Here is a 55,764-nt window from a genome sequence, read left to right on the forward strand (position 1 = left end):
AAAAGCGCCGCGTTGAGCTCGAAGGACGGGTTTTCGGTGGTGGCGCCGACCATCACCACCGTGCCGTCTTCCATCACGGGGAGAAACGAGTCCTGCTGGGCGCGGTTGAATCTGTGCACCTCGTCGACGAACAGCAGCGTGCCCTTGCCCATCTCGCGGCGGGCGCGTGCGGCATCGAACGCCTTCTTCAGGTCGGCGACGCCGGAGAACACGGCGGAGATCTGCTCGAAATGCAGATCGGTGGCGTCCGCCAGCAGCCGCGCCACGGTGGTCTTGCCGGTGCCGGGCGGCCCCCAGAACACCAGTGAGCCCAGCGTGCGCGTCTCCAGCATGCGCGTCAGCGCGCCGTCGGGGCCGAGGATGTGATCCTGGCCGACGACCTCCGACAGCGCACGCGGACGCAAGCGATCCGGCAGCGGATGCGGAGCCTCGTGGTCGAGCCCCGCCGCGGCGAAGAGCGTTGGCGTCTCCTGTGGTCGCTTCGGACTCATCCGCCCAGCGTAACGTTGATCTGCTGACCGCCGCGTACCAACGTGATGCGCCAGATCCGCGGGCGCTCGCCCGCGGCCTTCTCGAGATCGCCGGTCTTGCTGATCTTCTGATTGTTGACGGCGAGGATGATGTCGCCCTTCTGGAAGCCGACACTCGCCGCCGCACTGTCGCCGCCGAGATCGGCGATCACGACGCCTTCGGTGTCGGCATCCAGATGCAGCTCGTCGGCAACCGCCGGCGTGATGGTCGAGACCTTCGCGCCCTGGAATGGCGAACGCGCGGTAATAACGAGCTCGTTGCGCCCGGTATCGGGCGCGGTCTCCAGCGCCACGGTCAGCTTGACCGGCTTGCCGCCGCGCTGCACGTCGATCTGCGCGGTGCCGCCGAGAGGACGCGTGGCGAACCGATAGTCAAAGGCGTTGGGATCATCCACGGTCTGACCGTCGATCCCGGTGATGAGATCGGAGGATTTCAGGCCGGCCTTGGCCGCGGGACCGTTCGACACCACGCTGGCGACCAGCGCGCCGGTCGGCGAGCGCAGGCCGAGGCTCTCGGCGATCTCCGGCGTCACGGCCTGCAATTTTGCACCGAGCCAGGGCCGCTTCACCGCCTTGCCGCCGCTCTTGGCGGAGGTGACGACGACGCGCACCATGTTGGCGGGGATCGCGAAGCCGATGCCTTGCGAGCCGCCGGAGCGCGAATAGATCGCGGTGTTGATGCCGGCAAGCTTGCCGCTCATGTCGACCAGCGCGCCGCCGGAATTGCCGGGATTGATCGCCGCATCGGTCTGGATGAAGAACTGGTAGTCGGTGATGCCGACCTGCGTGCGCGCGAGCGCGGAGATGATGCCGTGCGTCACGGTCTGGCCGACGCCGAAGGGATTGCCGATCGCGAGCACGACGTCGCCGACCAGCAGCTCGTCGGAATTGGTGAAGTCCAGCGTCGGAAACTTCTCTTTGGTGTCCTTCAGGCGGAGCACGGCGAGGTCAGTGCGCGAATCCTTGAGCAGGATCTCGGCCTCGAACTCGCGCTTGTCCGACAGCGACACCTTGACCTGATCCGCGCCCTCGATGACGTGGACGTTGGTGACGACGAGGCCGGAGGCATCGACGATGACGCCGGAGCCGAGCGAGCGCTGCATCTGCTCGGGCTGCTGGCCGGGCACGCCGAAGAAGCGGCGGAAGATCGGATCGTCCAGCAGCGGGTTGCGGTTCTGCACTACCTTCGCGGCATAGACGTTGACGACCGCCGGCTGCACCCGCTGCACGATCGGCGCATAGGACAGCCGCAGCTCGGCCGGCGACGACGGGACCCGACGGTCCTGCGCCGCGGCCGGATTGAAGTGGGCCGAAAAGGCTATGCACAATGCCGCGACGGCAGCAGTCCAGGTCGATCGAAACATTCCTACCTCTTGGAAAAGACGCCGGAATATAGGCGCGTTCGCCCCCCAATAGAAGGGCGCCGGGCGGCAATATTCGGCCCCTTCCCCGGTGTGTCCGGCCTGCAAGCCCAGCGTGCGAATCGGGCAGTTTGGCCGGACTGTCCATTGGCATGATGCGCATCATCCAGCATTGTGGTGAGAAGCGGATTCGGTTGCGGCGAATTTGCATCAGTGGGAACCGCGCAACCGGGCGCAGCGTCGCGGGGCAGTCATCGATCACACCTAGGCTCTCCGTTCGCGACTTGTGGAAGTGACTTGGGGAAGTTCGTCAAACGATGGAGGCGTAACGTGAGCAGGACAAGAATTGCAGCCACGGCGATTGGTCTCGCCGGCGCGCTGGCGGCCTCGCAGGCCCAGGCCCAATCAGCAAGCAGCAGCGAGCAGGAAATTGCGCTCCTGAAGCAGCAGTTGAAGTTGCTGGAGCAGAAGCTCGACAAGCTCCAGAGTCAGACCGCCGCGAACACGGCGGCAACGGCGAAGGCCAAGGCCGAAGCAAAGGCCGAGGCCAAAGCTGAAGCGCGATCGGAGGCGAAGGCCGCGGTGGCCAATGCAAACGCCGCGTATCCGGTCAAGGGCGCGGCGCCGGTATCCGGCGTCGTCGTGACGATGCCGAACAACCGACCGACCATCTGCACCGCCGACGGGGCGAACTGTGTGGCCATCACCAGCCGCCTCCACTGGGATGTCGGCGGCTATGACTATCGCCCCAACACGGCAGGCACCGTGCCGCAGAAGCTCGACAGCGGCGAGAACGTCCGCCGCGCGCGCATCGGCGTCACCGGCAAATTCTTCAACGACTGGAACTTTGCATTGATCTACGATTTCGGCGGCTCGTCCGACGGATTTGGCGGCGCGGCGCCGGGATCGCTCCCGGGCGGCGGCTTATCCGGCGTGGAGAACGCTTATCTGAGCTACACGGGATTGAAGCCGTTCGGCGGCAAGATGGCCATCGAAGGCGGCATCATGGACCTCCCCTACACGCTCGATGAGGCCACAAGCTCCAACGACATCTTGTTCATGGAGCGCGCCTCGGCAGGCGTCGTCGCCACCAGCATCGCCGCAGGCGACTTTCGCTCGGCCATCGGCACGCGCTGGTACAATGACGTGTTCTGGGCTGGCGCCTATGTAACCGGTCCCGCCACGGGTGCGATCCATTCCGCCTCGAGCGCTGCGCCGAACGGCACCACCGAACAGTATGGCGCGGTCGCCCGTGTCGCCGGCCAGGTCGTCAACGGCAAGGACTACTCGGTCCATCTCGGCGGCAATGCCGAGTGGCTGATCCAACCGACGCGTAACCTCGTGACGGGCGCGCAGACGGTGACGCTGAACGATCGTCCGGAACTGCGCATCGATCCGACGGCACTGGCGACGACCGGCGCGATCGCCAATGCCTCCGGCGCACAGGTCTATAGCGTCGAAGCGGCCGCCACCTACGGACCGCTGATCCTGCAGGGCGAGTATTTCTGGTTCAACATCGATCGCAGCGCCAATACCGGCCTGCCGCCGCTGGGGGCGCCGAGCCTCAAATTCCAGGGCGGCTATGCACAGGCCGGCTACGTGCTGACGGGCGAGAGCCGCAGCTACAATGCGGCGAATGCAGCCTATAGCGGCGTCAAGCCGGCGCACCCGTTCTCGCTCGAAGGCGGCGGCTGGGGCGCGTGGGAGATCGCGGGGCGCTTTTCGACCCTCGATCTCAACGATCAGCTTGGGAGCGCCACCGGCATCGCCGGCGGCCGGCAGACCGTCTACACGCTCGCTCTGAACTGGTACGTCAACGGCAATGTCCGCTTCATGCTCGACTACCTGCATGGCACGGTATCAAGGCAGGCCTCGCCGGTCTCGACTGCCGATGTCGGCTCGAAGTTCGACGCCATCGCGATGCGCACACAGTTCGCATTCTGATTCTCGCTCGTCGTCCCGGGGCGCGCGACAGCGCGAGCCCGGGACCCATAGCCACAGGGAGTAGTTTGGCGAAAGCTCGGAGTTGCCGGCTCGCGCCCAAACTTCTCCCTGGGGGTATGGGTCCCCGCTTTCGCGAGGACGACACCGGAGATTGGAGCGTCAGCTTCTCTGCAATCTCACGCCGCGCGCTTCGGCTTCTTCACGACCACCGGCGGCGGCGCGCAGGACAGCCGCTGCTGATGGCTCTCGCCCCAGGCCTTGAGGATGTCGATCACAGGCTTGAGGCTCTCGCCTAGCTCGGAGAGGCAATACTCCACCCGCGGCGGCACTTCCGCATAGACCTTGCGAATGACGAGCTTGTCCTCCTCCAGCGCGCGCAGCTGTTTCGTGAGCATGCGCTGGGTGATGCCGGGCATCCGGCGGCGCAATTCGCCGAAGCGCTGGGTTCCGCTCTGCAGATGATAGAGGATCACGCCCTTCCACTTGCCGTCGATCAGGTCCAGCGTCGCCTCGACCGAGCAGCCGGGACGACGGGCAAAATTGCGGCGTTTCATGCGGATTTTCCCAATAGTATCCAAACAGGGACTATATCCCCGAATTTACAGTACTTGCCAAATGGAGGCCAGCGAGACAGTTAGCAGGTCAGGCGCACATCACAAGCTATCGCGCCATCTGATGGAGACACGCCATGAAGGCCGTCGGCTACAAGAAATCGCTCCCGATCGAGGACGCGAATTCACTGATCGATTTCGAGACCGCAAAGCCCGAGCCCGGGGGGCGCGACATCCGCGTCGCCGTGAAGGCGATCTCGGCCAACCCGGTCGACTACAAGGTGCGCAAGCGCGCCGCCCCGCCCGAGGGCGAGACCAAGATTTTGGGTTATGACGCAGCCGGTGTCGTCGACGCCGTGGGTCCCGACGTCACCCTGTTCAAGCCGGGCGACGAGGTGTTTTACGCGGGCTCGATCCTGCGCCAGGGCACCAATGCCGAATTCCACCTCGTCGACGAGCGCATCGTCGGCAACAAGCCGAAGAGCCTGTCATTCGCACAGGCAGCAGCCCTTCCCCTCACCTCCATCACGGCGTGGGAGTTGCTGTTCGACCGGCTCGGCGCGGTGCCTGGCAAGAGCGTCGATCCGCGCACGCTGCTGATCACGGGCGGCGCCGGCGGCGTCGGCTCGATCCTGATCCAGCTTGCGCACCGCCTCACCGGGCTCACGGTGCTCGCGACCGCGACCCGGCCGGAATCGCAGAAATGGTGCCTCGATCTCGGCGCGCATGCCGTGATCGATCACGGCAAGCCGATGAAGGAGCAGATCGAGAAATTGAAGCTGCCGCCGGTCGCGCTGGTGGCGAGCCTCACATTCACCGACCAACACTACAGGGCGATCGCCGAGTTCATGGCTCCGCAGGGACGGTTCGGCCTGATCGACGATCCGCCCGAGTTCACCATGAGTACGTTCAAGGGCAAGGCGATCTCGGTGCACTGGGAATCGATGTTCACGCGCTCCTCGTTCCAGACCCCCGACATGATCGCGCAGCATCATCTGCTCAACGACGTCGCCGACCTCATCGACAAGGGCGTGTTGCGCACCACGCTCGACCAGACCTTTGGCACGATCAGTGCTGCCAATCTCAAGCGCGCGCATGCGCTTCTGGAGAGCGGCAAGTCGCGCGGCAAGATCGTGCTGGAGGGGTGGTAGCGAAGATCTCGTAGGGTGGGCAAAGGCGCCCTTGCGCCGTGCCCACCATCTCCTCGACACGCGTAATCAAGGTGGTGGGCACGCTTGCGCTTTGCCCACCCTACGATTGCGGCGCTCTAGGCTGGCACCACGCCCTCAATAAATATCAAGCGCCGCTCCAGCGCACCGGCGCGGATCTTCAACGCCTCGGCGTATTCCGGCGAGGCGTACCATTCCTTCAGCCTCGCCATCGACGGGAGTTCGACGATGACGATGGCCTTCGGCGGAAGCTTGCCTTCCGCCAGCTCGGCCTTGCCGCCACGGACGAGATAGCGCCCGCCAAATTGCGCGATCGTCTTCGCGGCGAGCACGCGATAGGCTTCAAATCCATCGAGATCGCGCATCTCGACTTCGGAAATCACATAAGCGGTCATAGGCGGCTCTTACGCGATCGTGTTGACGATACCGCCTTCTGCCCGCAGCGCTGCGCCGTTGGTCGCGGACGCTTCCTTCGAGGCGACGTAAACAACCATGTTCGCGATCTCGTCGACACTCGCAAAACGCTGGATCAGCGAGCTCGGCCGGTGCTGCTTGACGAAATTGGCGGCGGCTTCATCCACCGATTGTCCGTTCTGCTTCGCGAGATCCTTCACGAAAGTCTCGACGCCCTCCGACATGGTCGGGCCCGGCAGCACGGAATTGACGGTGACGCCGGTGCCGCGGGTGAGCTGCGCGAGGCCGCGCGCGACCGACAGCTGGGCCGTCTTGGTCATGCCGTAGTGGATCATCTCGACGGGAATGTTGAGCCCGGACTCCGAGGAGATGAAGACGATGCGGCCCCAGTTGCGCTCGAGCATGCCCTTCATGTAGGCCCGCGACAGCCGCACGCCGCTCATCACGTTGACCTCGAAGAAGCGACCCCAGTCCTCGTCGGGAATCTCGAAAAAGTCCTTCGGCTCGAAGATGCCGGCGTTGTTGATGAGGATGTCGATTTCGGGCAGAGCCGCCACCAGCGCCTTGCAGCCGGCAGCGGTGGAAACGTCGGCGGCGATGCCGCGGACCTTGGCGCCCGTCCCTTCCAGCTTGCGCACGGCCGCATCGACCTTGTCCTGGCCGCGCCCGTTGATCACGACGCTCGCGCCCGAGGCGGCAAGGCCTTTGGCGATGGCATGGCCGATGCCGGCGGTCGAGCCGGTCACCAGGGCGGTCTTTCCGGAAAGGTCGATGTTCATGTACTGTCTCCATCAGGTCGATGGTGGGGATATCGGACGCGGCGGATCGGGCCGCAATCGGCGCTCACCAATCAGTGAGGCGCCCGGCACTTTTCCTGCGCTCCCCTGGGCGCCGCGGACTGCCGCTGGAACGATTGTTGCTTGGCCATCCGGGATTCTCTTGCTCACTTAAGAACGGAAGAACGACGCGATGAAAAGAACGGCTTTGACGGTTGTGCTCGGTTTGATTGCTGGCAATGCGCCCGCACCGGCCCAGGCGGTCTATCCGGAAAAGTCGCTGCAATTGATCGTCCCCTTCCCGCCCGGCGGCGCCTCCGACGTCGTGGCGCGCATCATCGGCAGCGAGCTGGAGACGCGGCTCGGCAAGCCCGTGATCATCATGAACCGCCCCGGCGGCGGCACCACGATCGCGGCCAAGGAAGTCGCGCGCTCGGCGCCTGACGGATACACCCTGTTCTTCAGCTCGAACTCTAGCTTCACGCTGCCGGCGGCGGTGAAGGAAAGCGTGCCTTACGACGCGGCCAAGGATTTCGAGCCGCTCGGCCAGGTCGGCAAGATCACGCTGGCGCTGGTCACCTACAAGGACAACCCGGTCAAGGACGTGGCTGCGCTGGTCACTGAGGCGAAGGCCAATCCCGACAAGCTGTCGCTTGCGTCCTTTGGCGTCGCAACCGTCTCGCACTTTGCCGGCGAGCTGTTCAAATCGGCCGCTGGGATCAAGATGGTCCATCTGCCCTACAAGGGCAGTGCGCCGGCGATGAACGACCTCATCGGAAAGCACATCCAGTACCACGTCGACACCGTGATCGCCGTGAAGCCGCAGATCGAGGCCGGCACCGTCAAGGTGCTCGCGGTGTTCTCGGGCAAGCGCACGCCGTTCCTGCCCGACGTGCCGACGCTCGCAGAGCTCGGCTACAGCAATATCGACTTCGCGTCATGGGGCGCCGTGGTCACTCCCAAGGGCTTGCCGCCGGCCGTTCACGACAAGCTGTCGGCGACCCTGGAGGAGACGATCAACAATCCCTCGGTGGCCGAGCGCTTCGCCAAGGTCGGCTTCGAGCCGGGCTTCTCGCGTTACAGCGACTGGGCGGGAGCGATCGGCAAGGAGACCGCTGAAATGAAGGACATCGCCCAAAAGGCGGGGATCAAGGAAGAATAGCGCCTCGCGGATCCGCAGCATTCCAAGAACAAAAAACGGCGCCCGAGGGCGCCGTTTTCAATCCATATCCGCAGAGGTGGCTTACGCCGCCTCGGCTTCCTTTTCCTGCACCGGACCGGAATCCTGGCCCTTGGCATCGACGTCGCGATCGACGAACTCGATCACCGCCATCGCGGCGTTGTCGCCGTAGCGGAAGCCGGCCTTGATGATGCGGGTGTAGCCGCCCTGGCGGTCCTTGTAGCGGGTCGCGAGCGTGTCGAAGAGCTTCTTGACCATGTCGACGTCGCGCAGCTCCGAGATCGCCTGGCGGCGGAGCGACAGGCCGCCCTTCTTGCCGAGGGTGACGAGCTTCTCGACGATCGGACGGAGCTCCTTGGCCTTCGGCAGCGTGGTGACGATCTGCTCGTGCTTGATCAGCGCGGCCGCCATGTTGGCGAACATCGCCTTGCGATGCTCGGCCGTTCGGTTGAGCTTCCGATGAACCTTGCCGTGACGCATGTGTTTGGTCCTTACGTTAAAACTGCCGCGACGGTTCGTCGGACATGTTGCTCAGGTGGGCTGCCTGCGTTCGCCCATGGTGTCATTCCGGACGGCGCGAAGCGGCGATCCGGAATCTCGAGGTTCCGGGTTCGGCTCTGCGAGCCGCCCCGGAACGACGAAATGCTTAGTAATGATCCTCGAAGCGCTTGGCGAGCTCGTCGATGTTCTCCGGCGGCCAGCCCGGCACTTCCATGCCGAGGTGCAGACCCATCTGGGCCAGCACTTCCTTGATCTCGTTCAGCGACTTGCGGCCGAAGTTCGGGGTGCGGAGCATTTCCGCTTCGCTCTTCTGCACGAGGTCGCCGATGTAGACGATGTTGTCGTTCTTCAAGCAGTTGGCCGAACGCACCGACAGCTCGAGCTCGTCCACCTTCTTGAGGAAGGCCGGGTTGAAGGCGAGGTCCGGGATGATCTCCTGGGCGACTTCCTTGCGCGGCTCTTCGAAGTTGACGAACACGTTGAGCTGATCCTGCAGGATGCGGGCGGCATAGGCCACCGAGTCATCCGGCGAGATCGCGCCGTTGGTCTCGATCGTCATGGTCAGCTTGTCGTAGTCGAGGATCTGGCCCTCGCGGGTGTTCTCGACCTTGTAGGAGACCTTGCGGACCGGCGAGTACAGGCTGTCGACCGGGATCAGGCCGATCGGCGCGTCCTCGGGACGGTTGCGCTCGGCGGGCACGTAGCCCTTGCCGGTGGAGACCGTGAACTCCATGCGGATCTCGGCGCCCTCGTCGAGCGTGCAGATCTGCAGGTCCGGATTGAGCACGGTGACGTCGCCGACGGTCTGGATGTCGCCGGCGGTGACGACGCCCGGGCCCTGCTTCTTCACGACCATGCGCTTGGGGCCTTCGCCCTGCATCTTGATCGAGATGTCCTTGATGTTCAGCACGATGTCGGTGACGTCCTCACGGACGCCCGCGATCGAGGAGAACTCGTGCAGCACGCCATCGATGTGCACCGACTGCACCGCCGCGCCCTGGAGCGAGGAGAGCAGGATGCGGCGCAGCGCGTTGCCGAGGGTCTGGCCGAAGCCGCGCTCGAGCGGCTCGGCGACGATGGTCGCGAAACGCGAGGGGTCACTGCCGGGCGTGACCTGGAGCTTGTTCGGCCGAATCAGTTCTTGCCAATTTTTCTGGATCGTCACTGTTTCACCCATACAGGCCAGTCGAACTGCCGTTGCAGACACTGGCGTTGGAGAAAGGCCGCAGATTGCACCCGCGGCTTCTTAGAAAAGTCATCGCGGGCGCCGCCGATGCGCCCGCAATGTCGTATCAAACGCGCCGACGCTTGCGGGGACGGCAACCGTTGTGCGGGATCGTGGTCACGTCGCGGATCGAGGTGACGGTGAAGCCCGCGGCCTGGAGCGCGCGGAGCGCCGACTCGCGGCCCGAACCGGGACCGGCAACTTCGACTTCCAGCGTGCGCATGCCGTGCTCCTGCGCCTTCTTCGACACGTCCTCGGCGGCAACCTGCGCGGCATACGGGGTCGACTTGCGCGAGCCCTTGAAGCCCATCGTGCCGGCGGAAGACCAGGCAATCGTGTTGCCCTGCGCGTCGGTGATGGTGATGGTCGTGTTGTTGAACGACGAGTTCACGTGCGCAACGCCGGAGGCGATGTTCTTGCGCTCACGACGGCGAACGCGGGTGGCTTCCTTGCCCATTGAGTCCCTTTCCTGAAGATCTCAAACGCCGCCGTAATGCCAGCGGCTACACCTTTGAAAATGCGAATGGCGAGTGGCGAATAGCGAGTGGATGACCACTCGCCATTCGCCACTCACCTATTCGCGCGAATTACTTCTTCTTGCCGGCGATGGCCTTGGCCGGACCCTTGCGCGTACGCGCATTGGTGTGGGTGCGCTGACCGCGCACCGGCAGACCGCGACGATGACGCAGGCCGCGATAGCAGCCGAGGTCCATCAGACGCTTGATGTTGATGCCGACCTCACGACGCAGGTCGCCCTCGACGAGATAGTCGCGGTCGATCACTTCGCGGATCTGGAGAACTTCGGCGTCGCTGAGCTGATTGACGCGACGATCCTCGGGGATCTTCACCTTCTCGATGATGTCACCGGCAATCTTCGGGCCGATGCCATGGATGTACTGGAGCGCGATCAGCACGCGCTTGTTGGTGGGAATGTTCACGCCGGCAATACGGGCCACGGCCTTCTCTCCTGTTGCCGATCCCTCGTCAGGAATCGGGCTTAAGTGCTTGCTTTCTCGGGCAGGTGTTCACAAACGCGAACACGACGCCCACCCCCGGTCTTCCTGGGGCCCGGCATCGTCTGAAACTATCCGACTTGGATGCGGGGCTTATTAGGGGATTCCAGGGGCCTTCGTCAACCGCTGCTAGCGCTTGGCTCGCTTTTTCGTGACCTTTTTTGCGGCCTTTTTGGCACCCTTTTTGACGGCCTTCTTGGCGGTCTTTTTCGCTGCCTTTTTGACCGTTTTCTTTGCCGCCTTCTTGGTCCCCTTCACGGCCTTCTTGGCCGCTTTTTTGGTGGTTTTGGCCGATTTCGCAGTCTTTTTAGCCGCTTTTGCCGGCTTTTTGGCGGCCTTGGCCTGCTTTTGGGCGGTCTTGGCCTTCTTGGCCGGGGCCGACTTCGCCGCGCTGCGGGCGTGGGTCTTGGGTTCCACCGCCCCGAGCGCCAGGAGCTGGCGGTGGATGGCGCGGGTGACCTCGTCGATGGCCATCATGCCGTCGATGGTGGAGAGCTTCCGCCGCTCGGAATAGTAGTGAATCAGGGGTTCCGTCTGGCTGCGGTAGCTGGCCAGGCGCTTGGTCAGGACCTCCGGGGTGTCGTCGAGCCGGACCTCCTCCCCGCGTTCACGCATCTGGGCGACGCGGGTCTCGACCCGGCTCAGAAGCGCACTCTCGTTGACGCGGAGCTCGATCACCGCATCAAGCTTGAGATGCTTGTGCCTCAGCAGCTCATCCAGCGCCTCGGCCTGCGGCACGGTGCGCGGGAAGCCGTCGAGGATGAAACCGTTTTTGGCGTCGGGCTGGTCGATCCGGTCGGAAATGATTCCGACCACGACCTCATCAGGCACGAGCCCGCCGCCGGCCATGACCTCCTTGGCCTTCAGCCCGACCGGCGTTCCCGCCGCAACGGCCGCGCGCAGCATCTCGCCGGTGGAAAGCTGGACGATGCCATAGCGCTGCACCAAGAGCTGCGCCTGGGTCCCCTTGCCTGACCCCGGCGGTCCCAGAAGTATAATTCTCATCGGCGTACGCCCCCCGGATTGGTGAGCGATACGTCGCGCACCTGTGTTTTGATATCAAGAGCGGTGCAAACCACAACCAGCGCTCCACCGCCATTGATGATCATACTATAAGGCAGACCGATCCCGTAAAGCTCGAACACCTCCGGAATCAACTGCAACACAGTCAGGTAGACGGCTCCGACGACTGTCGTCAATGATACGACGCGATCGAGATGGTCGGCCGTCGCCTCGCCGGGCGCGACGCCGGGAATGGTGCCATCATGCTGCGCCAGGGATTTGGCCGTATCTTCGGGATCAACGACATAGGCCGTGTAGATGAAGGCGAGCACGAAGACCGCGATCGACACGAGGATCATGTGCGCCGGCTGCCCCAGTTGGAGATGCCGGTAGGCCGCGGCGACCAAGGGGTGATCGCCGCCCAGGATGAAGCCGGCAAAGGCCAGCGGCAGAAAGAAGATCCACGGCGCCACCGTGACCGGAATCAGGTACCCGGCGCTGTTGAGCTTGATCGGCAGCACGGCATCGCGCGCCGGCAGTTGCCGATGGCCGACGCCACGTGCGCCGAACTCGACGCGCACATTTCGCCGTGCGCCTTCGACAAGCACGATCACGGCAATGGTGATGATCCAGAACACGGCATGGCCGAGCACGAGATTGCCCGAGATCGCACCACTCTGCACGAGATCCAGAATGCCGACGACGTTTTGCGGAATGGCGACGATGAAGCTGACGCTCAAGATCAGGGCGAGGCCATTGCCGATGCCGTGGCGGGTGATCTGTTCGCTGAGCCACACCAGCACGAAGACGCCGCCGACCATCGAGGCCGTGGCGGTCATCACGAACCAGCCATCGGGATCCCTGACGAGGCCCGGAATGGATGTCAACGCCGAGGCGATACCGTAGGCTTGAAAGGCCGCAAGACCCAGCGTGAGGCCGAGCGTGGCACGCGCCAGCTTGCGGCGGCCGCCCTCACCCGATCGCTCCAGCGAATTCAGGCCGCGCCATGCCACGGACAGCAGCCGTATGAGGATCGCCGCAGTCAGATAGGGAATGAGGCCGAGCGCAAAGATCGACAGGCGGGATATGAAGTCGAGCATCGGCGAGTAGCTCGGAACGTTCAATCCCGCGACCGGGATCTGTGTGCCGAGCCGGAAAAGGAGCAGCGCGCCAATCGTGAAAGCGATTCGGCGCGCGAGCTCCCTTCTCATCTACGGCGGCCGCGCAGCTTCGACTTGCGGATCAGGCCTTCGTACTGATGGGCCAGCAGATAGCCCTGCACCTGCGCCACCGTGTCCATGGTGACGCTGACCACGATCAGCAGCGAGGTGCCGCCGAAGTAGAACGGCACCGAGGCGTAGGAGATCAGGATCTCCGGGATCAAGCAGACGATCGCCAGATAGATCGCACCGAGCACGGTGATGCGCGACAGCACGTAGTCGATATATTCGGCGGTGCGCTCGCCGGGGCGGATGCCCGGGATGAAGCCGCCGTGCTTCTTCAGATTGTCCGCGGTCTCGGTCGGGTTGAACACGATCGCGGTGTAGAAGAACGCGAAGAACACGATCAGCGCCAGATACATGATCAGGAACAGCGGACGGCCGTGGCCGAGCTGAGTGGTGATCCACTGGAACCATTCCGGCCCGCTGCCCGCGTTGAAGTTCGCAACCGTGGTCGGCAGCAAGAGCAGCGAGGATGCGAAGATCGGCGGGATCACGCCCGAGGTGTTGAGCTTGAGCGGCAGATGCGAGGACTGGCCCTCGAACATCTTGTTGCCGACCTGGCGCTTCGGATACTGGATCAAGAGCCGGCGCTGGGCGCGCTCCATGAACACGATGAAGGCGATCACGGCGACGGCCATGATGATGACGACCAGGATCAGACCGGTCGACATCGCGCCCTGACGGCCGAGCTCGAGCATGTTGGCGAGCGCTGCGGGCAGCTCGGCGACGATGCCGGCGAGAATGATGAGCGAGATGCCGTTGCCGATGCCGCGCGAGGTGATCTGCTCGCCCAGCCACATCAGGAACATGGTGCCGCCGGTCAACGTGATCGCCGTGGACAGGCGGAAGAACATGCCGGGCTCGCTGACGACGTTGCCGGCGCCTTCGAGGCCCACCGCAATGCCGTAGGACTGGAACGCGGCCAGGATCACGGTCAGATAGCGGGTGTACTGGTTCAGCGTCTTGCGGCCGGCCTCACCCTCCTTCTTCAGCGCCTCGAGCTGCGGCGAGACGGTGGTCAGGAGCTGGATGATGATCGAGGCCGAGATGTACGGCATGATGTTCAGCGCGAAGATCGCCATGCGGTGGATACCGCCGCCGGCGAACATGTTGAACATGCCAAGGATGCCGCCCGCCTGGGACCGGAACACCTGCTCCCAGATGTTGGGATCGATGCCCGGCAGCGGGATGTAGGTCCCAAGCCGATAAACGAGCAGCGCACCCAGGGTGAACCAGATGCGCTTCTTCAGTTCGTCGGCCTTGGCAAACGCGCCGAAATTGAGATTGGCTGCCAGTTGTTCCGCTGCAGAGACCATCTTGGACTTTCTCCCGCCGCCTGTTGCGCCGTCATGCCCGCGGCCGGGCTACTATCTAGCGGACGCCGGACATTATCTGGGGCTCGGCTTCGATAAGTCCACGTCCCGCATGCGTAAAGGCCCGCGAGCCGCGGGCCAATGACGCAGTTGTTACGCCGCCTCGCCTTCTTCCTTGGCAGGGGCGAGGATCTTCACCGAGCCGCCGGCCTTCTCGACCGCCGCGATTGCGGTCTTGGTGGCGCCATGCACTTCGATGTTGAGCTTGGACTTGAGCTCGCCGCGGCCGAGCAGCCGCAGGCCGGCCTTGGCGCGGCGCAGCACGCCGCCCTTCACCAGGGCCTCAACGTTCACGACGCTGCCGGCGTCGATCTTCTTGGCATCGACCGCTTCCTGGAGCCGGTCGAGATTGATCTCGGCGAACTCGACGCGGAAGATGTTGTTGAAGCCGCGCTTGGGCAGACGGCGATGCATCGGCATCTGGCCGCCTTCGAAACCCTTGATACGCACGCCCGAACGCGCGGTCTGGCCCTTGCCGCCGCGGCCGGACTGCTTGCCCTTGCCCGAACCGATGCCGCGGCCGACGCGCATACGCTTCTTGCGCGAGCCGGCGTTGTCGGCGATATCGCTGAGCTTCATCGCCCTTCTCCTTGTGTCTTGCGCACGATCTTCACCGAAAACCGGTAGCCCGCTTTCCGGGATCGCGCGCCGCTTCTTACTTCTCGTCGACGATGCGGACGAGATGGTGAACCTTCTCGATCATGCCGCGCACGGCCGGAGTATCCGGCAGTTCGCTGGTGCGGCCGATCTTGTTGAGCTTGAGCCCGATCAGCGTCGAACGCTGCGAGTGATGGCGGCGGATCGCGCTGCCGGTCTGCTCGAGCTTGATGGTCTTTGCGGCCTTGGCCATGGGAGTCTACTCCAAAGCTTCCGTTAGTCGGCAGCCGCCTCGGCATCACCGCCGATACGGCGGGACTGCAGAGTGGACACCTTGATGTTGCGGCGGGCTGCGACCGAACGCGGCGAATCCTGGTGCTTCAGCGCGTCGAAGGTCGCGCGCACCATGTTGTACGGGTTCGACGAGCCGATCGACTTGGCCACCACGTCCTGGACGCCGAGCGTCTCGAACACGGCGCGCATCGGGCCGCCGGCGATGATGCCGGTACCGGCCGGAGCTGCACGCAGGTAGACACGGCCCGCGCCATGACGGCCGGCGATGTCGTGATGCAGCGTGCGGCCCTCGCGCAGCGAGACGCGCGTCAGGTTGCGCTTGGCGGACTCGGTTGCCTTGCGGATCGCCTCAGGCACTTCGCGCGCCTTGCCGTGACCGAAGCCGGCGCGGCCCTTCTGGTCGCCGATCACGACCAGCGCTGCGAAACCGAAGCGCTTGCCGCCCTTGACGACCTTGGCCACGCGGTTGATGTGGACCAGCTTGTCGACGAACTCGCTGTCGCGCTCCTCGCGCTCCTTGCGTTCACGTCCGCCGCCGCGTTGATCGCGTCCACCACGTTGTTCGCGTTCTGCCATTTTTCCAATCCTTCAGAGGCTTACGCCTCAATCCTCAAATTCTGTTAGAAGCTCAGCCCGCTCTCACGCGCTGCGTCGGCCAGAGCCTTGACGCGCCCGTGGTAGAGGTAGCTGCCGCGATCGAACACGACTTCCTTGACGCCCTTCTCGGCGGCGCGCTCGGCCAGCAGCTTGCCGACCGCCTTCGCCGCATCGATGTCGGCACCGGTCTTGCCGCCGTCGCGCATCGCCTTCTCGAGCGACGAGGCAGAGGCCAGCGTCTCGCCCTTCAGATCGTCGATGACCTGGGCGTAGATGTGCTTGGACGAGCGGAACACCGACAGACGCGGACGGCCGCCACCGGAGCGGCGCAGCTTCAGCCGCACACTCCGCTTGCGCCGGGCATTCGTAACCTTGGCTTTGGACATGACCGGCTCCGTTACTTCTTCTTGCCTTCCTTGCGGAAGATGAATTCGCCCACATACTTCACGCCCTTGCCCTTGTAGGGCTCCGGCGGACGATAGGCGCGGATCTCCGCGGCGACCTGGCCGACGCGCTGGATGTCGCTGCCCGACACCGTGATTTCGGTCGGCTTCGGCACGGCGATCGTGATCCCCTCCGGGATCGGATAGATCACGTCGTGGCTGTAGCCGAGCGCGAGCTGCAGGTTCTTACCCTGCATCGCGGCGCGGTAACCGACGCCGGTGATCTCGAGCTTCTTCTCGAAGCCCTTGGTGACGCCTTCGACCAGATTCGCGACCTGGGCGCGAGCGGTGCCGTACAGGGCGCGCGCGCGATTGGTCTCGGCGCGCGGCTTGACCTTGACCTGGCCGTTCTCGAGCTTCACCTCGACTTCGTCATGGACGACGAACTGAAGCTGGCCCTTCGGCCCCTTCATCTTGACGGTCTGCCCATCGACGGTCGCGGTCACACCCGACGGAACCGCCACAGGCCTTTTGCCAACTCGTGACATGGATGAAAAATCCTTCTCAGAACACCGTGAAGAGGACTTCACCGCCCACATTCGCGTCGCGCGCGCTGTGGTCGGCCATGATCCCCTTCGGCGTCGACAACACCGAAATGCCGAGCCCGTTGTTGACCCGCGGCAGGTTCTTCACCGAGGCGTAGACACGACGCCCGGGCTTGGAAACGCGTTCGATCTCGCGGATGACGGGCTCGCCGTCGAAATACTTCAACTCGATCTCGATCTCGCTGCGGCCCGAGGGATGCTCAAGCGTGGCGTAACCGCGGATGTAGCCCTCGGACTTGAGGACCTCGAGCACGTTCTCGCGCATCTTCGAGCCAGGCGTGGAGACCTTGGTCTTGGAGCGCATCTGCGCGTTGCGGATACGGGTGATCAGATCGCTGATTGGATCGTGCGTAGACATCTAAACGACCCTCCTTACCAGCTGGACTTCACGAGGCCCGGGACCATGCCCTTGGAGCCAAGGTCGCGCAGCGCGATACGGGACAGCTTGTTCTTGCGATAGTTCGAGCGCGGGCGGCCCGACAGCTCGCAACGCAGACGGATGCGGGTCGCCGACGAGTTGCGCGGCATTTCGGCCAGCTTCAACGTCGCAGCGAAACGCTCCTCCATCGGCAGCTTCTTGTCGGCGATGATCGCCTTCAACCGCTCGCGCTTGGCGGCGGCATTCTTCACCATCCGCTTGCGCCGGTTGTTCTTCTCGACTGAACTCTTCTTTGCCATGCTTGGCTCCTGGGTATCCGCGTTTGAGAGGCTTTAGGTCAGCGTCTCACTGCCGGAACGGGAAATTGAAAGCGGTCAACAAGGCCCTCGCCTCTTCGTCGGTCTTGGCCGTGGTGCAGACGGTGATGTCCATACCGCGGGCTTCCGTGACCTTGTCGAAGTCGATCTCGGGGAAAATGATGTGCTCCTTGATGCCGAGCGAGTAGTTGCCGCGGCCGTCAAAGCTCTTCGGGTTCAGGCCGCGGAAGTCGCGGACGCGCGGCAGCGCGACCGTCACCAGGCGATCGATGAACTCGTACATGCGGGCCTTGCGCAGCGTGACCTTGCAGCCGATCGGCTGGTTCTCACGCAGCTTGAAGGTCGCGATCGCGATACGCGAATAGGTCACGATCGCCTTCTGGCCGGCGATCTGGGTCAGCTCGGCAGCGGCGGTCTCGGCCTTCTTGCGGTCGTTGACGGAATCGCCGACGCCCATGTTCAGCACGACCTTGTCCAGGCGCGGAACCTGCATGACGTTCTCATAACCGAACTTCTCGGTCAGAGCCGTGCGGATCTTCGCGTCATATTCCGCGCGCAGGCGCGGCGTGTAAGCGGTCTCAGCCATCGATCTCAGCTCCCGAGCTCTTGGCGATGCGGACCTTCTTGCCGTCCGCCAGAATCTTGAATCCGACGCGGGTCGGCTTTCCGTCCTTGCCGACATACGCGATGTTGGACAGTTGGATCGGCGCCTCCTTCGAGATGATGCCGCCCTCCTGGGCCTGCGTCTGCTTCTGGTGACGCTTGACCATGTTGATGCCGCGCACCAGCGCGGTGCCGGCGTCGGGACGAACCTCGAACACCTCGCCGGTGCGGCCCTTGTCGCGGCCGGTCAGCACGACGACCTTGTCGCCCTTGCGGATCTTCGCAGCCATCACAGCACCTCCGGCGCGAGCGAAATGATCTTCATGTGGTTCTTGGCGCGCAGCTCGCGCGGCACGGGCCCGAAGATACGGGTGCCGACCGGCTCGGACTGGTTGTTGATCAGAACGGCGGCGTTGCGGTCGAAGCGAATGACCGAACCGTCGGCGCGGCGGATGTCCTTGCGGACGCGCACCACGACGGCCTTCATCACGTCGCCCTTCTTCACCTTGCCACGCGGAATCGCTTCCTTGATCGAGACGACGATGATGTCGCCGATCGTGGCGTAGCGGCGCTTGGAGCCCCCGAGCACCTTGATACACATGACACGGCGTGCGCCAGAATTGTCGGCCACGTCGAGGTTGGTCTGCATCTGAATCATTGATGCACCTCGTCCTCTTTCTCTTTGCGCCAGCCCAGCCGGCGCTCAACATTTCCCTGAAGTCAGTCGGCTAAAGCCAACAGATCAGGCGCTTTTCTTGTGTTCGCCCCGGATCACGACCCAGCGCTTCAACTTCGAAATCGGCTTCGATTCCTCGATCCACACCACATCGCCCGGCTTGAACTGGTTGCTCTCGTCGTGCGCGTGATAGTTCTTCGAACGGCGGATCGTCTTCTTGTAGATCGGGTGCGTGAAACGGCGATCGACGCGCACCACGATGGTCTTGGCCTGCTTGTCGCTGACGACCACGCCCTGCAAAGTACGTTTCGGCATCTTCGTAAGCCTCTTACTTCTTCTTCGCGCGCGTCTGCGCGGCGACGGTCTTGATCCGGGCGATGTCACGGCGGGCCTCGCGCAGGCGCGAGGTGTTCTCGAGCTGCCCGGTGGCGCGCTGGAAGCGCAGGTTGAAGCGCTCCTTCTTCAGGTTCAGGATGGCGTCATCCTGCTGGTCGGGGCTCATCGCGCGGATGTCTTCGATCTTCATCTGGGCCATGGCCATTACTCCGCAATGCGCTCGACGAAGCGCGTCTTGATCGGCAGCTTGGCCGCCGCCAGGGTCAGCGCCTCACGCGCCGTCTGGGTGTTGACGCCGTCGATCTCGAACAGCACCCGGCCCGGCTTGACGCGAGCCACCCACAGTTCCGGCGAACCCTTGCCGGAGCCCATGCGAACTTCGGCCGGCTTCTTCGACACCGGAACGTCGGGGAACACGCGGATCCAGACGCGGCCGGCGCGCTTCATGTGGCGGGTCAGCGCGCGGCGGGCGGCTTCGATCTGGCGCGCGGTGACGCGCTCCGGCTCGGTCGCCTTCAGGCCGAACTGGCCGAACGCCAACGTCGCGCCCGAAGACGCAACGCCGTGGATGCGGCCCTTATGCGCCTTCCGGAACTTCGTTTTCTTAGGTTGCATCATGGCTTTAAGCCCTCAAATCCCTGTGCGGCTTTAGGCTGCGGCCGTATCGCGGCGCCCACGGCCACCACGATCACCACCGCCGCTGCTCTCGCCTTCGGCCATTCTCTTGTCCTGGGCCATCGGATCGTGCTCGAGGATCTCGCCCTTGAAGATCCAGACCTTGACGCCGCAGGTGCCGAAGGTCGTGAACGCGGTCGCAACGCCGTAGTCGATGTCGGCACGCAGCGTGTGCAGCGGCACGCGACCTTCGCGGTACCACTCCATACGCGCGATTTCCGCACCGCCCAGACGACCCGAGCAGTTGATGCGGATGCCTTCCGCGCCGAGACGCATCGCCGACTGCACGGCGCGCTTCATGGCGCGGCGGAACGCCACGCGGCGCTCCAGCTGCTGCGCGATCGACTCGGCCACCAGCGTCGCATCGAGCTCCGGCTTGCGGATCTCGACGATGTTGATGACGACGTCGGACGAGGTGATGTCCGCAACGCGCTTGCGCAGCTTGTCGATGTCGGCGCCCTTCTTGCCGATCACCACGCCCGGACGGGCCGAGTGGATGGTGACGCGGCACTTCTTGTGCGGACGCTCGATCACGATGCGGGCGACGGCCGCCTGCTTGAGCTCCTTGTGCAGGATCTCGCGGATCTTGACGTCCTCGTGCAGCAGCTTGCCGTATTCCTGCTTGCCCGCGAACCAGCGGGAATCCCAGGTCCGGTTGATGCCGAGACGCAGACCGATCGGATTGATCTTTTGACCCATCGTGTTCTCCTGCGCCCTTAAGCCGCTGCTTCGGCTTCGACCTGACGAACGATGATCGTCAGCTGCGAAAATGGTTTGTAGACACGGCCCGAGCGGCCACGGCCGCGGGCGGCGAAGCGCTTCATCACGAGGCCGTTGCCGACGAACGCCTGCGCCACGACGAGATCGTCGACGTCGAGGTCGTGGTTGTTCTCGGCGTTGGCGATAGCCGATTCCAGGCACTTCTTCACGTCGACCGCGATCCGCTTGCGCGAGAACTGCAGGTCGGCGAGCGCGGCAGAAGCCTTCCGGCCGCGAATGAGCTGGGCGACCAGGTTGAGCTTCTGCGGGCTCACCCGCAGCATCCGGGCGACCGCCTTGGCCTCGTTGTCGGCGAGGCTCCGTTCGCGCTTAGGTTTGCTCATCGTTTAATCCTCAAGCCTTCTTGGCTTTCTTGTCGCCGGAGTGGCCATGGAAGGTCCGGGTCGGCGAGAACTCGCCGAACTTGTGACCGACCATTTCCTCGTTGACCGCCACCGGCACGTGCTTCTGACCGTTGTAGACACCGAAGGTCAGGCCGACGAACTGCGGCAGGATCGTCGAGCGACGGCTCCAGATCTTGATGACATCGTGACGGCCGGACGCACGCGCGGCATCTGCCTTCTTGAGCAGAGAACCCTCGACGAACGGGCCTTTCCAGACTGAACGAACCATGTCCGGCGTTCCTTACTTCTTCCGCTTGTGGCGGCTTAGGAGAATGAATTTGTTGGTCGACTTGTTGGTGCGGGTCTTCTTGCCCTTGGTCGGCTTGCCCCACGGGGTGACCGGGTGGCGACCGCCGGAGGTACGACCTTCACCACCGCCGTGCGGATGGTCGATCGGGTTCATCGCAACACCGCGGTTGTGCGGGCGACGGCCCATCCAACGCTTGCGACCGGCCTTGCCGATCGAGGTGTTCATGTGATCCGGGTTCGACACCGCGCCGATCGTGCCGCGGCAACGGCCGTGCACCAGGCGCTGCTCACCCGAGTTCAGGCGGATGATCACGTAGTCCTGGTCGCGACCGACGAGCTGGGCGTAGGTGCCGGCGGAACGGGCGAGCTGACCGCCCTTCCCGATCTTGACCTCGATGTTGTGGATGATAGTGCCGACCGGCATGTTGCCGAGCGGCATGACGTTGCCCGGCTTCACGTCGACATAGTTGCCGGCGATGATGGTGTCACCCACCGCCAGGCGCTGCGGCGCCAGGATGTAGGCCTGCTCACCGTCCTGATACTTGATCAGCGCGATGAAGCCGGTGCGGTTCGGATCGTATTCCAGCCGCTCGACGGTCGCGGGCACGTCGACCTTCTCACGCTTGAAGTCGACGGTGCGCAGCGTCTGCTTGTGACCACCGCCGCGGAAGCGCACGGTGATGCGGCCGGTGTTGTTGCGGCCGCCCGAGGACTTCTTGCCCTCGGTGAGCGCCTTCAGCGGCTTGCCCTTGTAGAGGGCCGAACGATCGACCATCACCAGCTGGCGCTGGCCCGGCGTCGTGGGATTGAATGTCTTCAGTGCCATCGTCGTACGACCTTACAGACCGGTGGTGACGTCGATCCGGTGGCCCTCTTCGAGGGTCACGATCGCGCGCTTGGTGTTCGACTGCGAACCGAGATTGCCGCGGAAGGCCTTGACCTTGCCCTTGCGGACCAGCGTGTTGACGCTCTTGACCTTGACGTCGAACAGCTTCTCGATCGCTTCCTTGATCTGCGGCTTGGTCGCCTTCGCGGCCACCTTGAACAGCACCTTGTTGTGCTCCGAGGCGATCGTCGCCTTTTCGGTGACGACCGGCGACAGGATCACGTCGTAGTGGCGAGGCTCGATGTTCTTCGTCATTTGAAGCGCGCCTCCAGCGCATCGATGGCGGCCTTGGTCAGAACGAGCTTCTGACGGCGCAGGATGTCATAGACGTTGATGCCCTGGATCGGCAGCACGTCCATGTTCGGGATGTTGCGGGCAGCAGCGGCGAAGCCGTTGTTGAGCTCGGCACCGTCGATGATCAGCGCGTTGGTGAGGCCAAGGCCCGAGAAGTGACCGAGCAGCGCCTTGGTCTTGGCGGCTTCCAGCGCTGCCTTCTCGATCACGACGAGATCGCCGTCCTTGGCCTTGGCCGAGAGCGCATGCTTCAGAGCGAGCGCGCGGACCTTCTTCGGCAGGTCGGTGGCGTGCGAACGCACCACCGGACCGAAGGCACGGCCGCCGCCACGGAACTGCGGCACGCGGGCCGAGCCGTGACGAGCACCGCCGGTGCCCTTCTGCTTGTACATCTTCTTGCCGGTGCGCCAGATCTCGGCGCGACCCTTGGCCTTGTGCGTGCCGGCCTGGCGCTTGTTGAGCTGCCACTGCACGCAGCGCGCGATGATGTCCTCGCGCGGCTCGAGACCGAAAATGGCGTCGGAGAGCTGGACCGAGCCGGCTTCCTTACCTTCGAGGGTGGTGACCTTCAGTTCCATCTCACGCCTCCTGCGCAGCCGGAGCGGCTTCCGCGTCGCCAGCAACCTTGAACTTGCCGGGCTTCGGAGCTTCCTTCGGCAGCGGCTTCTTGACGGCGTCGCGCACGCGGATCCAGCCGCCCTTGGAGCCGGGAACGGCGCCTTCGACGAGGATCAGGCCGCGCTCGACATCGGTCTGGACGACGCGAAGGTTGAGCGTGGTGATGCGATCGACACCCATGTGGCCGGGCATCTTCTTGTTCTTCCAGGTCTTGCCGGGGTCCTGACGACCACCGGTCGAACCGATCGAGCGGTGCGAGATCGACACACCGTGCGTGGCGCGCAGACCGCCGAAGTTCCAGCGCTTCATACCGCCCGCAAAACCCTTACCGACCGAGGTGCCGGTGACGTCGACGAACTGGCCGACGACGAAGTGATCGGCCTGGATCTCGGCGCCGACCGGGATCATGGCGTCCGCGGTGACGCGGAACTCCTCGACCCGGCGCTTCGGCTCGACCTTGGCGACCGCGAACTGGCCGCGCTCGGCCTTGGGCATGTAAACGGTCTTGCGGCTGCCCGAACCGAGCTGGAGCGCGACGTAACCGTTCTTCTCTTCGGTGCGGTGGCCTACGACCTGGCAATTGCCGAGCTTCAGCACGGTCACGGGGATATGTTCGCCGGCCTCCGTGAAGACCCGCGTCATCCCGACCTTTTGTGCGATCACTCCGGAGCGCATCGGCTTGCTTCCTGTTCTCTTTGTCCGCTTTCGCGAACGGGATCCAAAATCTTAGAGCTTGATCTCGACGTCGACACCGGCGGCCAGGTCGAGCTTCATCAAAGCATCGACGGTCTGCGGGGTCGGATCGACGATGTCGAGCAGGCGCTTGTGGGTGCGCATCTCGAACTGTTCGCGGCTCTTCTTGTCGACGTGGGGCGAACGGTTGACGGTGAACTTCTCGATGCGGGTGGGCAGCGGAATGGGTCCGCGGACCTGCGCGCCGGTGCGCTTCGCCGTGTTCACGATCTCACGGGTCGACGTATCGAGGATACGATGGTCGAACGCCTTGAGACGGATACGAATGTTTTGGCCGTTCATTGCCGAATCTTTCTTAGTGAGTGGCGAGTAGCGAATAGCGAATAGAAACTATTCGCCACTCGCCATTCCCTATTCGCGTTGTTACTCGATGATCGAGGCGACGACGCCGGCGCCGACGGTGCGGCCGCCTTCGCGGATCGCGAAGCGGAGCTTCTCTTCCATCGCGATCGGCACGATCAGGTGCACTTCCATCGCGATGTTGTCGCCCGGCATCACCATCTCGGTGCCTTCCGGCAGGTGCACGACACCGGTCACGTCGGTGGTGCGGAAGTAGAACTGCGGACGGTAGTTGGTGAAGAACGGGGTGTGGCGGCCGCCCTCCTCCTTGGTGAGGATGTAGGCCTCAGCCTTGAACTTGGTGTGCGGCTTGACCGAACCCGGCTTGGCCAGAACCTGGCCGCGCTCGACGTCCTCGCGCTTGGTGCCGCGGAGCAGAGCGCCGATGTTGTCGCCGGCCTGGCCCTGATCGAGCAGCTTGCGGAACATTTCGACGCCGGTGACGGTGGTCTTCTGGGTGGCGCGGAGACCGACGATCTCGATTTCCTCGCCGACCTTGACGACGCCGCGCTCGACACGGCCGGTCACGACGGTGCCGCGGCCCGAGATCGAGAACACGTCTTCAACCGGCATCAGGAACGGCTGGTCGATCGGACGCTCCGGCTGCGGGATGTACTCGTCGACGTTGCGCATCAGCTCGAGGATGGCGTCGTGGCCGAGCTTCTTGTCGGAGTCTTCGAGGGCGGCCAGAGCCGAACCCTTGATGATCGGGATCTTGTCGCCCGGGAATTCGTACTTCGAGAGCAGTTCGCGAACTTCGAGCTCGACGAGCTCGAGCAGCTCCGGATCGTCGACCATGTCGCACTTGTTGAGGAACACGACGAGCGCGGGCACGCCGACCTGGCGGGCGAGCAGGATGTGCTCGCGGGTCTGCGGCATCGGGCCGTCAGCGGCCGACACGACCAGGATCGCACCATCCATCTGGGCGGCGCCGGTGATCATGTTCTTCACGTAGTCGGCGTGGCCGGGGCAGTCGACGTGCGCGTAGTGGCGGTTCTTGGTCTCGTACTCGACGTGCGCGGTCGAGATGGTGATGCCGCGAGCCTTCTCTTCCGGCGCCTTGTCGATCTGGTCGTACGCGGTGAACGTCGCACCGCCGGTCTCGGCGAGGATCTTGGTGATCGCCGCGGTCAGCGACGTCTTGCCATGGTCGACGTGACCGATGGTGCCGATGTTGCAGTGCGGCTTGTTACGTTCAAACTTTGCTTTGGCCATTTGACTCTCCGTTCAACCGTCAGCTTGAGACCGACGACAATCAGGCAAACTTCTTCTGGACTTCTGCCGACACGTTGGCCGGCGCTTCTGCGTAGTGATCGAACTGCATGGTGAAGGTCGCGCGCCCCTGGCTCATCGAGCGCAGGTTATTCACGTAACCGAACATGTTCATGAGCGGCACCATCGCGTTGATGACGTTGGCGTTGCCGCGCATGTCCTGACCCTGGATCTGACCGCGCCGGGAATTCAGGTCGCCGATGACCGAACCGGTATAGTCTTCCGGGGTCACCACTTCGACCTTCATGATCGGCTCGAGCAGGACGGACTTGCCCATCTGCAGCGCTTCGCGGAAGCAGGCGCGCGAAGCGATTTCGAAGGCGAGCGCCGACGAGTCGACGTCGTGATACTTGCCGTCGACGAGCTGCACCTTGACGTCGACCACGGGGAAGCCCGCGACCACGCCGGACGACAGCACGCTCTCCAGGCCCTTCTCGACGCCGGGGATGTATTCCTTCGGCACCGCACCGCCGACGATCTTCGATTCGAACTCGTAGCCCTTGCCGGGCTCGTTCGGCTCGACGATGAACGACACGGCCGCGAACTGGCCGGTACCGCCGGTCTGCTTCTTGTGGGTGTAGCTGTGCTCGACCCGCCTGGTGACGCGCTCACGGAAGGCCACCTGCGGCGCGCCGATGTTGGCGTCGACCTTGTAGGTGCGCTTGAGGATGTCGACCTTGATGTCGAGATGGAGTTCGCCCATGCCCTTGAGGATGGTCTGGCCGGACTCGTGGTCGGTCGACACGCGGAAGGACGGATCCTCCGCGGCGAGCTTGGCGAGCGCCACGCCCAGCTTCTCCTGGTCGGCCTTGGACTTCGGCTCGATCGCGATCTCGATGACCGGCTCGGGGAATTCCATCTTCTCCAGGATCACCTGCTTGTCGGGATCGCACAGCGTGTCACCGGTGCGCGCTTCCTTGAGGCCGGCCAGCGCGACGATGTCGCCGGCATAGGCCTCCTTGATGTCTTCGCGGTTGTTCGCATGCATCAGCAGCATGCGCCCGATGCGCTCCTTCTTCTCGCGGGTCGAGTTCACGACGCCGGTGCCGCTCTGCAGAATGCCGGAATAGATGCGGCAGAAGGTGATGGTGCCGACGAACGGGTCGTCCATGATCTTGAACGCGAGCAGCGCCAGCGGCTCCTTGTCGTCCGCCTTGCGCACGACTTCGTTGCCCTTGTCGTCGGTGCCCTTGATCGCGGGCACGTCGAGCGGCGACGGCAGGTAGTCGACGACGGCGTCGAGCAGCGGCTGCACGCCCTTGTTCTTGAAGGCAGAGCCGCACAGCACGGGATAGAACGCGCCGGTCAGCACCGCCTTGCGGATCAGGCGCTTCAGGGTCGCCTCGTCCGGCTCCTTGCCGTCGAGGTAAGCGGCCATGGCGTCGTCGTCGAGCTCGACGGCGGCTTCCACCATCTTCTCGCGGTATTCCTTGGCCTGGTCGACGAGGTCTTCCGGAATGTCGACATAGTCGAACTTTGCGCCGAGCGATTCATCGTTCCAGATGACGCCCTTCATCTTCACGAGGTCAACGAGACCCTTGAAGTTGTTCTCGGCACCGATCGGAAGCTGGATCGCGACGGGCTTGGCGCCCAGACGGTCGACGATGTCCGCCAGACACTTGAAGAAGTCGGCACCGATCTTGTCCATCTTGTTGGCGAAGACGATGCGCGGAACTTTGTACTTGTCGCCCTGGCGCCAGACGGTCTCGGTCTGGGGCTCGACGCCCTGGTTGGAGTCGAGCACGCAGACGGCGCCGTCGAGCACACGCAGCGAACGCTCGACCTCGATGGTGAAGTCGACGTGGCCGGGAGTGTCGATGATGTTCAGGCGCTTGCCGGCCCAGAAGGCGGTGGTCGCAGCCGAGGTGATCGTGATGCCACGCTCCTGCTCCTGCTCCATCCAGTCCATCGTCGCGGCACCTTCGTGCACTTCGCCGATCTTGTGGCTCTTGCCGGTGTAATAGAGGATGCGCTCGGTCGTCGTCGTCTTGCCGGCGTCGATATGCGCCATGATACCGAAGTTACGGTAGTCCTCGATGGCATGTTGGCGGGGCATGAGGTGTTCCTTGCGAGTCCGTTTGTTTCGCCGTTACCAGCGATAGTGCGAGAAGGCGCGGTTGGCTTCCGCCATGCGGTGCACGTCTTCACGCTTCTTGACGGCGTTCCCCCGGTTATTCGATGCGTCCAGGAGCTCCGCCGAGAGCCGCTCGGTCATCGTCTTCTCGTTGCGCTCCCGCGCAGCCGCGATCAGCCAGCGGATACCGAGGGCCTGCCGGCGGGTCGAGCGAACCTCGACCGGAACCTGGTAGGTCGCGCCGCCGACGCGGCGGGAGCGAACCTCGATCGTCGGCATGACGTTCTCGAGCGCCTGCTCGAACACGCCGAGCGGGTTCTGCTTGGTCTTGGATTCGATGATGCCGAACGCGCCGTAGACGATACCTTCGGCGACCGACTTCTTGCCGGCATACATCACCGAGTTCATGAACTTCGTGACGATGATGTTCCCGAACTTCGGATCCGGGAGAACTTCGCGCTTTTCCGCAGAGTGGCGACGAGACATAGGCTTGGTTCCCGCTTACTTCGGACGCTTGGCGCCGTACTTCGAACGACGCTGCTTACGGTTCTTGACGCCCTGGGTATCCAGAACGCCGCGGAGGATGTGGTAGCGCACGCCGGGCAAGTCCTTGACGCGGCCGCCACGGATCATGACCACCGAGTGCTCCTGGAGATTATGGCCCTCGCCGGGGATGTAGCCGATCACCTCGAAGCCGTTGGTCAGGCGCACCTTGGCAACCTTACGAAGCGCCGAGTTCGGCTTCTTCGGGGTCGTGGTGTAGACGCGGGTGCAAACACCACGCTTCTGAGGCGACTGCTGCAGCGCCGGCACCTTCTTGCGCGACTTCTGCACTTCCCGCGGTTGAGCGATCAGCTGGTTGATCGTCGGCATCCTGGCCTTACCCTTTGTTCTGCCGCGGCCCCTTCCGGGCCCGCTGTCTTGCCGCGGCCCGTTACCGGGACCGCAAATTCTGTTCGGGCCACCCGCCCGACGAGGCCGCCTCAAGCGGAACAATCCGCGCAAAGCGAAATTGCGCCAACCGCTCCATCAACGAGCGGAAAGCGCTTCGACGCCACAGAGGACCGCGATATTGAGGCCGGTCAGCGTAAAGCTGCGGCCCGCGCACCGAGGTCATGCATCCGAGTTTGATCTCAAGAGAACGTGCTCAAGAGAACTAAATTCGCACTGGCATTGCCTAGCTATGATCGACAGCGTTTGAGCGGCATTCGTCGAGGTTGGTGCCCGCCTTGCGATCCCAAAAGGATCAAACGGGTGGCCCGTTCCGACGCTGGCGATGCTCACCGCCTGTCGTTAAGTGAGGCGCTTTCTATAAGTGAGAATCGGTCAAGTCAAGGTGAAACGACAGTCACAAAGCGCTTCTCGCGCCTGTCGAAATCGCTGTTTGCCGTGCTCACCGCGCCTCCCCGATATGGGAACGCCGGGCGTGTTCCGCTACCCTCGCGACCAATTAATATCCGGGTGAAATGTACTTTTGTATCCCTCGCTAAGGCTTTTTTTCCTGTTGATGCGGCAATCTGCCGCCTTCGGCAGAGATTTGCGCCATGCGGTACACCGACATTGCCATTGTTGGCGGGGGTTTGTCCGGCTCGACCGCCGCCGCGATGCTCGGCCGCGCCGGCATTTCAGCCGTGCTGATCGATCCGCATGAGGCCTTTCCGGCAGACTTTCGAGTCGAAAAACTCAGTGGCGAGGTGCAGGTCGAGCGATTCCTGAAGACCGGAATCGGAGAATCGGTGCTGCGGCGCGCGACCTATTCCGGCGAGAACTGGATCGCGAGGTTCGGCCGCCTGCTCGACAAGGCGCCGAGCCGGCAGTTCAACATCCGCTACGATTCCCTGGTCAACGCCGTCCGCGACGAAATCCCTGCGACCGTCGAACGCATCTGCGCCAAGGCCATCGCGGTCGAGACCGGCCCGGAGCGGCAGAGGATCACGCTGTCCAACGACGAGATCGTCTCGGCCCGCCTGGTCGTGCTCGCGAACGGGCTGAACGTCGGCCTGCGCCACCAGCTCGGCATCACCCGCAAGGTCATCAGCGCCTGCCATTCGATCTCGGCCGGTTTCGACATCGCGCCCGCAGGGCGCGCAGCATTCGATTTCCCGGCGCTGACCTATTTCTCGGAGCGGCCGAGTGACCGTATCCCCTACATCACGCTATTTCCGATCGGCACGCGGATGCGCGCCAATTTGTTCGTCTACCGCGGCTTCGACGATCCCTGGCTGCGCGAGCTGCGCCGTGCGCCGGCGAAGACTCTGAACGCCGCCCTGCCGCGGCTGAAGCGCATCACCGGCCCGTTCGACATCGTCAGTGAAATGACGATCCGCCCGGTCGATCTCTATGTGAACGATGCAAGCGGCCAGCCCGGGCTCGTGCTGGTGGGCGATGCCTTCTCGACCTCCTGCCCGGTCGCCGGGACCGGCTGCGACAAGGTCTTCACGGACGTCGAGCGGCTCTGCAACGTCTACATCCCGAAATGGCTGGCCTCCGACGGGATGGATGCTGCCAAGATCGCCGCGTTCTACGCTGACCCGGTCAAGCGGGCCTGCGACGCATGGTCGGCGGCGAAGGCGTTCGACTTCCGCTCAGTCTCGATCGGCACGAGCCCCTATTGGACGGCACAGCGCTGGGCACGCTTCATTGCCTGGTCGGTTCAGGGATTGTTGCGGCCGCTTGGAGGCGCCTTCGATCTGGAGCCGAACGTTCTCGGTCACTCCTCCTCGTCGTCATCGTCCTCGTCATCCTCGAGGTCGTCTTCATCCTCGTCGTCATCGTCGCTGTCGTCGTCGGCGTGAGCCGCAGCGCCGTGCGGCTGGTGGATCTGGTCGTTCCACAGCTGGCGATAGGTACCGTTCTTGGCGAGCAGCTCGGCGTGTGAGCCGCGCTCGATCGCCCTGCCCCCTGAAATCACGATGATCTCGTCCATCTCGACCACCGAGGTCAGGCGGTGGGTCGACCAGATCATGGTACGGCCTTTGGCGACCTTCAGCAGCGTGCGGTTGATCGCGGCTTCCGTGGTCTGGTCGAGCGCCGAGGTGGCCTCGTCCAGCAGCAGAACGGACGGATTGCGGATGATCGCGCGCGCGATCGCGATGCGCTGGCGCTGGCCGCCCGAGAGCGTATCGCCGCGCTCGCCGACCTGCGTATCGTAGCGCTGCGGCAGGCTCATGATGTAGCGGTGGATCTCGGCCTTCTTGGCGGCGTCCTCCACCTCTGCGTCGGTCGCGCCTTCCTTGCCGAGCCGGATGTTCTCGCGGATCGACATGTTGAACAGCATGTTCTCCTGGAACACCACGGCCATGCTCCGGCGCAGCGAATCCAGCGTCACCTTGCGGACATCGACGCCGTCGATGGTAACGCGCCCCTCGTCCGGCACGTAGAGCCGCAGAATCAGGTTGAGCAGCGTGCTCTTGCCCGAGCCCGAGGGGCCGACGATGGCGATGCTCTTGCCGACGTTCAGCTTGAGGCTGAGATTGTCCAGCACCGGCGTCTGGCTGCCCTCGTACTGGAACGTGACGCGGTCGAAGGTGATGTCGTGGGTGATGCGCGGCAGGTCGGGCGCGCCGGGGCGATCGGCGCCGCGCGTCGGCTCGTCGAGCAGCTCCTGGATGTGCCGGATCGCGGCGGCCGAGGAAATCGACACCGGGATGAAATGCATCACATGGGCGATGTTGTAGGAGACCTCCCAGAACGCGCTCTCGAAGGTGACGAAGGTGCCGATGGTGATCTGGCCCTTGGTCGCCAGATACGCACCGATCGCGAGCACCACGAGGTGCAGCAGCAAGACCGAGATCGTGACCGTCCGCTCCACCATGGTCGACAGGAAGGCGGCCGAGGCGATCCTGTTGCGCGTCTCGTCGTTGCGGAAGGTGAAGAAGCCGAACATCTTGCGCTGCAGGCTGAACGCCTTGATCACGGCCTGGGCGCCGATGTTCTCCTGCACCATGCCGAGCAGTGCGGCCTCGTTCTGCTTCTGCTCGTAATTGGCCTGCACCGCCTTCGGGGTGAGGATGCGCGGGCCGATCAACGTGATCGGGAACACCAGCAGCGCGACCACCGCGAGCTGCCAGTTCAGGAACACCATCAGGATGATGCCGGCGATCAATTCCAGGAACGGCAGCGCGGCGCTGTTGGCGAAGGTCTTCACCGAGCCTTCGAAGGCCGAGAGGTCGACCGAGAAGCGCGACAGGATCTCACCGCGCTTGGTACGGCCGAAATAGGCCGCCGGCAGGTCCTGGACGTGCTCGAACAGACGCTTGCGCACGTCGGAGATGATGCAGGCCGCCAGCCGCGCGTCCCAGCGCTCGTACCAGACCGCGACGATCGAGGTGATGATGCCGGCGGCCGCGAGCACGCCGAGGATCTTGTACAGCGCCTGGAAATCCTCCTCGCCGAGCGCGTCGTCGATCAGGTACTTCAGGCTGAGCGGCATGATGACGTTGAACAGCGTCTCGATGATGACGCCGAACGCCACGAATGACAGCATCCGCTTGTAGTTGGTCAGATAGGGCTTGACGAAACCCAGGATGGTCGCGAGCGCGCCGGCGGCCTCGCGCGCGGTAAAGACGACGAGGTCCTCGTCCTCATCGTCGTCGTCGAGTTCCAGCTCGTCATCTTCCTCGTCTTCGTCGTCCTCGTCTTTTTCCAGATCGGGCTTGGCGGCGGAGGCGAGCTTGTCGTCGAGCTCGGCCGCCTCTTCAGCGGCGAGCTTCTGTTTGTCGGGCGAGAGAGGCTTGGACGCCATGAAACCAACCGATGCTGACGGCCGGCATGACCGCAGAGAAAGCAGGAGATAGCGGCCAGCCGCTATTGCACCGATTCTATGCGATCACGATGAATTCGGCAAAGCAATTGGCGAATTCACCCGATCTTAAGGGCTAGTCGTCGTCCTCGTCCTCGACCTTGTCGAAGAACGAATAACGCAAAGAGTCCGCGTCGGCGTACCACTGGCCCGGGCCCTTGTTGGCGGCGAGCGTCGCCTCCCAGAGCGCATCGGTGCAGTCCTTGCGGTGCATCGACAGATCGAAGCCGTTGCCGAAGAACAGCTCGGACCATTCCCACCAGGTGCCGAGCTTCTTGACCCCGCGCAGCAGGTCGTAGCGGTCGATCAGAGCCGGCGCCATGTCCGAGGTGACCGAGCCGAACACGACGCCGGTCTTGACCACGCGGTTGAGCTCACGGATCGCGCGGACCACCTGCTTCGGGGACACGTGGCAGAGGCTGGTCTCGAACACGAAGTCGAACGTGCCGTCCTTGAACGGCATGTCGGTGATCGAGCCGAGCTTGTTGTACTTCTTCAGCGCCTTCGGCGTCATGGCATGGATGGCACGGTTGCTCTCGATGCCCCAGGCATCGATGCCCCGCTCGCGCAGCGCGCCGACCAGTTCCCCACTGGCCGAGCCCGCGACAAGAACCTTTGAACCCTTGGCCTTGCCCCAGACGATGCCGATCAGTTTGGTCAGATAGTCGGGATCGGTGAAGTGCTGCCACGCCTCGCTGTAGGGACCGAGGCCGCGGTAGTTCTCGAAATAGTCGCGGTCGATCTTGTCGGAGAGCGGCTTGTCCTCCTGCGCGCGTTCGCGGCGCAGGCGCATCATCTCGGTCAGGATGATGTCGGTGGCCGCATCCGAGGAGTCGAGCAGGCCGTTGAGCGTCGAGTCGAACAGATAGTCGCCGACCACGACGATCCCGGGATGTTCCTTCGGCTCGGGCCGGTGATTGGTCATGACGTCGCGCACGGGCAGACCGCCCGGCAGCGCGTTCACCGACGACAGCCAGCGGTGGATCTTGCCTTCCATGAAATGCGCGCGCGCATCGCCGAGCGAGGCCGGCAGCGATTTCAGGGCGGCGTCGATCAGCTCCTGATCGGAGAGATTGGCGAAGGCCAGCGCGTCGGAGCCGGGAATGAGCCAGTTCAGCACACCATGCTTGCCGACATCGTGGCGCGCGCCCTCGTTGTAGACGCAGCAGCCGCCAAAGGCTTCCGACATGAACCAGGCGCCGGGAATCTTCTCACCCCAGAACGGCTCGTCGAACAGGATCGAGACGCGCAAATAGTGCGCCGGACGGTCGAAATACGAGACGTGCTTGACCATCGACTTGCGCAGCTGCTCGCCCTCCCAGCCGACGGTGGCGAGCCAGGAATGCGGCAAGCAGACCAGAACGAGGTCGAAATCGCGCGTCTCCGGGCCCTTGCCGTTCATCATCTTGAGCTGGTAGCGGCCGGTCGGCGCCTTGCCGACGGTGAGCACGCGGTGATTGAGCTGGATGTCGGCATTGACCTCCGACTGCAGGCACTCGATCAGCTGCTCGTTGCCGTTCTGGATGGAGTAGAGGCCGATATAGCCGTCGACGTCCATCAGGTAGTTCTTGAGCGCGTTGAGGCCGTTGGTGCTGTGGCTCTCGGTGGCAATGTCCGAGCGCGCCATCACCTTGAAGAAGCGCTTTGCAGTCTCGTCCTCGACCTCTTCGTCGAGCACCTGCTCGGCGGTCTTGTAGGCCCAGGGATTCTCGTTGTCGTGCGCGCCGACGCCCTCGTAATATTCGATCGGCGACATCACTTCGGTGCAGCGCTTGCGGAACGCCTCGATCGCGGCCGCGGTCTTGGCGCCGTATTTGCGGCGCATGCCGGGCACATCGTTGAGCAGTTCGCCGCCGAACTGCACCTGCTCGGCGTCCATCGGAATGGTCTGGAGACCGAAATGCTGGATCAGCTCGCGCAGCGGATCCGGCCCCGTCATCGAGTAGTCGTAGATCTCGGCAACGCCGGCCTCGTACATCGCGGGGGCGGAATCGAATTTGCGCGTGACGATCTTGCCGCCGAGCCGGTCGGATGCCTCGTAGATGGTGACGCGGCAGAGATCGCCGAGCTTGCGCTTCAGATACCAGGCGCTCATCAGCCCGCCGGGGCCGCCGCCTACGATTGCGAGATCAAGCATGTCAGTTCCGTGGTCTCCGGCCCTGCCCCCGTCACGGGATCCACCGGTCTAAGCTCTCCTAGCAGAAGCGCTTTTGCGCCTGAAGGAAAGATGAACAAAGGTTGATCCTGCACCGCAGCAAGCAAACAAAGCAGCAAAAAGGCCGGCTTTCGCCGGCCTTTTCATTGTCCTCGGTATTCCTACGGATGAACGATCATTCCGCGGGCGGCAGCGCAGGAAGCTCAGCTTCCGGCGCGGGCGGCACGACGGACGCCTGCTTCTCGCGCTCGTCCAGGATAAGCTTGTCGCGCTTCATCGCGACTTCGCGGATCTTGGCCATGGAGGCGCCGGTGCCTGCCGGGATCAACCGGCCGACGATGACGTTCTCCTTGAGGCCTTCGAGCGGATCGATCTTGCCGTTGACCGCCGCCTCGGTGAGGACGCGGGTGGTCTCCTGGAACGAGGCCGCCGAGAAGAACGAGCGGGTCTGCAGGCTCGCCTTGGTGATGCCGAGCAGAACCGGCGTTCCCGTGGCGGGCTTCTTGCCCTCTTCCTTGGCCTTCTCGTTCAGCGCGTCGAACTCGATCTTGTCGACCTGCTCGCCGGAGATCATGTCCGTGTCGCCCTGGTCGGTGACTTCCACCTTCTGGAGCATCTGACGGACAATCACCTCGATGTGCTTGTCGTTGATGAGCACGCCCTGGAGCCGGTAGACCTCCTGGATTTCGTTGACCAGGTAGGCCGCGAGCTCCTCGATGCCCTTGACCGCAAGGATGTCGTGCGGCGCCGGGTTGCCTTCGACGATGAAGTCGCCCTTTTCGACGACGTCGCCGTCCTGAAGGTGGATGTGCTTGCCCTTCGGGATCAGGTACTCGCGCGGCTCCTCGGTCTTGTCCATCGGCTCGATCGAGATGCGACGCTTGTTCTTGTAGTCGCGCCCGAACCGGATGGTGCCCGCGATTTCGGCGATGATCGCCGCATCCTTCGGACGCCGGGCCTCGAACAGTTCCGCCACCCGCGGCAGACCGCCGGTGATGTCACGCGTCTTGGCGCTTTCGGTCGAGACACGGGCGAGGATGTCGCCCGGATTGACCTTGGCTCCGACGTCGACCGAGAGAATGGCGTCGACCGACAGCATGTAGCGGGCATCGCCGCCACGGGGCAGCTTGAGCACCTTGCCGTCCTTGCCCTTGACCACGATGGCCGGACGCAGGTCCGACCCGCCGCGGGTCGAGCGCCAGTCGATGACCACGCGCTTGGCGATACCGGTGGCCTCGTCGAGCGTTTCCGAGATCGACTGCCCCTCGACCAGATCCTCGAAGCCGATGGTACCTTCGACTTCGGTGAGGAGCGGACGGGTGTAGGGATCCCACTCGACGACGCGCTGGCCCCGCTTGACCATGTCGCCCTCGTCGACGTGCAGGCGCGAGCCGTACTGGACGCGGTGCGTCGCACGCTCGGTGCCGTCGGCATCGACGATCGCCACCACCATGTTGCGCACCATCGCGATCAGGTGACCTTCGCTGTTGCGGGCGATGGCCTTGTTCCGGATCACGATCTTGCCGTCGAAGTTGGCTTCGACGAAGGACTGCTCGTTGAGCTGCGCCGCACCACCGATGTGGAAGGTGCGCATGGTCAGCTGGGTGCCCGGCTCACCGATCGACTGCGCCGCGATGACGCCGACGGCTTCACCGTGGTTGACCGGCGTGCCGCGGGCGAGGTCGCGGCCGTAGCACTTGCCGCAGATGCCGTTGACGAGTTCGCAGGTCAGCGCCGAGCGGATCTTCACCTCCTGCACACCACCTTGCTGGATGGCGTCCAGATGGCTCTCTTCCATCAGCGTGTCGCGCTTGATGATCACCTTGCCCGAGCTGTCACGGATGTCTTCGCAGGCCGTGCGTCCGAGGATGCGCGAGCCGAGCGAAGCCACCACGGTGCCGGCGTCGACGATGGCGCGCATCTTGATGCCGAGCTTGGTGCCGCAGTCGCTCTGCGTGATGATGCAGTCCTGCGCGACGTCGACCAGACGACGGGTCAGGTAGCCCGAGTTCGCGGTCTTCAACGCGGTGTCCGCGAGGCCCTTGCGGGCGCCGTGGGTCGAGTTGAAGTACTCGAGAACCGAGAGGCCTTCCTTGAAGTTCGAGATGATCGGCGTCTCGATGATCTCACCCGACGGCTTGGCCATCAGGCCGCGCATGCCGGCGAGCTGGCGCATCTGGGCCGGCGAACCGCGGGCACCGGAGTGAGCCATCATGTAGATCGAGTTGATGTCGGCATCGGCCCCGCTCGCCGTCTTCTTGGTGGCGGAGATCTCCTTCATCATCGCCTTGGCGATTTCTTCCGTGGCCTTCGACCAGGCGTCGACGACCTTGTTGTACTTCTCGCCATGGGTGATCAGACCGTCGTTGTACTGCTGCTCGAAATCCTTCGCCAGGGTACGGGTGGTATCGACGATCTTCCACTTGCCGTGCGGTACGACCATGTCGTCCTTGCCGAACGAGATGCCGGCCTTGAACGCGTTGTAGAAGCCGAGCGCCATGATGCGGTCGCAGAAGATCACCGTCTCCTTCTGGCCGCAGTGGCGGTAGACCTGGTCGATGACGCCCGAGATCTCGCGCTTGGTCATGAGCTTGTTGATGATCTCGTACGAGATGCGCGGGTTCTTCGGCAGCAAATTGCCGAGCATGACGCGGCCCGCGGTGGTCTCGATCCAGCGCTTGGAGACCTTGCCGGTCTCGTCCATGCCTTCCCACCGGTACTTGATCTTGGTGTGGAGGTGGATGACCTTCGCGTGCAGGGCGTGCTCGAGCTCGGCCATGTCGCCGAACACCTTGCCCTCGCCGGGCAGGCCTTCGCGCATGATCGAGACGTAGTAGAGACCGAGCACGATGTCCTGCGACGGCACGATGATCGGCTGGCCGTTCGCCGGATGCAGGATGTTGTTGGTCGACATCATCAGGACGCGCGCTTCCAGCTGCGCTTCGAGCGACAGCGGAACGTGCACGGCCATCTGGTCGCCGTCGAAGTCGGCGTTGAACGCGGAGCAGACCAGCGGGTGAAGCTGGATCGCCTTGCCCTCGATCAGCACGGGCTCGAACGCCTGGATGCCGAGTCGGTGCAGCGTCGGCGCGCGGTTGAGCAGCACCGGATGCTCGCGGATGACCTCGTCCAGGATGTCCCAGACCTCGGGCCGCTCCTTCTCGACCAGCTTCTTGGCCTGCTTCACGGTGGTGGACAGGCCCTTGGCGTCAAGCCGCGAATAGATGAACGGCTTGAACAGCTCGAGCGCCATCTTCTTCGGCAGGCCGCACTGATGCAGGCGCAGCTCGGGACCGACCACGATCACCGAACGGCCCGAATAGTCGACGCGCTTGCCGAGCAGGTTCTGACGGAAGCGGCCCTGCTTGCCCTTGAGCATGTCGGCGAGCGACTTCAGCGGACGCTTGTTGGCGCCGGTGATGACGCGGCCGCGGCGGCCGTTGTCGAACAGCGCATCGACCGCTTCCTGAAGCATGCGCTTCTCGTTGCGGATGATGATGTCGGGCGCACGCAGCTCCATCAGCCGCTTCAAGCGGTTGTTGCGGTTGATGACGCGGCGGTAGAGGTCGTTGAGGTCGGAGGTCGCGAAGCGGCCGCCGTCCAGCGGCACCAGCGGACGCAAGTCCGGCGGAATCACCGGGACCACGGTCATGATCATCCATTCCGGCTTGTTGCCGGAGTGGCGGAACGCTTCCACGATCTTCAGGCGCTTGGCGAGCTTCTTGTGCTTGATGTCGGAGTCGGTCTCCTGCATCTCGACACGCAGCGAGGCCTCGAGCTTCTCGAGGTCCATGCCCTTGAGCAGCTCGCGGATCGCTTCGGCGCCGATCATGGCGGTGAAGCTGTCCTGGCCGTACTCGTCCTGCGCCTTCAGATACTCGTCTTCCGACAAGAGCTGGCGGTCCTTCAGCGCGGTGAGGCCCGGCTCCAGCACGACGTAGTATTCGAAGTAGAGGATCCGCTCGAGATCCTTCAGCGTCATGTCGAGCAGCAGGCCGATGCGCGAGGGCAGCGACTTCAGGAACCAGATGTGGGCGACGGGGGCCGCGAGCTCGATATGGCCCATGCGCTCGCGCCGGACGCGCGACAGCGTGACCTCGACCGAGCACTTCTCGCAGATGATGCCCTTGTACTTCATGCGCTTGTACTTGCCGCACAAGCACTCGTAGTCCTTGATCGGCCCGAAGATGCGGGCGCAGAACAGGCCGTCGCGCTCGGGCTTGAAGGTACGGTAGTTGATGGTCTCCGGCTTCTTGATCTCGCCGTAGGACCAGGACAGAATCTTCTCTGGAGACGCGATCGAGATCCGGATCTGGTCGAAGACCTGAGCCGGCGTCGTCGGGTTGAAGAGATTCATAATTTCTTGGTTCATCGTCTTCTCCTCGCGTGCCGGTCGCCTCCGGCCGCAAATTCGAAAATCACTCGTGCACGGCGCCCTGCCCTCAAGGCCTCGGGAGGGGCGCCAATGCCCGGCCGCGAAGGCCGGGCATGACAGGTCGAATTACTCGGCCGCTTCCGACGTCGGCGCCGGTCCCATCTTGGAATTGTGCAGGTCGACGTTGAGGCCGAGCGAGCGCATTTCCTTGACCAGCACGTTGAACGATTCCGGAATACCGGCCTCGAACGTGTCGTCGCCGCGCACGATCGCCTCGTACACCTTGGTGCGGCCGGCGACGTCGTCCGACTTCACCGTCAGCATTTCCTGGAGCGTGTACGCCGCGCCGTAAGCCTCGAGCGCCCACACCTCCATTTCGCCGAAGCGCTGGCCGCCGAACTGCGCCTTGCCGCCCAGCGGCTGCTGGGTGACGAGCGAGTACGGACCGATCGAACGCGCATGGATCTTGTCGTCGACGAGATGGTGCAGCTTGAGCATGTAGATGTAGCCCACCGTCACCTTGCGATCGAACGGATCGCCGGTGCGGCCGTCATAGACGGTCGACTGACCCGAAGCGTCGAGACCGGCCAGCTTCAGCATCTCCTCGATGTCGGCTTCCTTGGCGCCGTCGAACACCGGGGTTGCGATCGGCACGCCGCGGCTGAGGTTATGACCGAGTTCGAGCAGCTCGTTGTCGTTGAGCGACTTGATGGTCTCGTCCTCGCCGTAGACCTTCTTCAAGGTTTCCTTCAGCGGCTTGATGTCCTGCTTCGACAAATAGGCATCGACCGTCTGGCCGATACGCTTGCCGAGGCCGGCACAGGCCCAGCCGAGATGGGTCTCGAGGATCTGTCCGACGTTCATGCGCGAGGGCACGCCCAGCGGATTGAGCACGATGTCGGCGTGCGTACCGTCTTCGAGGAACGGCATGTCCTCGATCGGCACGATCTTCGACACCACGCCCTTGTTGCCGTGGCGGCCGGCCATCTTGTCGCCGGGCTGGATCTTGCGCTTCACCGCGACGAAGACCTTGACCATCTTCATCACGCCGGGCGGCAGTTCGTCGCCGCGCTGAAGCTTCTCGACCTTGTCGAGGAAGCGCTGCTCGAGCCCCTTCTTCGACTCGTCGTACTGCTTCCGCATGGCCTCGATCTCGGCCATCAGCTTGTCGTTCGGCGAGGCGAACAGCCACCACTGCGACTTCGGGTACTCCTCGAGCACCGCACGGGTGATCTTGGTGTCCTTCTTGAAGCCCTTCGGGCCCGCAATGCCCTGCCGCCCTTCGAGCAGCTCGGCAAGACGGTTGTAGACGTTGCGGTCCAGGATCGCCTGCTCGTCGTCGCGGTCCTTGGCCAGACGCTCGATCTCTTCCCGCTCGATCGCCAGCGCACGCTCGTCCTTGTCGACGCCGTGACGGTTGAACACGCGCACTTCCACGATGGTGCCCTGCACGCCCGGAGGAACGCGCAGCGAGGTGTCGCGGACGTCGGAGGCCTTCTCGCCGAAGATGGCGCGCAGGAGCTTCTCTTCCGGCGTCATCGGGCTTTCGCCCTTCGGCGTGATCTTGCCGACCAGGATGTCGCCGGCGCGCACTTCCGCACCGATGTAGACGATGCCGGCTTCGTCGAGGTTCTTCAGCGCTTCTTCCGAAACGTTCGGAATGTCGCGGGTGATTTCCTCAGGTCCCAGCTTGGTGTCGCGGGCCATCACCTCGAATTCCTCGATGTGGATCGAGGTGAAGACGTCTTCCTTCACGATCCGCTCGGAGAGCAGGATCGAGTCTTCGAAGTTGTAGCCGTTCCACGGCATGAACGCGACGAGCACGTTACGGCCGAGCGCGAGCTCGCCGAGATCGGTCGACGGACCGTCGGCGATGATGTCACCCTTCTTGACGATGTCGCCGACCTTCACCAGCGGACGCTGGTTGATGCAGGTCGACTGGTTGGAGCGCTGGTACTTCATCAGGCGATAGATATCGACGCCCGACTTGGTCGGATCGAGATCTTCCGTGGCGCGGATGACGACGCGGGTCGCGTCGATCTGGTCGATCACGCCCGAACGGCGCGCCGCGATCGCAGCACCCGAGTCACGGGCAACGACACCCTCCATGCCGGTGCCGACGAACGGCGCCTCGGCGCGAACCAGCGGCACCGCCTGGCGCTGCATGTTCGAGCCCATCAGCGCGCGGTTGGCGTCGTCGTTCTCGAGGAACGGGATCAGCGCCGCAGCGACCGAGACGAGCTGCTTCGGCGACACGTCCATGTAGTCGACCTTGTCCGGCGTCACCGGCAAGACTTCGCCGGCGTGACGGCAGACCACGAGGTCTTCGGTAAAGCGGCCCTTCGGGTCGAGCGGCACGTTGGCCTGCGCGACCGTGTAGCGGCCCTCTTCCATTGCCGAGAGGTACACGACCTCGTCGGTGACGCGGCCGTCCTTGACCTTGCGATACGGCGTCTCGACGAAGCCGTACTTGTTCACGCGCGCGAAGGTCGCGAGCGAGTTGATCAGGCCGATGTTCGGACCTTCCGGCGTCTCGATCGGGCAGATGCGGCCGTAATGCGTCGGATGCACGTCGCGCACCTCGAAGCCGGCGCGCTCGCGGGTCAGACCGCCCGGTCCAAGTGCCGACAGGCGGCGCTTGTGGGTGATCTCGCTGAGCGGGTTGGTCTGGTCCATGAACTGCGAGAGCTGCGAGGAGCCGAAGAACTCGCGCACGGCGGCTGCCGCGGGCTTCGCGTTGATCAGGTCCTGCGGCATGACCGTGTCGATGTCGACCGAGGACATGCGCTCCTTGATCGCGCGCTCCATACGCAGGAGGCCGATGCGGTACTGGTTCTCCATGAGCTCGCCGACCGAGCGCACACGGCGGTTGCCGAGATGGTCGATGTCGTCGATCTCGCCCTTGCCGTCGCGCAGATCCACCAGCGTCTTGATGACGGAGAGGATGTCTTCCTTGCGCAGCGTACGCTGGGTGTCGGGCGCATCGAGGTCGAGACGCATGTTCATCTTGACGCGGCCGACCGCGGAGAGGTCGTAACGCTCGGCGTCGAAGAACAGCGACTGGAACATGGCCTGCGCCGATTCCAGCGTCGGCGGCTCGCCCGGACGCATCACGCGGTAGATGTCGAACAGCGCGTCCTCACGCGTCATGTTCTTGTCGGCCGAGAGCGTGTTGCGGATGTAGGGACCGACATTGACGTGGTCGATGTCGAGCAGCGGCAGCTCCTTGTAGCCCTGCTCGTTGAGCGCCTTCATCAGCTTGTCGGTGATTTCCTCACCGGCTTCGGCGTGGATCTCACCGGTCTTCGGGTTGACGAGGTCCTCGGCGACGTAGTTGCCGACCAGCTCCTCGTCGGCCATGCGCAGCGCCTTCAGCCCCTTCTCCTGGAGCTGGCGGGCGGCACGGACGGTGAGCTTCTTGCCGGCCTCGAGCACGACCTTGCCGGTATCGGCGTCGATCAAATCGTTGACGGTCGAGTAGCCGCGGAAACGGTTGGCGTCGAACGGAACGCGCCAGCCTTCCTTGGTCCGCTTGTAGAGGATCTTCTTGTAGAACGTGGACAGGATCGCCTCGCCATCGAGGCCGAGGGCGAACATCAGCGACGTCACCGGAATCTTGCGGCGACGGTCGATACGCGCATAGACGATGTCCTTGGCGTCGAACTCGATGTCGAGCCAGGAGCCGCGATACGGGATGACGCGGGCGGCGAACAGCAGCTTGCCCGAGGAATGGGTCTTGCCCTTGTCGTGGTCGAAGAACACGCCGGGCGAACGGTGCATCTGCGAGACGATGACGCGCTCGGTGCCGTTCACGATGAAGGTGCCGTTCATCGTCATGAGCGGGATGTCGCCCATGTAGACGTCCTGCTCCTTGATGTCCTTCACCGACTTTGCGCCGGTTTCCTCGTCGATATCGAACACGATGAGGCGCAACGTCACCTTGAGGGGGGCCGCGAAGGTCATGCCGCGCTGGCGGCACTCGTCGACGTCATATTTCGGCTGCTCGAACTCGTAGCGGACGAATTCCAGCATCGAGGTGCCCGAGAAATCGGAGATCGGGAACACCGAGCGGAACACCGCCTGCAGACCCTCGTCGAGACGACCGCCCTGGGGTTCGTCGACCATCAGGAACTGGTCATAGGACGCCTTCTGAACCTCGATGAGGTTCGGCATCTCGGCGACTTCCTTGATGTGTCCGAAGAACTTGCGAACGCGTTTGCGACCGGTGAATGTCTGCTGCGCCATCGTGGCCTCTCATTTCGTCGCCCGCTCTGGGCGCGCCGTCCGGAACGCGGCTGCCACCGCTCCCCGGGTTGAATTTTTCGAACCCGTTTTGGGGGCCGGAAACTCAGGTTCAGGCAGGAATGTCCTGAATCTGTTCTTCAGACCTTCAAAACGCAAAACGACGCGCGGGGCGCTAGCGCGCGCCCGCCCGTCACAACGATCGTCTTCACGGACTGCAAAAGCCCGAAATAGCCTGCTCTCCCAACGGCTTACAGGGAAATCCGGCCTCCCTGCCCACCGCGCTTTCGTGCTGTCGACCCGATATGGGGCGACAATAGTGTAGATTCGAGGGACAAACCCTCAAATCCCCACACTTTTTCGTGTTCGGCCTGCGTCGGATCAGTCCGTCGCACGCCTTTTGCATCCGGCCCACCCTCTCGAGGGGGACCAAGATCCCGGGCTGAGCGGATGCTCGCCCGGGACCTCATGCCAGCAAGCGGCGCTTACTTGAGCTCGACCTTGGCGCCAGCCTTCTCGATCTGGGCCTTGATCTTCTCGGCTTCTTCCTTGTTCACGCCTTCCTTCAGCGGCTTCGGAGCACCCTCGACGAGGTCCTTTGCTTCCTTCAGGCCGAGACCGGTGATGGCGCGGACTTCCTTGATGACCTCGATCTTCTTCTCGCCGGCAGAGGCGAGAACGACCGTGAACTCGGTCTTCTCTTCCGCCGGAGCGGCGGCAGCGCCGCCACCAGCCGGGCCGGCCACGGCCACAGCCGCGGCAGCCGAAACGCCCCACTTCTCTTCGAGGAGCTTCGCGAGTTCGGCAGCTTCGAGCACGGTGAGGCTCGAGAGGTCGTCAACGATCTTCTGCAAGTCAGCCATTGTTCAGTTTCCTTAGGTGTAAGTCTGGTTCGGGTTTGAGTTTTGCGAAGGGCGTCAGGCCGCTTCGCCCTTTGAGGCATGAGCCTGGATGACGCGCGCGAGCTTGCCCGCGGGCGCGTTGGCGAGCTGGGCCAGCTTGGTCGCCGGGGCCACGATGAGGCCGACGATCTTGCCGCGCAGTTCGTCAAGCGACGGCAGCGAGGCAAGCGCCTTCACGCCGTCGACATTCAGGACGGTCTTTCCCATCGATCCGCCGACGATGACGAACTTTTCGTTCGCCTTGGCGAATTCGATGGCGACCTTCGGCGCCGCTACCGGATCGTTCGAAGTGGCGATCACGGTCGGTCCCTTCAGCATGGGGCCGATGGCAACGACGTCAGTGCCTTCAAGAGCAATTTTGGCGAGACGGTTCTTCGAGACCTTCACCGCAGCGCCCGCCTGCTTCATCTGCTGGCGCAGCTTCTGCATCTGGGCGACGGTGAGGCCGGAATATTGAGCAACGACCGCGACGCTCGTGGTCTTGAAGACCTCATTGAGCTGTTCGACCGCTTCCTTTTTTGCCGCTCGTTCCACAGCAAGCTCTCTCCGGTTGGCGGTCATCGCGAAAGCGGGACCGCCGGGTTGCACCCATCGTCCCGCTCAAACCTGAACCTCCGGGCCAAAACCCTTCGGACACGCCCGGCAAGACGACGATTCAAAGCCTGCCCTCCGGGAGCCCCTTAAGGCCCACGGCGTGTCGAGGTCCGAACCAGACCCGTTTCGCGAAGCCAGCCGTTAAAGCTGGCCGCGAAGTGAAATCCGGTCTTCACCCGTCTATGCAGGCCATGCGATTAAGCCGTTGAGAAATCGAAACTTCCCGCGGGCGCCTGCAGTCTTGGACAGGACAAGGTCAGCCGGCGAACCGCCCGACCTCTGCCCGCATCCCGGCCACCCGACGGGTTTTCCTTCCTTTTCGGGCAAATCCTCGCGGACGTCCTGAAAAGGAATGATCTCCTGTCGTGTCGGGTTTTCGGAATGCATGCACGGACGCGCCAGCCGAGGCCGGCACGTCCGGAGGCGGTTCTTTAACCGCTCCGGGCCGGCTTGCCAAGAGCAAAATTCACACCAGTTCCAATCGATTGCCGGCCGGGCTTGAGATCGCCCAACAAGGACCGATTCAGTCCGATTTGACCGCGTAAGGCAGCGGCCTACCCGCGAAGAACGCGGTCAGGTTCGCCAGCACGCAGTTCTGCATGGCGACGTGCGAGTCCAGGGTGTGACCGCCGATATGGGGAGCGAACACCACGTTCGGGAGCGCGGTCAGCGCGTCGGGCGCGTGCGGTTCCTTCTCGAAGACGTCGAGGCCGGCCCCGGCGATGGTCTTGTCGGTGAGCGCCGCGACCAGGGCCTTCTCGTCGACGACAGAGCCGCGGGAGATGTTGACGACATAGCCGTCCGCGCCGAGGCGCCCCAGAATGTCCGCATTGACGACGTGTTGGGTCTCGGCCCCTGCCCGGACTGCGATCATCAGCACGCTGCACCAATCGGCGAGCGCCTCCAGGGTCGAGAAATATTGATAGGGCAAATCGTATTTGGTGCGGCTGAAATAGCCGACCTCGCTCTCGAAGGCGGCGCAGCGCGCCGCGATCTTGCGGCCGATCTCGCCCATGCCGTAAACGCCGATACGGCGGCTGGGCATGCCGGCCTGGGGACGCATCATCGGCGACTGTTTTGACGCCGCCCAGTCGCCGCTGCGGACATACTGGTCGGCGACCAGGAGCCGCCGCGTCGTTGCCAGCATCAGAGTCATCGCGATGTCGGCGACCGAGGCGGCATTGGCGCCGGGGCTGTGGCCAATCGCGATGTTACGGGCGGCGGCCGCCTTCAGGTCGACGCCGTCATAGCCGGTGCCGTAGCAGACGATCGCGCCGAGCTTCGGAAACAGGTCCATCGCCTCCGCGCCGAGCGGGCTGCCACCCTGGGCGAGCATCGCGCGGACGCCGCCGAGCTCGTCGGCCGAAAACACCTCCCGCGCCGGCCTGCCACCGGTGTCGAGCAGTTCGAACCGTTCGGCGAAGCGCGCCATCATCGACTTGGGAAAGCGCGAGTAGATCAGGACCTTGTCAGCCATTGTTCTTGTTTCCGGTAAGCGCCGCCACAAACGACGAGGGGCGGAATCGGTCGCCCGATTCCGCCCCTCGCCTCATGCAATTTCCAAACCTCAGCCGAGGATGGTGCCCGGCTCGACCTTCACGCCGGGGCCCATCGTCGAGGACACCGCAACGCGCTGGATGTAGGTGCCCTTGGAACCGGCCGGCTTCGCCTTGGCGACGGCGTCAGCGAGAGCCTTGATGTTCTCGACCAGCTTCTCCTCGGAGAAGGAAGCCTTGCCGACGCCGGCCTGCAGGATGCCGGCCTTCTCGACGCGGAACTCGACCGAGCCGCCCTTGGCACCCTTCACCGCACCGGTGACGTCCATGGTCACGGTGCCGATCTTCGGGTTCGGCATCAGGCCGCGCGGGCCGAGCACCTTACCGAGGCGGCCGACCAGCGGCATCATGTCGGGGGTGGCGATGCAGCGGTCGAAATCGATCGAGCCGTTCTGCACCTTCTCGACCAGGTCCTCGGCGCCGACGACGTCGGCACCGGCGGCCTTGGCCTCGTCGGCCTTGGCGCCGCGGGCGAACACGCCGACGCGGAGCGTACGGCCGGTGCCGTTCGGCAGGGTCACGACGCCGCGGACCATCTGGTCGGCGTGACGCGGATCGACGCCGAGATTGATCGCGACCTCGATGGTCTCGTCGAACTTCGCTTTCGCGCGCTCCTTGACCATCTTGATGGCGTCCGCGAGCGGGTAAAGCTTTTCGCGGTCAATGCCTTCGCGGGCTTTGTTCAAACGCTTTCCGATTGCCATGGCCGCTTACCCCGCAACTTCCAGACCCATCGAACGGGCGGAGCCCTCGACCATCTTCATGGCCGATTCGATGGTGTCGCAATTCAAGTCCTTCATCTTCTTCTCGGCGATCTCGCGCACCTGCGCCTTGGTCACCTTGCCGGCCTTGTCACGGCCCGGCGCCTTCGAGCCGGACTGGATTTTTGCAGCCTGCTTGAGGAAGTAGGACATCGGCGGCGTCTTCATCTCGAAGGTGAAGGAACGGTCCGCATAGATGGTGATGATCACCGGGATCGGGGTGTTCTTCTCTTCCTTCTGGGTCTGGGCGTTGAACGCCTTGCAGAACTCCATGATGTTGAGACCGCGCTGACCGAGCGCGGGACCGATCGGGGGCGAAGGATTCGCCGCACCGGCCGGGACCTGAAGCTTCAGGTATCCGGTCACTTTCTTTGCCATGTATCACTCCTGTTGTGCCGGCAGTCGCCGGCGGTTTCAGGTTCGTGGTCGGGACCGATGTGCGGCTGGCAACCGCCCTCGTCCTCCCACGGCCTCTTGTCGCGTGAGGCCCAAAAGCCTCACGCCTCGTCCGGTCAGACCTTCTCGACCTGACCGAATTCCAGCTCGACCGGCGTGGCGCGACCGAAGATCGACACCGCGACCTTCACGCGCGAGCGCGCCTCGTCGATTTCCTCGACCACACCCGAGAACGAGGCGAACGGGCCGTCGGCCACGCGCACGTTCTCGCCGATCTCGAACGACACCGACGCCTTCGGCCGCTCCACGCCCTCCTGCACCTGGTGCAGGATGCGCATGGCCTCGGCTTCCGAAATCGGCATCGGCTTGTTTTCCGCGCCGAGGAAGCCCGTCACCTTCGGCGTGTTCTTGATCAGATGAAACGCCTCGTCGGTCAGCTTCATCTTCACCAGCACGTAGCCCGGGAAGAACTTGCGCTCGGCGTCGATCTTGCGGCCGCGGCGCACTTCCGTGACTTTCTCGGTCGGAACCAGCACCAGCTCGAACAGCTCCTCGAGCCCGCGCTGCTTGGCCTGCTCACGGATCGATTCGGCGACCTTCTTCTCGAAGTTCGAATAGGCGTGGACGATGTACCAGCGCTTGTCGGACACTTGAGCGGTTGCTGTAGCCATCAGTGAATGCCCAAAAGGAAAGTGATGAGGACACGGATAATCTGGTCGGCGGCGAAGAAGAAGACCGACGCCACGGCGACCATGACGAACACCATGATGGTGGTGATCGTCGTCTCACGACGGGTCGGCCAGGTGACCTTGGCGGTCTCCGAGCGCACTTCCTGCAAGAACTTGAACGGGCTGACTGCCATCGTTTGAGGTCCAGCGTCCGTCGACAGACGCATATGAATTTCAGGGATCCGAACAGCCGCCGTTGGCCCAGCCCTCTGTCTCGAAGGATGAGCCGGGAACCGGGCTCGATTGTTCGGGGATTTCAAAGCCGCGCCGGAGATCCGCGTCTAACGGGCCGGCTGCGAGTGCGGGGTATCTACTGCGGATGGGACCAAAGGTCAAGATATAGAGGGCTCGTGCGGGCAAGCCGCCCTCCCCCGGACGACCATGCAGAGACCATGTGGATCAAGGACTTATCCACCGCCCGCAAGGCGCCATCCCGGGGAGGTCTTCAGCCCCCCGCCGGCCCCGTCAGTCGGCCCGGTCCACCATGGAAACACCCGGCAGCGGCACCACGAACTTTCCGCCCTCGGCGAAATAGCGGGCGTGCTTGGCCCGGATCGGGTCGACATAGCGCCAGGCGAAGACGACGACGAAGGCCGGCTTGCGCTCGTAGAGCGCTGCGGGCGGCAGGATCGGGATATCGTAACCCGGGCCGGCCATCACATTCGCCTTCTTGGGATCGTCGTCCACCAGGAAGTCGATCTTGTTCTCCAGGCCGAACTGCGGCAGCAGCGTCGTGGTGCCCACGGACACACCGTAGCCGGCAACCAGTTGACCCCGCGCATGGGCAGCATCGGCCATCGCGACCAGTTCGTCACGGATGGCGGCGATCCTCTTCACATAGGGCGCATAATAGGCCGGCTGATCGACACCGAGCCGCTCTTCCTCGGCAACGAACCGCGCGACTTCCGCCGACGGCTCCTTGGCGCCGCCGGCGCGCTGCACGGTCACGCGAATCGAGCCGCCCTTGGTCCAGATGTGCTGAACATCGATCAGCTCCATGCCGAGTCGGGCAAAGAAACGGATCAGCGGCTTGATGTTAAAATACGACAGATGCTCGTGATAGACGGTATCGAGAAGGTTCTTCTCGGTCACGTCGACGCCATACTGCGTTTCGAACACGAACAATCCGTCCGGCGCCAGCACGTCGCGAACCCCGATCACCAGCGGATCGAGATTGTCGACATTGGCGATCATGTTGTTGGCGATCACGACGCTGGCCGCACCATGGCTCTGAAGGATGCGGCGACCGATCACGTCGGTGAAGAAATCGCCGATGGTCTCGATCCCCGCTTCCGTCGCGCGCCGCGCGATGTCGACGGCGGGATCGACGCCCAGCACCCGCATGCCTCGCTCCTTGAAGAAGCCGAGCAGCGATCCGTCATTGCTGCCGAGCTCGACGACCAGCGAGCCCGGCGCGATCCCAAAGCGGCTGACGACGTCGTTGGCATAACCGGCGAAATGCTCTCGCAGGCCGAGCGAGAGCGAGGTGGTGTAGACATAGTTGCGGTACTGCACCTCCGGATTGCCGACGTGGAGGATCTGGAGGTGGCCGCAATCCCTGCACAGGTGCAGCGCCATCGGCACCGCGGCCCGGAAGACGGGATCGTCGACGCTGGCGTTCGGCACCTGGAAGTTGGGCGTGCCGATTGGCATGCCGGCCATCGGAACGACCAGCTCTTGCTTGTCCGAATGACAGAGGCGGCAGGTATGACGGACGTAGAACAGGTTTTGCATCATAGAACCGGAAAACGGAGACATGCGAGCGAGCGGGACGACCCCGCCCTGTGAAGATCAGATCGACGGTAATGGTTCAAGAGAGTCAAGGGTGGCTCGAGACCTCCCTGGCCTCCGCCAGCCCGTAGTCCGGCGGTTCTTCGGCAGCCTGCGCTGCCCTGTCGGCTGAATACGAACCACGTTCCGGACTTGCCAGCCAGATCACTCCGCCCGCCAGACCGACGATCACACTGACCGCCCCCAGCAGCAGCGAAACCGACAGCGCTTCCTCGGAAGGAACGCCGGCCAAACCGAGACAGGCGACCATTGCGCCCTCGCGAACGCCCCAGCCGCTGATCGAGATCGGAACCGCCGTCAGCAGGACCACCGGTGGAATCAGGATGGCGGCGTCCACCACCGAGAGCTGCGCTCCCACGCCGCGCGCCAAGGCATAGCACGCCGCCGCCGTCACGAGATGGATGAAGAGCGCCGACCCGAACAGCAAACCGCGGTGCTCGGATTGCAGCAGAAGAAATCTGACCAACGTTCCGAACCGGACGAAGCTTGCGATGGCGGGAAGCGCGATGAGACGCTTCGGCAGACGATCGAGCGTCAACAGGACCACGGTACCGGCGACGCCCGCCAGCGTCAGCCCGCCGATCGCCAGAATCGCGGCCTCGTTGGACACGCGCGACATCAGGAACGGCAATCCCGCCACCATCAGCACGATCAGCCCGATCAACGCCGTGAAGCGGTCTGCGGCAACGCCCTTGACCGCTTCCGGCCACTGCACGCCACGCTGGCGCAGCAGCCACATCCGAACCGCGTCGCCGCCCACCGACGACGGCAGCACCTGGTTGAACCAGAGGCTGATCATCAGAATCCGCCAGCCAGCGAGCCAGTCCAGCGACACGCCGAGCGCGCGCATGATCAGCTCCCACCGGCCGTTGAGCGCGAAGGTCTGAAAGAAGATCAGTGCCAGCGCGAGAACGAACAGGAAGGGATCGACGGAGACGAGATGGGTGCGCAATCGGTGCAGGTCGAGACCGCGTGCAATGTAGATCAGCACGGCGATCGACAGCAGCAGCTTCACCGAGAACAGAGCCGCCTGCTTGAACCGCGCCTGCATCGGATGCCCGCCTCAGGATGCCGGATATTCCGCGCGACCGATGACGAGGTCGATCGCGGCCATCATCCAGAACTGGTGCGTGGTCTCGACAATGTTGTAGCTGCGGCTGTCCACCCAGAAATTGACGTCGCCGAGATTGCGCAGCGGATTATCCGCATTCATGCCCGACAGCGTGATCACGCCGAGCTTCATCGTGCGCGCCTGCGCAACCGCATTCAGGATGTTCTTCGAGCGCCCCGACGAACTGATCGCAACGAGGCAGTCGCCGGCGCGGGCGCTCAGCCGCACGGCGTGTGCGATCCAGTCCTCGAAACCGAAGTCGTTGGCAAGGCACGACATCATGCTTGCATCGCTGAAACACAGCGCAGGCACCGATGCGTTCTTTGCCAGGTCGATCGCCAGATGCGAGGCGATGCCGGCCGAACCGCCATTACCGATGAAGATGACGCGACCGCCCTGCTCGCGCGTGCGCAACCAGACCGTACGAGTGGCGGAGATGCTGGCAAAAATGCCGTCGTCAATCGCCGTCGCGCGATGAAGGCGCCCCATGTAATCTTCGAGGAATGCCTTGTGATCGGGATCGAGAGACTCGGCGGGCATGGGCTGGCGGCTCGACTGCAACATGTCGCCCTGATACCGGCTATTACTAGGGATTGCAAAGGTATAATACTTGCAAAGTTTGTGAGCGGCTGTTAGTCGGCTTGAAGGGTCTCACTCAGCATTGGCGACGCCCGCAGGGCATTCGCGCTACGGATGTTCCTATGAAATGCATCGTTACTGGCGGCGCCGGTTTCATCGGCAGTCACCTCGTTGATCGCCTCCTCGATGACGGCCATGAGGTGATTGCGCTCGACAATTTCGTCATCGGACGTTCTGAAAATCTGTCGTCGCACGCCGGTTCGAGCCGGCTGAAGATCGTCCGTGCCGACGTCACTGATCGCGAATCGATCAGCCCGTATTTCAACGGTATCGACTGGGTGTTCCACCTCGCGGCACTCGCCGACATCGTTCCCTCGATCGAATCGCCGATCCCGTATCACCGCGCCAATGTCGACGGCACGGTCAACGTTCTCGAGGCCGCGCGTCAGGCGGGGGTCAGCCGCTTCGTGTATGCGGCGTCGTCGTCCTGCTACGGCATCCCCGACGTCTATCCGACGCCGGAGAACGCAGAGATCCGGCCGATGTATCCCTACGCTCTCACCAAGAATCTCGGCGAGCAGTGCGTCATGCACTGGTGCCAGGTCTACAAGCTTCCGGCGGTGGCGCTCCGTCTGTTCAACGTGTTCGGGCCACGCCATCGCACCACGGGAACCTACGGCGCCGTGTTCGGCGTGTTCATGGCGCAGAAGCTTGCCGGCAAGCCGTTCACTGTGGTGGGCGACGGCGAGCAGACCCGCGACTTCACCTTCGTCAGCGATGTCGCGGATGCCTTCGTCACGGCAGCACGCTCCGACGTCTCGCACGAGATCTTCAACGTCGGCTCGGACAACACCTACAGCGTCAACCGGCTGGTCGAGCTGCTCGGCGGCGACAAGGTCCACATTCCCAAGCGTCCCGGCGAGCCCGACTGCACCTATGCCGACATCACCAAGATCAAGCGGGTCCTGAAATGGACGCCGAAGGTGAAATTCGAGGACGGCGTCGCGACGATGCTGAAGTCCATGGACCAGTACAAGGACGCTCCCCTGTGGACGGTGGACAAGATCGCCGATGCCACCAAGGACTGGTTCAAATATCTCGGTGACGACAAGGATGCGGCGTCCGGCACGCCGAAGGCAAGCTATTGAACAGGTTCGCCGGATATCGTTGCCGCGAATCGATCAGTTTCGGACCGGCCGGCTGATGCCGGCCGGCACTTTGGGTAATTAACATGGGTCATACACCGACAGACAAGCCCGCCGTCCATCCGGCACCGCACGAGAAGATCAAGACGCTCGAGGAGCTGGGAGCGATCGCGCGCGCCGCACAGGCCGAGGGCCGCACCGTTGCGCTCTGCCACGGCGTATTCGATCTCGTGCATCTCGGTCACGTCCGGCACATCCTGGCGGCGCGCAACGAGGCCGACGTGGTGATCGTGACCATCACCGCCGACCGTTTCGTCAACAAGGGCCCGGGACGACCGATCTTTCCTGAGAACATGCGCGCCGAGATGCTGGCCGCACTCGGCACGGTCGACTGGGTCGCCATCAACCGGACCTCCAGCGCCGAGCCGGTCCTCGACACCGTACGCCCCGACATCTACGTGAAGGGCTCGGACTACGAAAATCCCGAGGATGATGTCACCGGCAAGATCGCCACCGAGCGCGAGGCCGTCGAGCGCCATGGCGGGCGCATCGTCTTCACGCGCGACGTGACCTTCAGCTCGTCGTCGCTGCTGAACCGCTATTTCGACATCTACGATCCCCCTCTGCGCGACTACCTCCAGAAGGTGCGCGAAGGCGGCGGCGCCGAACGCCTGCTGAAGCTGATCGACAAGATCCAGGACATGCACGTCGTGCTGGTCGGAGACACGATCATCGACGAGTACCAGTACGTCACGGCGCTCGGAAAGGCCTCGAAGGAGAACATCGTCGCGACCCTGTTCAAGAACCGGGAGCAGTTCGCAGGCGGCGTGATCGCCGCGGCGAACCACGTCGCGAGCTTCTGCAAGTCGGTCGAGATCGTCACGACGCTCGGCGGCGACGACTATCCCGAAGAATTCCTTCGCGCGCATATCCGCCAGAACGTCAAGCTGACGCCGATCCGCGTCGAAAACCGCCCCACCACCCGCAAGCTCCGCTACGTCGAGCTCGGCTACCTGCACAAGTTGTTCGAGGTCTACACCATGAACGACACGCCGGTCAGCGAGCCCCAGCGGCAGGAGATCGACCGGGTCACCGCGGAGCGCGTGCGCGGCGCGGACGTGGTCATCGTCACCGATTTCGGCCACGGCATGATCGCGTCCAGCACGATCGACACGCTGATCGCGAACTCCAAGTTCCTGGCGATCAACGCCCAGAGCAACAGCGGAAACCACGGCTACAATCTGATCACGAAGTATCCGCGGGCCGATTACATCTGCATCGACGCACCGGAAGCGCGCCTGGCCGCCACCGACAAGTTCAGCGACATCGCATCGGTGATCGAGGACGGCCTGCACGGCAAGATCGACTGCGACAACATGATCATCACGCATGGCTCCTTCGGCTGCTACCCCTTCTCGTCGAAGACCGGCGTCGCACGCGTTCCCGCCTTCACCAAGACCGTCGTCGACACCGTCGGCGCGGGCGATGCGTTCCTGACGATTACGGCGCCGCTGGTTGCCGCCGGCGGCAATATCGAGGACGTCGCCTTCATCGGCAATGCGGCCGGCGCAATCAAGGTCGGTATCGTCGGGCACCGCAGCTCGGTCGAGAAGGCGCCGCTGGTCAAGTTCGTCACCGCGTTGTTGAAGTAGCGCGAACGAGAAATCTGGAGAACGACAGTGATTGATCAGAAATGGAACGTGATGGTCACCGGTGGTGCCGGCTACGTCGGCAGCGTGCTGGTTCCCCAGTTGCTGGCGGCGGGCCACAAGGTCACCGTGCTCGACCTGTTCATGTATGGCGAAGACGTCTTCAACGCCGTCCGCACCAATCCGAACCTGCGCCTGATCAAGGGCGACATTCGCGATGAGGCCGCGATCAACGAGGCCCTGCGCGGCAACAATGCGGTGATCCACCTCGCCTGTATTTCCAACGACCCCTCGTTCGAGCTCGACCCGGCGCTCGGCAAGTCCATCAACTACGACTGCTTCCGGCCGATGGTGCGCGCGGCGAAGAAGGCCGGCGTCAAGCGTTTCATCTATGCGTCCTCCTCCAGCGTCTACGGCATCAAGGACGAAGCCGAGGTGACCGAGGACCTGTCCTGCGAACCGCTCACGGACTATTCCAAGTTCAAGGCGATGTGCGAGACCGACCTCGCCGACGAAGCCGCGTCCGGGTTCGTCACCTGCACCGTTCGCCCCGCCACCGTCTGCGGCTACGCACCGCGGCAGCGGCTCGACGTCGTCGTCAACATCCTGACCAACCTTGCGGTCAACACCGGCCGCATCCGCGTGTTCGGCGGAACGCAGCGCCGGCCCAACCTGCATATCCAGGACATGTCGGCGGCCTATCTGTTCCTGCTTCAGCAGGACGACGCGAAGATCGACGGCAAGACCTACAATATCGGCTACGAGAACCACTCGCTGATGAAGATCGCCGACATCGTCAAGTCGGTGGTCGGCAACAACGTCGACATCGCGGTCGAGCCGACCGACGATCTGCGCTCGTATCACGTCTCTTCTGAGAAGATCCGCCGCGAGCTCGGATTTGCACCGACGCACACGATCGAGCAGGCCGTGTCGGGTCTGGTGGACGCCTTCAAGACCGGCCGTCTGCCGAACTCGCTCAACGACCCCAGGTACTTCAACATCAAGATGATGCAGAACATCAGCCTGAAGTGAGCGGCGTGCGGATCGGCATCGATTTCGACAACACGATCATCTGCTACGACAAGGTCTTTGCCGCCGCGGCGCGTCAGCGTGGGCTGGTGCCGGAGGGCTGGGAGGGGCTGAAGACCGATGTGCGGGATTACTTGCGATCCCGCACCGGCGGCGAACTCGCCTGGCAAGGCCTGCAGGGCTTCGTCTACGGCAAGGGCATTGGCGGCGCCGAAATCTATCCGGGCGTGCGGGAATTCCTGGCAGCATGCAGACAGGCCGGCGCCAAGGTGTACATCGTCAGCCACAAGACCCGGTTCGGACATCAGGACCCCGACCACACCGACCTGCGCGAGGCCGCACGCGGCTGGCTGCGTGGGGGCGGCCTGATCGACGCTGCGGATGCGGCGGTCGCCGCCGGCGACGTCTATTTCGAGGACACGATGGCCGCCAAGGTCGAGCGACTCGCGAGCCTGGAGCTCGACATCTTCATCGACGATCTCGTCGAGGTCTTCGAGCAACCGCATTTCCCGAAGGGCACGCGATCGATCCTGTTCACGCGTTCGCAACCCCCGCACCCCGAACATTGCAAGCCGATC

The 55,764-nt window shown here is 63.7% G+C and carries 59 protein-coding genes (2 of these 59 only partly in view); 8 read left to right on the top strand and 51 right to left on the bottom strand.

Annotation, left to right across the window (positions count from 1 at the left end; genetic code table 11):
* Both JQ592_RS30435 and JQ592_RS30440 read right to left on the bottom strand, forming a co-directional pair.
* Positions 1-491, bottom strand: the 5' end (the start) of a protein-coding gene (locus JQ592_RS30435; RefSeq protein WP_211406456.1) for a replication-associated recombination protein A. Its footprint begins 847 nt before the window's first position; 491 of the gene's 1,338 nt are visible here — the first part of the coding sequence; the start codon lies at positions 489-491; its stop codon lies beyond the left edge, outside the window.
* On the bottom strand, positions 488-1,894 hold the full coding sequence (locus JQ592_RS30440) for a DegQ family serine endoprotease (RefSeq protein ID WP_211406457.1): 1,407 nt from the start codon (positions 1,892-1,894) through the stop codon (positions 488-490). The genes JQ592_RS30435 and JQ592_RS30440 overlap by 4 nt, the downstream gene beginning before the upstream one ends.
* Before the next feature lie 327 nt (positions 1,895-2,221).
* On the opposite strand from JQ592_RS30440, the gene JQ592_RS30445 reads away from it, so the two are divergent.
* The gene (locus JQ592_RS30445) at positions 2,222-3,835 is read left to right on the top strand and encodes an OprO/OprP family phosphate-selective porin (RefSeq protein WP_211406458.1); all 1,614 of its coding nucleotides are present in this window, start codon (positions 2,222-2,224) and stop codon (positions 3,833-3,835) included.
* A gap of 176 nt (positions 3,836-4,011) precedes the next feature.
* Here the strand turns inward: JQ592_RS30445 and JQ592_RS30450 are convergent, their stop codons facing one another.
* A complete protein-coding gene (locus JQ592_RS30450) occupies positions 4,012-4,389 on the bottom strand; it encodes a winged helix-turn-helix transcriptional regulator (RefSeq protein ID WP_018647266.1) in 378 nt (125 codons plus the stop codon).
* A gap of 134 nt (positions 4,390-4,523) precedes the next feature.
* On the opposite strand from JQ592_RS30450, the gene JQ592_RS30455 reads away from it, so the two are divergent.
* Positions 4,524-5,537, top strand: a complete 1,014-nt coding sequence (locus JQ592_RS30455; RefSeq protein WP_211406459.1) for a zinc-binding alcohol dehydrogenase family protein — start codon at positions 4,524-4,526, stop codon at positions 5,535-5,537.
* A gap of 116 nt (positions 5,538-5,653) precedes the next feature.
* Here JQ592_RS30455 and JQ592_RS30460 read toward each other — a convergent pair whose 3' ends face one another.
* Entirely contained in the window at positions 5,654-5,950 is a 297-nt protein-coding gene (locus JQ592_RS30460) for a DUF1330 domain-containing protein (protein WP_211406460.1), read from the bottom strand.
* Positions 5,951-5,959: 9 nt separating this feature from the next.
* A complete protein-coding gene (locus tag JQ592_RS30465; protein ID WP_211406461.1) occupies positions 5,960-6,748 on the bottom strand; it encodes an SDR family NAD(P)-dependent oxidoreductase in 789 nt (262 codons plus the stop codon).
* Positions 6,749-6,938: 190 nt separating this feature from the next.
* On the opposite strand from JQ592_RS30465, the gene JQ592_RS30470 reads away from it, so the two are divergent.
* Positions 6,939-7,907, top strand: coding sequence for a Bug family tripartite tricarboxylate transporter substrate binding protein (locus tag JQ592_RS30470; protein WP_211406462.1), 969 nt, complete (start codon positions 6,939-6,941; stop codon positions 7,905-7,907).
* Between the two features lie 81 nt (positions 7,908-7,988).
* Here JQ592_RS30470 and rplQ read toward each other — a convergent pair whose 3' ends face one another.
* From rplQ to rpsL, 32 genes are all read right to left on the bottom strand, one after another.
* Complete coding sequence (gene rplQ, locus JQ592_RS30475) at positions 7,989-8,405, bottom strand: 50S ribosomal protein L17 (RefSeq protein ID WP_025036979.1); 417 nt, start codon at positions 8,403-8,405, stop codon at positions 7,989-7,991.
* A gap of 166 nt (positions 8,406-8,571) precedes the next feature.
* On the bottom strand, positions 8,572-9,603 hold the full coding sequence (locus JQ592_RS30480) for a DNA-directed RNA polymerase subunit alpha (protein WP_060736365.1): 1,032 nt from the start codon (positions 9,601-9,603) through the stop codon (positions 8,572-8,574).
* Between the two features lie 115 nt (positions 9,604-9,718).
* Positions 9,719-10,108, bottom strand: a complete 390-nt coding sequence (rpsK, locus tag JQ592_RS30485) for a 30S ribosomal protein S11 (RefSeq protein ID WP_007603045.1) — start codon at positions 10,106-10,108, stop codon at positions 9,719-9,721.
* A gap of 130 nt (positions 10,109-10,238) precedes the next feature.
* Positions 10,239-10,607 carry a 30S ribosomal protein S13 gene (gene rpsM / locus JQ592_RS30490; RefSeq protein ID WP_018647258.1) on the bottom strand — a complete coding sequence of 123 codons (369 nt, stop codon included), beginning with the start codon at positions 10,605-10,607 and terminating at the stop codon, positions 10,239-10,241.
* Between the two features lie 186 nt (positions 10,608-10,793).
* The gene (locus tag JQ592_RS30495; RefSeq protein WP_211406463.1) at positions 10,794-11,669 is read right to left on the bottom strand and encodes an adenylate kinase; all 876 of its coding nucleotides are present in this window, start codon (positions 11,667-11,669) and stop codon (positions 10,794-10,796) included.
* The gene (locus tag JQ592_RS30500; RefSeq protein WP_211406464.1) at positions 11,666-12,877 is read right to left on the bottom strand and encodes a preprotein translocase subunit SecY; all 1,212 of its coding nucleotides are present in this window, start codon (positions 12,875-12,877) and stop codon (positions 11,666-11,668) included. The genes JQ592_RS30495 and JQ592_RS30500 overlap by 4 nt, the downstream gene beginning before the upstream one ends.
* Complete coding sequence (gene secY, locus JQ592_RS30505) at positions 12,874-14,205, bottom strand: preprotein translocase subunit SecY (RefSeq protein ID WP_027574066.1); 1,332 nt, start codon at positions 14,203-14,205, stop codon at positions 12,874-12,876. The genes JQ592_RS30500 and secY overlap by 4 nt, the downstream gene beginning before the upstream one ends.
* A 150-nt stretch (positions 14,206-14,355) precedes the next feature.
* Complete coding sequence (gene rplO / locus JQ592_RS30510; RefSeq protein ID WP_018322273.1) at positions 14,356-14,841, bottom strand: 50S ribosomal protein L15; 486 nt, start codon at positions 14,839-14,841, stop codon at positions 14,356-14,358.
* A gap of 76 nt (positions 14,842-14,917) precedes the next feature.
* Positions 14,918-15,112, bottom strand: coding sequence for a 50S ribosomal protein L30 (rpmD, locus tag JQ592_RS30515; protein ID WP_011088137.1), 195 nt, complete (start codon positions 15,110-15,112; stop codon positions 14,918-14,920).
* A gap of 23 nt (positions 15,113-15,135) precedes the next feature.
* Positions 15,136-15,729 (bottom strand): 30S ribosomal protein S5, encoded by a 594-nt coding sequence (gene rpsE / locus JQ592_RS30520; protein ID WP_008136332.1) that lies wholly within the window; start codon positions 15,727-15,729, stop codon positions 15,136-15,138.
* 44 nt (positions 15,730-15,773) lie between these two features.
* A complete protein-coding gene (rplR, locus tag JQ592_RS30525) occupies positions 15,774-16,136 on the bottom strand; it encodes a 50S ribosomal protein L18 (RefSeq protein WP_008549238.1) in 363 nt (120 codons plus the stop codon).
* 11 nt (positions 16,137-16,147) lie between these two features.
* Positions 16,148-16,681 (bottom strand): 50S ribosomal protein L6, encoded by a 534-nt coding sequence (gene rplF / locus JQ592_RS30530; RefSeq protein WP_211406465.1) that lies wholly within the window; start codon positions 16,679-16,681, stop codon positions 16,148-16,150.
* Between the two features lie 16 nt (positions 16,682-16,697).
* Positions 16,698-17,096, bottom strand: a complete 399-nt coding sequence (gene rpsH / locus JQ592_RS30535) for a 30S ribosomal protein S8 (RefSeq protein WP_018647252.1) — start codon at positions 17,094-17,096, stop codon at positions 16,698-16,700.
* 14 nt (positions 17,097-17,110) lie between these two features.
* The gene (rpsN, locus tag JQ592_RS30540) at positions 17,111-17,416 is read right to left on the bottom strand and encodes a 30S ribosomal protein S14 (protein WP_018647251.1); all 306 of its coding nucleotides are present in this window, start codon (positions 17,414-17,416) and stop codon (positions 17,111-17,113) included.
* Between the two features lie 46 nt (positions 17,417-17,462).
* A complete protein-coding gene (rplE, locus tag JQ592_RS30545) occupies positions 17,463-18,020 on the bottom strand; it encodes a 50S ribosomal protein L5 (RefSeq protein ID WP_211406466.1) in 558 nt (185 codons plus the stop codon).
* Positions 18,013-18,327 carry a 50S ribosomal protein L24 gene (gene rplX / locus JQ592_RS30550; RefSeq protein WP_011088142.1) on the bottom strand — a complete coding sequence of 105 codons (315 nt, stop codon included), beginning with the start codon at positions 18,325-18,327 and terminating at the stop codon, positions 18,013-18,015. Before rplX ends, rplE begins: the two co-directional genes overlap by 8 nt.
* Entirely contained in the window at positions 18,327-18,695 is a 369-nt protein-coding gene (gene rplN / locus JQ592_RS30555; protein ID WP_007603030.1) for a 50S ribosomal protein L14, read from the bottom strand. The genes rplX and rplN overlap by 1 nt, the downstream gene beginning before the upstream one ends.
* A gap of 84 nt (positions 18,696-18,779) precedes the next feature.
* Positions 18,780-19,028 (bottom strand): 30S ribosomal protein S17, encoded by a 249-nt coding sequence (gene rpsQ, locus JQ592_RS30560; RefSeq protein ID WP_008549247.1) that lies wholly within the window; start codon positions 19,026-19,028, stop codon positions 18,780-18,782.
* Between the two features lie 13 nt (positions 19,029-19,041).
* On the bottom strand, positions 19,042-19,248 hold the full coding sequence (rpmC, locus tag JQ592_RS30565; protein WP_011088144.1) for a 50S ribosomal protein L29: 207 nt from the start codon (positions 19,246-19,248) through the stop codon (positions 19,042-19,044).
* 5 nt (positions 19,249-19,253) lie between these two features.
* Positions 19,254-19,667 carry a 50S ribosomal protein L16 gene (gene rplP / locus JQ592_RS30570; RefSeq protein ID WP_008136349.1) on the bottom strand — a complete coding sequence of 138 codons (414 nt, stop codon included), beginning with the start codon at positions 19,665-19,667 and terminating at the stop codon, positions 19,254-19,256.
* Between the two features lie 30 nt (positions 19,668-19,697).
* On the bottom strand, positions 19,698-20,423 hold the full coding sequence (rpsC, locus tag JQ592_RS30575) for a 30S ribosomal protein S3 (protein ID WP_211406467.1): 726 nt from the start codon (positions 20,421-20,423) through the stop codon (positions 19,698-19,700).
* 17 nt (positions 20,424-20,440) lie between these two features.
* Complete coding sequence (gene rplV / locus JQ592_RS30580; protein ID WP_008549264.1) at positions 20,441-20,827, bottom strand: 50S ribosomal protein L22; 387 nt, start codon at positions 20,825-20,827, stop codon at positions 20,441-20,443.
* 10 nt (positions 20,828-20,837) lie between these two features.
* The gene (gene rpsS / locus JQ592_RS30585) at positions 20,838-21,116 is read right to left on the bottom strand and encodes a 30S ribosomal protein S19 (RefSeq protein WP_008136357.1); all 279 of its coding nucleotides are present in this window, start codon (positions 21,114-21,116) and stop codon (positions 20,838-20,840) included.
* 12 nt (positions 21,117-21,128) lie between these two features.
* Positions 21,129-21,962: a 50S ribosomal protein L2 gene (gene rplB, locus JQ592_RS30590; RefSeq protein WP_060736369.1), complete on the bottom strand. Its 834-nt coding sequence runs from the start codon at positions 21,960-21,962 to the stop codon at positions 21,129-21,131.
* A gap of 12 nt (positions 21,963-21,974) precedes the next feature.
* Entirely contained in the window at positions 21,975-22,277 is a 303-nt protein-coding gene (locus JQ592_RS30595) for a 50S ribosomal protein L23 (protein ID WP_018647244.1), read from the bottom strand.
* A complete protein-coding gene (gene rplD, locus JQ592_RS30600) occupies positions 22,274-22,894 on the bottom strand; it encodes a 50S ribosomal protein L4 (RefSeq protein ID WP_018647243.1) in 621 nt (206 codons plus the stop codon). Before rplD ends, JQ592_RS30595 begins: the two co-directional genes overlap by 4 nt.
* A 1-nt stretch (position 22,895) precedes the next feature.
* A complete protein-coding gene (rplC, locus tag JQ592_RS30605) occupies positions 22,896-23,609 on the bottom strand; it encodes a 50S ribosomal protein L3 (protein ID WP_025036993.1) in 714 nt (237 codons plus the stop codon).
* Positions 23,610-23,660: 51 nt separating this feature from the next.
* A complete protein-coding gene (gene rpsJ, locus JQ592_RS30610; protein ID WP_002712302.1) occupies positions 23,661-23,969 on the bottom strand; it encodes a 30S ribosomal protein S10 in 309 nt (102 codons plus the stop codon).
* 81 nt (positions 23,970-24,050) lie between these two features.
* Complete coding sequence (tuf, locus tag JQ592_RS30615; protein WP_211406468.1) at positions 24,051-25,241, bottom strand: elongation factor Tu; 1,191 nt, start codon at positions 25,239-25,241, stop codon at positions 24,051-24,053.
* 40 nt (positions 25,242-25,281) lie between these two features.
* Positions 25,282-27,354, bottom strand: coding sequence for an elongation factor G (gene fusA, locus JQ592_RS30620; RefSeq protein WP_211406469.1), 2,073 nt, complete (start codon positions 27,352-27,354; stop codon positions 25,282-25,284).
* 33 nt (positions 27,355-27,387) lie between these two features.
* Entirely contained in the window at positions 27,388-27,858 is a 471-nt protein-coding gene (gene rpsG / locus JQ592_RS30625) for a 30S ribosomal protein S7 (protein WP_018647239.1), read from the bottom strand.
* A gap of 15 nt (positions 27,859-27,873) precedes the next feature.
* A complete protein-coding gene (gene rpsL, locus JQ592_RS30630) occupies positions 27,874-28,245 on the bottom strand; it encodes a 30S ribosomal protein S12 (RefSeq protein ID WP_007603006.1) in 372 nt (123 codons plus the stop codon).
* 671 nt (positions 28,246-28,916) lie between these two features.
* Here rpsL and JQ592_RS30635 point away from each other — a divergent pair.
* Positions 28,917-30,167 (top strand): FAD-dependent oxidoreductase, encoded by a 1,251-nt coding sequence (locus JQ592_RS30635; RefSeq protein ID WP_211406470.1) that lies wholly within the window; start codon positions 28,917-28,919, stop codon positions 30,165-30,167.
* Here the strand turns inward: JQ592_RS30635 and JQ592_RS30640 are convergent.
* From JQ592_RS30640 to JQ592_RS30705, 14 genes are all read right to left on the bottom strand, one after another.
* Positions 30,083-32,116 (bottom strand): ABC transporter ATP-binding protein, encoded by a 2,034-nt coding sequence (locus tag JQ592_RS30640; RefSeq protein ID WP_211406471.1) that lies wholly within the window; start codon positions 32,114-32,116, stop codon positions 30,083-30,085. The genes JQ592_RS30635 and JQ592_RS30640 overlap by 85 nt on opposite strands.
* A gap of 133 nt (positions 32,117-32,249) precedes the next feature.
* Entirely contained in the window at positions 32,250-34,310 is a 2,061-nt protein-coding gene (locus JQ592_RS30645; RefSeq protein WP_211406472.1) for an FAD-dependent oxidoreductase, read from the bottom strand.
* A gap of 193 nt (positions 34,311-34,503) precedes the next feature.
* On the bottom strand, positions 34,504-38,700 hold the full coding sequence (gene rpoC, locus JQ592_RS30650; protein ID WP_211406473.1) for a DNA-directed RNA polymerase subunit beta': 4,197 nt from the start codon (positions 38,698-38,700) through the stop codon (positions 34,504-34,506).
* A 129-nt stretch (positions 38,701-38,829) separates the two neighbouring features.
* Positions 38,830-42,948: a DNA-directed RNA polymerase subunit beta gene (rpoB, locus tag JQ592_RS30655; protein ID WP_183245041.1), complete on the bottom strand. Its 4,119-nt coding sequence runs from the start codon at positions 42,946-42,948 to the stop codon at positions 38,830-38,832.
* A 482-nt stretch (positions 42,949-43,430) separates the two neighbouring features.
* Positions 43,431-43,808, bottom strand: a complete 378-nt coding sequence (gene rplL, locus JQ592_RS30660; RefSeq protein WP_018647233.1) for a 50S ribosomal protein L7/L12 — start codon at positions 43,806-43,808, stop codon at positions 43,431-43,433.
* A gap of 54 nt (positions 43,809-43,862) precedes the next feature.
* Positions 43,863-44,381 (bottom strand): 50S ribosomal protein L10, encoded by a 519-nt coding sequence (gene rplJ / locus JQ592_RS30665; protein ID WP_025037001.1) that lies wholly within the window; start codon positions 44,379-44,381, stop codon positions 43,863-43,865.
* A 583-nt stretch (positions 44,382-44,964) separates the two neighbouring features.
* Positions 44,965-45,918, bottom strand: coding sequence for a 2-hydroxyacid dehydrogenase (locus tag JQ592_RS30670; RefSeq protein ID WP_211406474.1), 954 nt, complete (start codon positions 45,916-45,918; stop codon positions 44,965-44,967).
* 90 nt (positions 45,919-46,008) lie between these two features.
* Entirely contained in the window at positions 46,009-46,701 is a 693-nt protein-coding gene (rplA, locus tag JQ592_RS30675; protein WP_100234756.1) for a 50S ribosomal protein L1, read from the bottom strand.
* Positions 46,702-46,707: 6 nt separating this feature from the next.
* Positions 46,708-47,136, bottom strand: a complete 429-nt coding sequence (gene rplK / locus JQ592_RS30680; protein WP_011088164.1) for a 50S ribosomal protein L11 — start codon at positions 47,134-47,136, stop codon at positions 46,708-46,710.
* 134 nt (positions 47,137-47,270) lie between these two features.
* Positions 47,271-47,825: a transcription termination/antitermination protein NusG gene (gene nusG, locus JQ592_RS30685; RefSeq protein ID WP_018647229.1), complete on the bottom strand. Its 555-nt coding sequence runs from the start codon at positions 47,823-47,825 to the stop codon at positions 47,271-47,273.
* Positions 47,825-48,016 carry a preprotein translocase subunit SecE gene (secE, locus tag JQ592_RS30690; protein ID WP_063682740.1) on the bottom strand — a complete coding sequence of 64 codons (192 nt, stop codon included), beginning with the start codon at positions 48,014-48,016 and terminating at the stop codon, positions 47,825-47,827. The genes nusG and secE overlap by 1 nt, the downstream gene beginning before the upstream one ends.
* A gap of 331 nt (positions 48,017-48,347) precedes the next feature.
* The gene (locus JQ592_RS30695) at positions 48,348-49,640 is read right to left on the bottom strand and encodes a class I SAM-dependent methyltransferase (protein ID WP_349630508.1); all 1,293 of its coding nucleotides are present in this window, start codon (positions 49,638-49,640) and stop codon (positions 48,348-48,350) included.
* Between the two features lie 61 nt (positions 49,641-49,701).
* Entirely contained in the window at positions 49,702-50,724 is a 1,023-nt protein-coding gene (locus JQ592_RS30700; RefSeq protein WP_211406476.1) for a lysylphosphatidylglycerol synthase transmembrane domain-containing protein, read from the bottom strand.
* A 12-nt stretch (positions 50,725-50,736) separates the two neighbouring features.
* Entirely contained in the window at positions 50,737-51,324 is a 588-nt protein-coding gene (locus tag JQ592_RS30705) for an SIS domain-containing protein (RefSeq protein WP_246820768.1), read from the bottom strand.
* Positions 51,325-51,485: 161 nt separating this feature from the next.
* Here JQ592_RS30705 and JQ592_RS30710 point away from each other — a divergent pair, with 161 nt between their 5' ends.
* The 4 genes from JQ592_RS30710 to JQ592_RS30725 form a co-directional block, all read left to right on the top strand.
* A complete protein-coding gene (locus tag JQ592_RS30710) occupies positions 51,486-52,511 on the top strand; it encodes an SDR family oxidoreductase (RefSeq protein ID WP_211406478.1) in 1,026 nt (341 codons plus the stop codon).
* Positions 52,512-52,594: 83 nt separating this feature from the next.
* Positions 52,595-54,160 carry a PfkB family carbohydrate kinase gene (locus JQ592_RS30715; protein ID WP_211406479.1) on the top strand — a complete coding sequence of 522 codons (1,566 nt, stop codon included), beginning with the start codon at positions 52,595-52,597 and terminating at the stop codon, positions 54,158-54,160.
* A 27-nt stretch (positions 54,161-54,187) separates the two neighbouring features.
* Positions 54,188-55,189 carry an NAD-dependent epimerase/dehydratase family protein gene (locus tag JQ592_RS30720; protein ID WP_211406480.1) on the top strand — a complete coding sequence of 334 codons (1,002 nt, stop codon included), beginning with the start codon at positions 54,188-54,190 and terminating at the stop codon, positions 55,187-55,189.
* Positions 55,190-55,194: 5 nt separating this feature from the next.
* Positions 55,195-55,764, top strand: the 5' portion of a protein-coding gene (locus tag JQ592_RS30725; RefSeq protein WP_246820769.1) for a hypothetical protein. 42 nt of this gene lie beyond the right edge of the window; only the first 570 of its 612 coding nucleotides appear in the window; the start codon lies at positions 55,195-55,197; its stop codon lies beyond the right edge, outside the window.

Origin of the sequence: Bradyrhizobium iriomotense (genome assembly GCF_018129405.1) — a bacterium.
GTDB classification, from domain to species: Bacteria; Pseudomonadota; Alphaproteobacteria; order Rhizobiales; family Xanthobacteraceae; genus Bradyrhizobium; species Bradyrhizobium iriomotense_B.

Bases quoted from the DNA above. Each gene is read 5' to 3' on its own strand.
- JQ592_RS30440 (WP_211406457.1), bottom strand. From the start codon at position 1,894: ATGTTTCGATCGACCTGGACTGCTGCCGTCGCGGCATTGTGCATAGCC.
- JQ592_RS30450 (WP_018647266.1), bottom strand. From the start codon at position 4,389: ATGAAACGCCGCAATTTTGCCCGTCGTCCCGGCTGCTCGGTCGAGGCG.
- JQ592_RS30455 (WP_211406459.1), top strand. From the start codon at position 4,524: ATGAAGGCCGTCGGCTACAAGAAATCGCTCCCGATCGAGGACGCGAAT.
- JQ592_RS30460 (WP_211406460.1), bottom strand. From the start codon at position 5,950: ATGACCGCTTATGTGATTTCCGAAGTCGAGATGCGCGATCTCGATGGA.
- JQ592_RS30465 (WP_211406461.1), bottom strand. From the start codon at position 6,748: ATGAACATCGACCTTTCCGGAAAGACCGCCCTGGTGACCGGCTCGACC.
- JQ592_RS30470 (WP_211406462.1), top strand. From the start codon at position 6,939: ATGAAAAGAACGGCTTTGACGGTTGTGCTCGGTTTGATTGCTGGCAAT.
- rplQ (WP_025036979.1), bottom strand. From the start codon at position 8,405: ATGCGTCACGGCAAGGTTCATCGGAAGCTCAACCGAACGGCCGAGCAT.
- JQ592_RS30480 (WP_060736365.1), bottom strand. From the start codon at position 9,603: ATGGGTGAAACAGTGACGATCCAGAAAAATTGGCAAGAACTGATTCGG.
- rpsK (WP_007603045.1), bottom strand. From the start codon at position 10,108: ATGGGCAAGGAAGCCACCCGCGTTCGCCGTCGTGAGCGCAAGAACATC.
- JQ592_RS30495 (WP_211406463.1), bottom strand. From the start codon at position 11,669: ATGAGAATTATACTTCTGGGACCGCCGGGGTCAGGCAAGGGGACCCAG.
- JQ592_RS30500 (WP_211406464.1), bottom strand. From the start codon at position 12,877: ATGAGAAGGGAGCTCGCGCGCCGAATCGCTTTCACGATTGGCGCGCTG.
- secY (WP_027574066.1), bottom strand. From the start codon at position 14,205: ATGGTCTCTGCAGCGGAACAACTGGCAGCCAATCTCAATTTCGGCGCG.
- rplO (WP_018322273.1), bottom strand. From the start codon at position 14,841: ATGAAGCTCAGCGATATCGCCGACAACGCCGGCTCGCGCAAGAAGCGT.
- rpmD (WP_011088137.1), bottom strand. From the start codon at position 15,112: ATGGCCAAGGCCGCAAAGACCATCAAGCTCGAGCAGACCGGCAGCGCG.
- rpsE (WP_008136332.1), bottom strand. From the start codon at position 15,729: ATGGCAGAACGCGAACAACGTGGTGGACGCGATCAACGCGGCGGCGGA.
- rplR (WP_008549238.1), bottom strand. From the start codon at position 16,136: ATGTCCAAAGCCAAGGTTACGAATGCCCGGCGCAAGCGGAGTGTGCGG.
- rplF (WP_211406465.1), bottom strand. From the start codon at position 16,681: ATGTCACGAGTTGGCAAAAGGCCTGTGGCGGTTCCGTCGGGTGTGACC.
- rpsH (WP_018647252.1), bottom strand. From the start codon at position 17,096: ATGTCTACGCACGATCCAATCAGCGATCTGATCACCCGTATCCGCAAC.
- rpsN (WP_018647251.1), bottom strand. From the start codon at position 17,416: ATGGCAAAGAAGAGTTCAGTCGAGAAGAACAACCGGCGCAAGCGGATG.
- rplE (WP_211406466.1), bottom strand. From the start codon at position 18,020: ATGGCTGAGACCGCTTACACGCCGCGCCTGCGCGCGGAATATGACGCG.
- rplX (WP_011088142.1), bottom strand. From the start codon at position 18,327: ATGGCTGCGAAGATCCGCAAGGGCGACAAGGTCGTCGTGCTGACCGGC.
- rplN (WP_007603030.1), bottom strand. From the start codon at position 18,695: ATGATTCAGATGCAGACCAACCTCGACGTGGCCGACAATTCTGGCGCA.
- rpsQ (WP_008549247.1), bottom strand. From the start codon at position 19,028: ATGCCGAAACGTACTTTGCAGGGCGTGGTCGTCAGCGACAAGCAGGCC.
- rpmC (WP_011088144.1), bottom strand. From the start codon at position 19,248: ATGGCCCAGATGAAGATCGAAGACATCCGCGCGATGAGCCCCGACCAG.
- rplP (WP_008136349.1), bottom strand. From the start codon at position 19,667: ATGATGCAACCTAAGAAAACGAAGTTCCGGAAGGCGCATAAGGGCCGC.
- rpsC (WP_211406467.1), bottom strand. From the start codon at position 20,423: ATGGGTCAAAAGATCAATCCGATCGGTCTGCGTCTCGGCATCAACCGG.
- rplV (WP_008549264.1), bottom strand. From the start codon at position 20,827: ATGAGCAAACCTAAGCGCGAACGGAGCCTCGCCGACAACGAGGCCAAG.
- rpsS (WP_008136357.1), bottom strand. From the start codon at position 21,116: ATGGTTCGTTCAGTCTGGAAAGGCCCGTTCGTCGAGGGTTCTCTGCTC.
- rplB (WP_060736369.1), bottom strand. From the start codon at position 21,962: ATGGCACTGAAGACATTCAATCCCACGACGCCGGGCCAGCGCCAGCTG.
- JQ592_RS30595 (WP_018647244.1), bottom strand. From the start codon at position 22,277: ATGACGAAGAACATCGAGCCTCGCCACTACGACGTGATCCTGTCGCCG.
- rplD (WP_018647243.1), bottom strand. From the start codon at position 22,894: ATGGAACTGAAGGTCACCACCCTCGAAGGTAAGGAAGCCGGCTCGGTC.
- rplC (WP_025036993.1), bottom strand. From the start codon at position 23,609: ATGCGCTCCGGAGTGATCGCACAAAAGGTCGGGATGACGCGGGTCTTC.
- rpsJ (WP_002712302.1), bottom strand. From the start codon at position 23,969: ATGAACGGCCAAAACATTCGTATCCGTCTCAAGGCGTTCGACCATCGT.
- tuf (WP_211406468.1), bottom strand. From the start codon at position 25,241: ATGGCCAAAGCAAAGTTTGAACGTAACAAGCCGCACTGCAACATCGGC.
- fusA (WP_211406469.1), bottom strand. From the start codon at position 27,354: ATGCCCCGCCAACATGCCATCGAGGACTACCGTAACTTCGGTATCATG.
- rpsG (WP_018647239.1), bottom strand. From the start codon at position 27,858: ATGTCTCGTCGCCACTCTGCGGAAAAGCGCGAAGTTCTCCCGGATCCG.
- rpsL (WP_007603006.1), bottom strand. From the start codon at position 28,245: ATGCCGACGATCAACCAGCTGATCGCTCAACCGCGGGAAGTGCAGAAG.
- JQ592_RS30635 (WP_211406470.1), top strand. From the start codon at position 28,917: ATGCGGTACACCGACATTGCCATTGTTGGCGGGGGTTTGTCCGGCTCG.
- JQ592_RS30640 (WP_211406471.1), bottom strand. From the start codon at position 32,116: ATGGCGTCCAAGCCTCTCTCGCCCGACAAACAGAAGCTCGCCGCTGAA.
- JQ592_RS30645 (WP_211406472.1), bottom strand. From the start codon at position 34,310: ATGCTTGATCTCGCAATCGTAGGCGGCGGCCCCGGCGGGCTGATGAGC.
- rpoC (WP_211406473.1), bottom strand. From the start codon at position 38,700: ATGAACCAAGAAATTATGAATCTCTTCAACCCGACGACGCCGGCTCAG.
- rpoB (WP_183245041.1), bottom strand. From the start codon at position 42,948: ATGGCGCAGCAGACATTCACCGGTCGCAAACGCGTTCGCAAGTTCTTC.
- rplL (WP_018647233.1), bottom strand. From the start codon at position 43,808: ATGGCTGACTTGCAGAAGATCGTTGACGACCTCTCGAGCCTCACCGTG.
- JQ592_RS30670 (WP_211406474.1), bottom strand. From the start codon at position 45,918: ATGGCTGACAAGGTCCTGATCTACTCGCGCTTTCCCAAGTCGATGATG.
- rplA (WP_100234756.1), bottom strand. From the start codon at position 46,701: ATGGCAATCGGAAAGCGTTTGAACAAAGCCCGCGAAGGCATTGACCGC.
- rplK (WP_011088164.1), bottom strand. From the start codon at position 47,136: ATGGCAAAGAAAGTGACCGGATACCTGAAGCTTCAGGTCCCGGCCGGT.
- nusG (WP_018647229.1), bottom strand. From the start codon at position 47,825: ATGGCTACAGCAACCGCTCAAGTGTCCGACAAGCGCTGGTACATCGTC.
- secE (WP_063682740.1), bottom strand. From the start codon at position 48,016: ATGGCAGTCAGCCCGTTCAAGTTCTTGCAGGAAGTGCGCTCGGAGACC.
- JQ592_RS30695 (WP_349630508.1), bottom strand. From the start codon at position 49,640: ATGTCTCCGTTTTCCGGTTCTATGATGCAAAACCTGTTCTACGTCCGT.
- JQ592_RS30700 (WP_211406476.1), bottom strand. From the start codon at position 50,724: ATGCAGGCGCGGTTCAAGCAGGCGGCTCTGTTCTCGGTGAAGCTGCTG.
- JQ592_RS30705 (WP_246820768.1), bottom strand. From the start codon at position 51,324: ATGCCCGCCGAGTCTCTCGATCCCGATCACAAGGCATTCCTCGAAGAT.
- JQ592_RS30710 (WP_211406478.1), top strand. From the start codon at position 51,486: ATGAAATGCATCGTTACTGGCGGCGCCGGTTTCATCGGCAGTCACCTC.
- JQ592_RS30715 (WP_211406479.1), top strand. From the start codon at position 52,595: ATGGGTCATACACCGACAGACAAGCCCGCCGTCCATCCGGCACCGCAC.